Source organism: Magnetospirillum molischianum DSM 120 (assembly GCF_000294655.1).
Classification (GTDB): Bacteria; Pseudomonadota; Alphaproteobacteria; order Rhodospirillales; family Magnetospirillaceae; genus Phaeospirillum; species Phaeospirillum molischianum.
In genome coordinates this window covers 165,548-222,435 of the sequence record NZ_CAHP01000021.1, presented here as the reverse complement: position 1 = coordinate 222,435, position 56,888 = coordinate 165,548, and the positions used below count along the sequence as shown (strand labels likewise).

Annotated in this window: 54 protein-coding genes (2 of these 54 running past the window's edge); 25 read left to right on the top strand and 29 right to left on the bottom strand. The window is 62.6% G+C overall.

Annotated features, from left to right (window positions below; all coding sequences use genetic code 11):
- The 6 genes in view from PHAMO_RS10105 to dapD are tightly spaced (at most 20 nt apart) and all read right to left on the bottom strand, a layout consistent with a single transcriptional unit that may run on beyond the window.
- Window positions 1-1,007: the 5' portion of a cobyrinate a,c-diamide synthase gene (locus PHAMO_RS10105; RefSeq protein WP_002729019.1), read on the bottom strand. 346 nt of this gene lie to the left of the window's left edge; only the first 1,007 of its 1,353 coding nucleotides appear in the window; its start codon is at window positions 1,005-1,007; the stop codon falls past the left edge of the window.
- Window positions 1,004-1,738: a sulfite exporter TauE/SafE family protein gene (locus tag PHAMO_RS10100; protein ID WP_002729017.1), complete on the bottom strand. Its 735-nt coding sequence runs from the start codon at window positions 1,736-1,738 to the stop codon at window positions 1,004-1,006. The genes PHAMO_RS10105 and PHAMO_RS10100 overlap by 4 nt, the downstream gene beginning before the upstream one ends.
- Entirely contained in the window at window positions 1,731-2,507 is a 777-nt protein-coding gene (gene cobA, locus PHAMO_RS10095; RefSeq protein ID WP_002729015.1) for a uroporphyrinogen-III C-methyltransferase, read from the bottom strand. The genes PHAMO_RS10100 and cobA overlap by 8 nt, the downstream gene beginning before the upstream one ends.
- A gap of 20 nt (window positions 2,508-2,527) precedes the next feature.
- A complete protein-coding gene (locus tag PHAMO_RS10090; RefSeq protein ID WP_002729013.1) occupies window positions 2,528-3,082 on the bottom strand; it encodes a hypothetical protein in 555 nt (184 codons plus the stop codon).
- Entirely contained in the window at window positions 3,079-4,212 is a 1,134-nt protein-coding gene (gene dapE / locus PHAMO_RS10085; protein WP_002729011.1) for a succinyl-diaminopimelate desuccinylase, read from the bottom strand. Before dapE ends, PHAMO_RS10090 begins: the two co-directional genes overlap by 4 nt.
- Window positions 4,213-4,214: 2 nt before the next feature.
- Window positions 4,215-5,057, bottom strand: a complete 843-nt coding sequence (gene dapD / locus PHAMO_RS10080; RefSeq protein WP_002729010.1) for a 2,3,4,5-tetrahydropyridine-2,6-dicarboxylate N-succinyltransferase — start codon at window positions 5,055-5,057, stop codon at window positions 4,215-4,217.
- A 169-nt stretch (window positions 5,058-5,226) separates the two neighbouring features.
- Here dapD and folE point away from each other — a divergent pair, with 169 nt between their 5' ends.
- Entirely contained in the window at window positions 5,227-5,844 is a 618-nt protein-coding gene (gene folE, locus PHAMO_RS10075) for a GTP cyclohydrolase I FolE (protein WP_002729008.1), read from the top strand.
- Window positions 5,845-6,000: 156 nt separating this feature from the next.
- Window positions 6,001-6,537, top strand: a complete 537-nt coding sequence (locus PHAMO_RS10070; protein ID WP_002729006.1) for a DUF3833 family protein — start codon at window positions 6,001-6,003, stop codon at window positions 6,535-6,537.
- Between the two features lie 99 nt (window positions 6,538-6,636).
- Here PHAMO_RS10070 and PHAMO_RS10065 read toward each other — a convergent pair whose 3' ends face one another.
- From PHAMO_RS10065 to pap, 9 genes are all read right to left on the bottom strand, one after another.
- Window positions 6,637-7,470, bottom strand: a complete 834-nt coding sequence (locus PHAMO_RS10065) for a peptidylprolyl isomerase (RefSeq protein WP_002729004.1) — start codon at window positions 7,468-7,470, stop codon at window positions 6,637-6,639.
- A 139-nt stretch (window positions 7,471-7,609) separates the two neighbouring features.
- On the bottom strand, window positions 7,610-8,368 hold the full coding sequence (cobM, locus tag PHAMO_RS10060; RefSeq protein WP_002729002.1) for a precorrin-4 C(11)-methyltransferase: 759 nt from the start codon (window positions 8,366-8,368) through the stop codon (window positions 7,610-7,612).
- A gap of 70 nt (window positions 8,369-8,438) precedes the next feature.
- On the bottom strand, window positions 8,439-9,629 hold the full coding sequence (locus PHAMO_RS10055; protein WP_002729000.1) for a phosphoglycerate kinase: 1,191 nt from the start codon (window positions 9,627-9,629) through the stop codon (window positions 8,439-8,441).
- A 17-nt stretch (window positions 9,630-9,646) separates the two neighbouring features.
- A complete protein-coding gene (gene gap / locus PHAMO_RS10050) occupies window positions 9,647-10,654 on the bottom strand; it encodes a type I glyceraldehyde-3-phosphate dehydrogenase (protein ID WP_002728998.1) in 1,008 nt (335 codons plus the stop codon).
- A 336-nt stretch (window positions 10,655-10,990) separates the two neighbouring features.
- The gene (locus PHAMO_RS10045; protein ID WP_235720827.1) at window positions 10,991-11,668 is read right to left on the bottom strand and encodes a LolA family protein; all 678 of its coding nucleotides are present in this window, start codon (window positions 11,666-11,668) and stop codon (window positions 10,991-10,993) included.
- Window positions 11,668-14,058, bottom strand: coding sequence for a DNA translocase FtsK (locus PHAMO_RS10040; protein ID WP_002728989.1), 2,391 nt, complete (start codon window positions 14,056-14,058; stop codon window positions 11,668-11,670). Before PHAMO_RS10040 ends, PHAMO_RS10045 begins: the two co-directional genes overlap by 1 nt.
- A gap of 4 nt (window positions 14,059-14,062) precedes the next feature.
- Window positions 14,063-15,262: an aminotransferase class I/II-fold pyridoxal phosphate-dependent enzyme gene (locus PHAMO_RS10035; protein ID WP_002728987.1), complete on the bottom strand. Its 1,200-nt coding sequence runs from the start codon at window positions 15,260-15,262 to the stop codon at window positions 14,063-14,065.
- A 177-nt stretch (window positions 15,263-15,439) separates the two neighbouring features.
- Complete coding sequence (gene lepA, locus PHAMO_RS10030; RefSeq protein ID WP_040566698.1) at window positions 15,440-17,242, bottom strand: translation elongation factor 4; 1,803 nt, start codon at window positions 17,240-17,242, stop codon at window positions 15,440-15,442.
- A 170-nt stretch (window positions 17,243-17,412) separates the two neighbouring features.
- Entirely contained in the window at window positions 17,413-18,954 is a 1,542-nt protein-coding gene (pap, locus tag PHAMO_RS10025; RefSeq protein WP_002728983.1) for a polyphosphate:AMP phosphotransferase, read from the bottom strand.
- A 240-nt stretch (window positions 18,955-19,194) separates the two neighbouring features.
- On the opposite strand from pap, the gene PHAMO_RS10020 reads away from it, so the two are divergent.
- From PHAMO_RS10020 to recN, 6 genes are all read left to right on the top strand, one after another.
- The gene (locus PHAMO_RS10020) at window positions 19,195-20,427 is read left to right on the top strand and encodes an LL-diaminopimelate aminotransferase (RefSeq protein WP_002728981.1); all 1,233 of its coding nucleotides are present in this window, start codon (window positions 19,195-19,197) and stop codon (window positions 20,425-20,427) included.
- Entirely contained in the window at window positions 20,424-21,716 is a 1,293-nt protein-coding gene (locus PHAMO_RS10015) for a homoserine dehydrogenase (RefSeq protein WP_002728980.1), read from the top strand. The genes PHAMO_RS10020 and PHAMO_RS10015 overlap by 4 nt, the downstream gene beginning before the upstream one ends.
- Before the next feature lie 64 nt (window positions 21,717-21,780).
- Window positions 21,781-22,773 carry a class II fructose-bisphosphatase gene (gene glpX, locus PHAMO_RS10010; RefSeq protein ID WP_002728977.1) on the top strand — a complete coding sequence of 331 codons (993 nt, stop codon included), beginning with the start codon at window positions 21,781-21,783 and terminating at the stop codon, window positions 22,771-22,773.
- Complete coding sequence (gene recJ / locus PHAMO_RS10005; protein WP_002728976.1) at window positions 22,770-24,539, top strand: single-stranded-DNA-specific exonuclease RecJ; 1,770 nt, start codon at window positions 22,770-22,772, stop codon at window positions 24,537-24,539. The genes glpX and recJ overlap by 4 nt, the downstream gene beginning before the upstream one ends.
- Before the next feature lie 89 nt (window positions 24,540-24,628).
- Window positions 24,629-25,555 (top strand): outer membrane protein assembly factor BamD, encoded by a 927-nt coding sequence (locus PHAMO_RS10000; protein ID WP_002728974.1) that lies wholly within the window; start codon window positions 24,629-24,631, stop codon window positions 25,553-25,555.
- Between the two features lie 4 nt (window positions 25,556-25,559).
- Window positions 25,560-27,230, top strand: a complete 1,671-nt coding sequence (recN, locus tag PHAMO_RS09995) for a DNA repair protein RecN (RefSeq protein WP_002728973.1) — start codon at window positions 25,560-25,562, stop codon at window positions 27,228-27,230.
- A gap of 44 nt (window positions 27,231-27,274) precedes the next feature.
- On the opposite strand, the gene PHAMO_RS09990 is transcribed toward recN, so the two are convergent.
- Window positions 27,275-27,685, bottom strand: coding sequence for a response regulator (locus PHAMO_RS09990; protein ID WP_235720826.1), 411 nt, complete (start codon window positions 27,683-27,685; stop codon window positions 27,275-27,277).
- Window positions 27,686-27,869: 184 nt separating this feature from the next.
- Between PHAMO_RS09990 and nadA the strand changes: the two genes are divergently transcribed.
- The 8 genes from nadA to dnaQ all read left to right on the top strand — a co-directional run bounded on the left by nadA (window position 27,870) and on the right by dnaQ (window position 36,067).
- Window positions 27,870-28,889: a quinolinate synthase NadA gene (nadA, locus tag PHAMO_RS09985; RefSeq protein WP_002728971.1), complete on the top strand. Its 1,020-nt coding sequence runs from the start codon at window positions 27,870-27,872 to the stop codon at window positions 28,887-28,889.
- The gene (gene nadC, locus PHAMO_RS09980) at window positions 28,879-29,730 is read left to right on the top strand and encodes a carboxylating nicotinate-nucleotide diphosphorylase (RefSeq protein WP_002728970.1); all 852 of its coding nucleotides are present in this window, start codon (window positions 28,879-28,881) and stop codon (window positions 29,728-29,730) included. The genes nadA and nadC overlap by 11 nt, the downstream gene beginning before the upstream one ends.
- Before the next feature lies 1 nt (window position 29,731).
- Complete coding sequence (gene nadB, locus PHAMO_RS09975) at window positions 29,732-31,354, top strand: L-aspartate oxidase (RefSeq protein WP_002728969.1); 1,623 nt, start codon at window positions 29,732-29,734, stop codon at window positions 31,352-31,354.
- A 4-nt stretch (window positions 31,355-31,358) separates the two neighbouring features.
- Window positions 31,359-31,745 carry a cyclic nucleotide-binding domain-containing protein gene (locus tag PHAMO_RS09970; RefSeq protein ID WP_002728966.1) on the top strand — a complete coding sequence of 129 codons (387 nt, stop codon included), beginning with the start codon at window positions 31,359-31,361 and terminating at the stop codon, window positions 31,743-31,745.
- An 11-nt stretch (window positions 31,746-31,756) separates the two neighbouring features.
- Window positions 31,757-32,158: a hypothetical protein gene (locus PHAMO_RS09965; RefSeq protein WP_155801666.1), complete on the top strand. Its 402-nt coding sequence runs from the start codon at window positions 31,757-31,759 to the stop codon at window positions 32,156-32,158.
- Window positions 32,159-32,368: 210 nt separating this feature from the next.
- Window positions 32,369-34,075, top strand: a complete 1,707-nt coding sequence (locus PHAMO_RS09960; protein WP_002728962.1) for a sensor domain-containing diguanylate cyclase — start codon at window positions 32,369-32,371, stop codon at window positions 34,073-34,075.
- Window positions 34,060-35,340: a DUF2336 domain-containing protein gene (locus PHAMO_RS09955; RefSeq protein ID WP_002728960.1), complete on the top strand. Its 1,281-nt coding sequence runs from the start codon at window positions 34,060-34,062 to the stop codon at window positions 35,338-35,340. Before PHAMO_RS09960 ends, PHAMO_RS09955 begins: the two co-directional genes overlap by 16 nt.
- Before the next feature lie 37 nt (window positions 35,341-35,377).
- A complete protein-coding gene (gene dnaQ / locus PHAMO_RS09950; protein WP_002728957.1) occupies window positions 35,378-36,067 on the top strand; it encodes a DNA polymerase III subunit epsilon in 690 nt (229 codons plus the stop codon).
- 83 nt (window positions 36,068-36,150) lie between these two features.
- Here the strand turns inward: dnaQ and secB are convergent, their stop codons facing one another.
- Window positions 36,151-36,615 carry a protein-export chaperone SecB gene (gene secB, locus PHAMO_RS09945; protein WP_002728955.1) on the bottom strand — a complete coding sequence of 155 codons (465 nt, stop codon included), beginning with the start codon at window positions 36,613-36,615 and terminating at the stop codon, window positions 36,151-36,153.
- 126 nt (window positions 36,616-36,741) lie between these two features.
- On the opposite strand from secB, the gene PHAMO_RS09940 reads away from it, so the two are divergent.
- On the top strand, window positions 36,742-37,257 hold the full coding sequence (locus tag PHAMO_RS09940) for a mismatch-specific DNA-glycosylase (RefSeq protein ID WP_002728953.1): 516 nt from the start codon (window positions 36,742-36,744) through the stop codon (window positions 37,255-37,257).
- Between the two features lie 65 nt (window positions 37,258-37,322).
- Here PHAMO_RS09940 and PHAMO_RS09935 read toward each other — a convergent pair whose 3' ends face one another.
- Both PHAMO_RS09935 and PHAMO_RS09930 read right to left on the bottom strand, forming a co-directional pair.
- On the bottom strand, window positions 37,323-37,739 hold the full coding sequence (locus PHAMO_RS09935; protein WP_002728951.1) for a hypothetical protein: 417 nt from the start codon (window positions 37,737-37,739) through the stop codon (window positions 37,323-37,325).
- Window positions 37,736-38,428 carry an EI24 domain-containing protein gene (locus PHAMO_RS09930; RefSeq protein WP_002728949.1) on the bottom strand — a complete coding sequence of 231 codons (693 nt, stop codon included), beginning with the start codon at window positions 38,426-38,428 and terminating at the stop codon, window positions 37,736-37,738. The genes PHAMO_RS09935 and PHAMO_RS09930 overlap by 4 nt, the downstream gene beginning before the upstream one ends.
- Before the next feature lie 130 nt (window positions 38,429-38,558).
- Between PHAMO_RS09930 and PHAMO_RS09925 the strand changes: the two genes are divergently transcribed.
- From PHAMO_RS09925 to dapB, 3 genes are all read left to right on the top strand, one after another.
- On the top strand, window positions 38,559-39,305 hold the full coding sequence (locus tag PHAMO_RS09925) for a 3-deoxy-manno-octulosonate cytidylyltransferase (protein WP_002728947.1): 747 nt from the start codon (window positions 38,559-38,561) through the stop codon (window positions 39,303-39,305).
- 11 nt (window positions 39,306-39,316) lie between these two features.
- Complete coding sequence (locus PHAMO_RS09920; protein ID WP_040566636.1) at window positions 39,317-40,186, top strand: prephenate dehydratase; 870 nt, start codon at window positions 39,317-39,319, stop codon at window positions 40,184-40,186.
- A 92-nt stretch (window positions 40,187-40,278) separates the two neighbouring features.
- Entirely contained in the window at window positions 40,279-41,076 is a 798-nt protein-coding gene (gene dapB / locus PHAMO_RS09915) for a 4-hydroxy-tetrahydrodipicolinate reductase (protein WP_002728943.1), read from the top strand.
- 80 nt (window positions 41,077-41,156) lie between these two features.
- Here dapB and PHAMO_RS09910 read toward each other — a convergent pair whose 3' ends face one another.
- The 5 genes from PHAMO_RS09910 to PHAMO_RS09890 form a co-directional block, all read right to left on the bottom strand.
- Window positions 41,157-42,104, bottom strand: a complete 948-nt coding sequence (locus PHAMO_RS09910) for a glucosaminidase domain-containing protein (RefSeq protein ID WP_002728941.1) — start codon at window positions 42,102-42,104, stop codon at window positions 41,157-41,159.
- Between the two features lie 162 nt (window positions 42,105-42,266).
- Entirely contained in the window at window positions 42,267-42,812 is a 546-nt protein-coding gene (locus PHAMO_RS09905) for a NifU family protein (RefSeq protein ID WP_002728935.1), read from the bottom strand.
- A 73-nt stretch (window positions 42,813-42,885) separates the two neighbouring features.
- Window positions 42,886-44,655, bottom strand: coding sequence for a patatin-like phospholipase domain-containing protein (locus tag PHAMO_RS09900; protein ID WP_002728933.1), 1,770 nt, complete (start codon window positions 44,653-44,655; stop codon window positions 42,886-42,888).
- A gap of 227 nt (window positions 44,656-44,882) precedes the next feature.
- On the bottom strand, window positions 44,883-46,706 hold the full coding sequence (typA, locus tag PHAMO_RS09895) for a translational GTPase TypA (RefSeq protein ID WP_002728931.1): 1,824 nt from the start codon (window positions 46,704-46,706) through the stop codon (window positions 44,883-44,885).
- Window positions 46,707-46,753: 47 nt separating this feature from the next.
- Complete coding sequence (locus PHAMO_RS09890) at window positions 46,754-47,773, bottom strand: adenosine kinase (RefSeq protein ID WP_002728929.1); 1,020 nt, start codon at window positions 47,771-47,773, stop codon at window positions 46,754-46,756.
- Between the two features lie 317 nt (window positions 47,774-48,090).
- Here PHAMO_RS09890 and PHAMO_RS09885 point away from each other — a divergent pair, with 317 nt between their 5' ends.
- From PHAMO_RS09885 to hslU, 3 genes are all read left to right on the top strand, one after another.
- Window positions 48,091-49,131 carry a DNA/RNA non-specific endonuclease gene (locus PHAMO_RS09885; RefSeq protein WP_002728927.1) on the top strand — a complete coding sequence of 347 codons (1,041 nt, stop codon included), beginning with the start codon at window positions 48,091-48,093 and terminating at the stop codon, window positions 49,129-49,131.
- A gap of 110 nt (window positions 49,132-49,241) precedes the next feature.
- Window positions 49,242-49,790 (top strand): ATP-dependent protease subunit HslV, encoded by a 549-nt coding sequence (gene hslV / locus PHAMO_RS09880; protein WP_002728925.1) that lies wholly within the window; start codon window positions 49,242-49,244, stop codon window positions 49,788-49,790.
- Window positions 49,787-51,106, top strand: coding sequence for an ATP-dependent protease ATPase subunit HslU (gene hslU, locus PHAMO_RS09875; protein WP_002728923.1), 1,320 nt, complete (start codon window positions 49,787-49,789; stop codon window positions 51,104-51,106). The genes hslV and hslU overlap by 4 nt, the downstream gene beginning before the upstream one ends.
- Before the next feature lie 52 nt (window positions 51,107-51,158).
- On the opposite strand, the gene PHAMO_RS09870 is transcribed toward hslU, so the two are convergent.
- A complete protein-coding gene (locus PHAMO_RS09870) occupies window positions 51,159-51,788 on the bottom strand; it encodes a LysE family translocator (RefSeq protein WP_002728921.1) in 630 nt (209 codons plus the stop codon).
- Window positions 51,789-51,862: 74 nt separating this feature from the next.
- Complete coding sequence (pdxY, locus tag PHAMO_RS09865; RefSeq protein ID WP_002728919.1) at window positions 51,863-52,726, bottom strand: pyridoxal kinase PdxY; 864 nt, start codon at window positions 52,724-52,726, stop codon at window positions 51,863-51,865.
- Between the two features lie 105 nt (window positions 52,727-52,831).
- On the opposite strand from pdxY, the gene PHAMO_RS09860 reads away from it, so the two are divergent.
- On the top strand, window positions 52,832-53,728 hold the full coding sequence (locus tag PHAMO_RS09860; RefSeq protein ID WP_002728917.1) for an HpcH/HpaI aldolase/citrate lyase family protein: 897 nt from the start codon (window positions 52,832-52,834) through the stop codon (window positions 53,726-53,728).
- Window positions 53,725-54,795 (top strand): MaoC family dehydratase, encoded by a 1,071-nt coding sequence (locus PHAMO_RS09855; protein WP_002728915.1) that lies wholly within the window; start codon window positions 53,725-53,727, stop codon window positions 54,793-54,795. Before PHAMO_RS09860 ends, PHAMO_RS09855 begins: the two co-directional genes overlap by 4 nt.
- Before the next feature lie 93 nt (window positions 54,796-54,888).
- Here PHAMO_RS09855 and coaE read toward each other — a convergent pair whose 3' ends face one another.
- The 3 genes in view from coaE to PHAMO_RS09840 are tightly spaced (each overlapping or abutting the next) and all read right to left on the bottom strand, a layout consistent with a single transcriptional unit that may run on beyond the window.
- Window positions 54,889-55,476 carry a dephospho-CoA kinase gene (gene coaE / locus PHAMO_RS09850; RefSeq protein WP_002728914.1) on the bottom strand — a complete coding sequence of 196 codons (588 nt, stop codon included), beginning with the start codon at window positions 55,474-55,476 and terminating at the stop codon, window positions 54,889-54,891.
- Window positions 55,473-56,315 (bottom strand): shikimate dehydrogenase, encoded by an 843-nt coding sequence (locus PHAMO_RS09845; RefSeq protein WP_002728912.1) that lies wholly within the window; start codon window positions 56,313-56,315, stop codon window positions 55,473-55,475. The genes coaE and PHAMO_RS09845 overlap by 4 nt, the downstream gene beginning before the upstream one ends.
- Window positions 56,312-56,888 carry the 3' portion of a Maf family protein gene (locus PHAMO_RS09840; RefSeq protein WP_002728910.1) on the bottom strand. The gene runs 14 nt beyond the window's last position, so only the last 577 of its 591 coding nucleotides appear in the window; its start codon lies off the right edge, out of view; its stop codon occupies window positions 56,312-56,314. Before PHAMO_RS09840 ends, PHAMO_RS09845 begins: the two co-directional genes overlap by 4 nt.

Genomic DNA, 56,888 nt, shown 5'->3' with positions numbered 1-56,888 from the left:
CCGCACTCGCCGAACACCGCCGCTCCCCGCGCCGCGGCGGCACGCAAGCCCCCCAGAAATCCGCCATTCGCCGCCAGCAGGCCCGCATGCAGCTCGGGATAGCCTCCGGGTAAATAGACTGCATCGGCAGATGGGTCCGGTCCCTGATCGGCCAGGGGCGAGAACGGCAGAATCTCAGCTCCGGCCGCCCGCCACCCTTCCAGCGTGGCGGGATAGGCGAAGGCGAAAGCGGCATCGTGCGCCAACGCGATCCGCTGCCCCAACGGCGGCACCGGCACTGGCGCGGCAGCGGCAATCCGGGCCGGTCGGGCCAGGGCGCACAACGAATCGAGATCGAGATGAGTCTCGACCAGCGCCGCCGCGCCCTCCAAAAAGGCGTCGAGATCAGGCCGCTCGCACGCCTGAACCAGCCCGAGATGACGGCTTTTCATCTCCAGCGCCGGAGAAGGAGGCAAGAACCCCAGCAACGCAACATCAGGACAGGCGGCACGGCAGGCGGCTTCGATCGCGGCTTGAGCGCGGGAACTGCGCACCCGGTTGAACACAACTCCGGCCAGTCCCGGTCCAGGCCGCAACCGATCGAACCCGGCCAGAACCGCCGCCGCCGAGGCAATCATACCGCGTCCGTCCAGCACCAGCACCACCGGCCAGCCGGTGGCAAGGGCCAGCGATGCGGTGCTGCCGTCGGGCTGTCCGGGCGCGGTCAAGGCGCCGTCGAACAACCCCATCACACCTTCGCAAACCACCAGATCGACGCCATCGCCGACCCGCGCCGCCAACCCGGCCAGGGTCGCCGGGAGCATCGCCCAGCCGTCCAGATTGAAACAGGATTGTCCGCTGGCAGCGGCGTGAAACGCGGGATCGATAAAGTCCGGTCCGACCTTGGCCGACCCCACCGTCAGGCCACGGCGGCTCAACGCCCGCAACACCCCCAGCGTTACCGAGGTCTTGCCACTGCCCGATGACGGGGCCGAAATGATCACGCCGGGTGCGCCCATAATCTTCATCCCACCGCCAAACGAAAGGCCAACAGACCCAACCAACCGGCATTCAGCAGCAACAGAACCGGAGCGATACGCAGCAGCGGCCGCCGCCAATAGGTCAGAGCGGCGTGGCCGATCGCCGCGACCAAAATCAACACCGGCATCGTACCGATTCCGAACGCCGCCATCGCCACGGCAGAGACCAACGGATCGCCAGCCGAGGCCGCCGCCGCCAGCGCGGCATAGACCATCCCACAGGGCAGCAATCCCAGAATCATCCCGAGCAGAAGCCCACGCCAACCAATCGGTGCGGCGAACAACGGCCGGACAAGGCGGCCCAGTCCCGGAACGAAACCACCAAAAGCGCCGCCGCCTCGGCGCGGCCAGGCCTGAAGCGCCAACAGCAGCGCCGCCAACAACAGCAGCGCCACCGCAATCCAGCGAAATAGCGGCAGATCGCGCCAAACTCCGGCGATGCTGCCCGCGATGCCTCCCAGCGCGGTATAGGTCAAAACACGGCCGAAATGATAGGGCAGCAGCGCCGCCCCGGCCAGACGCCTCAATTCACCGCCCGGCCCCGCTGGCACCGCCTGGGTTCCAGCCATCACCTGGGCCAGCACCAACGGCCCGCACATCCCGCCGCAATGAAGCACACCGCCGATCAACCCAGTAACCAGCAGGGTAGCGATCAACCCGCTGCCGCTGCCACACTGAGCCAGCAACACCTCATAGGCGGAATGCATTCCATCATGCATGCGGCCGCCACCAATCGAGCTGCGCACGCAACGCCACGATCGGCCCGACCACCACCAAAGCGGGCGGGTCCAGTGCATGGGCCGCCGCGCTTTCGGCCAGATCGGCCAACCGGGTTTCAACCACCCTCTGGCGCGGCGTTGCCGCCTCGGCAACCAGCGCCGCCGCCTCGTCGGGAGAACGTCCCGCCGCCACCAGCCGACAACTGAGGTCGGCCAGATGCTTCAGCCCCATGAAGACCACCAGCACCGGAGCCTGCGCCACCCGCTCAAGATCGTCCGGCAAGCCACCGTCGGGTCCATGCCCCGTGACAAAAGCAAAGGCGGAATTGGACACACCCGCTGTAACCGGAAGACCGGCATAGGCCAGCCCACCGATCCCGGACGTGATTCCCGGCACGATACGAAAGGGAATGGCGGCGGCGGCAAGAGCCAATGCTTCTTCCGCGCCGCGACCGAAGACAAACGGATCGCCGCCCTTCAACCGCAGCACCCGCAGCCCCTGGCCGGCCAGTTCGATCAGTCGGGCCGTGATCGCGCTTTGATGCGGAGAGGCGCGACCGCCGCGCTTGCCCCAAGCTTCGACCGTCACGCCGGGCCGAACCAGAGCCAGCAGGCGGGAATCAAGCAGCGCATCGTGAATCACGATATCGGCGTGGCGCAACCCATGCAGCGCCATCAGCGTCAGCAAACCGGGATCGCCCGGCCCGGCGCCGGTCAGCCAGACCGAGCCGGGATCGAATGGAGGCAGGGAGAAGGGAAGGTGATCCATGCCGACCAAGATAGCACTCGCTATCCGGCGATGCGATCAGCAGCGGTCTGCACCAAAGTTCCGATCAGAATATCGAGCAGAACCAGCAAACCAGCGGCAAGAGAGGTCACTCCCAGCGCAATCCGGGCGATATAGGCCTGATAAAATAACAGGGCGACCGTTACCACCAGACTGAGCACGGCCAAAGGCGTGCCGGGCATCACCCAAGCCAGCAGCGCCACCGGCAACAAGACGGAAATCTGAATCACCGCCGACCAGTTATAGGCGACCAGATAGCGGGCATAGTTCGCACCGCACCCAATCTCGTCGGAGATTTGGGCTACCGCCAGAGGAAAGGCGGTGCAGCCGATGACAAAGGCGATCAACTGCACCGCCAAAGCCCAGGCTATATCCTTGGCAAACGCGCCGTCGATGGCCTGGAGCGCCAGCACGCCGGGCAACACCAGCGCCGGACCCCAGAACGAACGCCGGACCCCGCCGGACGAACAATCGAGCCATTGCAGTCCGCTGGGCTTACCGCAGGCGACTTGCCAGCAGCCATAGACAGAACGGATGATTTCGGCAAACCCGATCATGCCCCCACCCAATCGACAAGCAGGCGATGATAGATCGCGGTCAGCCCGTTCAGGTCGGCGACAGCGACGTTTTCATTGGCTTTATGAATGGTCTGGCCGACCAGTCCGAACTCGACCACGGGGCAGATCGTGCGGATGAAACGGGCGTCCGACGTCCCGCCGCTGGTCGAAAGGTCGGGCGTCAAACCGGTCTCGGCCCGGATCGCGGCGACCAGACTGTCGGACAACCGGCCGGGCGGCGTAAGGAACGCTTCACCGGATACCTCGACCGTTACCTCGACCTGTCCCCCGGCATCGCGGGCCGTCTGTTCGATCCGGCTCGTCAACGATGCGCCGTCATGCAGATCGTTAAAGCGGATGTTGAATCCGGCGCGGGCCTCGGCGGGGATAACATTGGTGGCGGGGTTGCCGACATCGACGGTGGTCAAAGCCAGGGTCGAGGGCTGGAAGTGCGGCGTGCCCTGGTCCAGGGGTATCTCGGTCAGCCGCCGTAAAATCTCGATCAGACGGGGAATCGGATTGTCGGCGAGATGGGGATAGGCGGAATGGCCCTGGGTGCCGATCACCCGCAGGCGGGCGTTAAGACTGCCGCGACGACCGATCTTGATCATCTCGCCCAGATCGCGGGGATTGGTCGGCTCGCCGACCAGACAGGCATCGATTGTTTCGTCCCGTGCCGCCAACCAGTCGAGCACCTTGACGGTACCGTCAACGGCGCGGCCTTCCTCATCGCCGGTGATCAGCAACGAGATCGATCCCGCGGGTTCCCCCTCGGCCAATAAGCGCGCCACCGCCGCGACGAAGCAGGCGATGCCGCCCTTCATATCGGCGGCCCCCCGGCCGAACAGACGGCCGTCAATGACCTCGGCGGCAAAGGGATCGACATTCCATCCCTGCCCCGGCGGCACCACGTCGGTATGCCCGGCAAAGCAGAAATTCGGCCCGGCAGTCCCCCGACGGGCGTAGAGGTTGCGAATCTCCGGCCCGCCGGTCGCCGAGCGGATCTCGTGGCAGACGAACCCCATCGGCGTCAGAACGTCGATCAGCAGATCGATCGCTCCGGCATCCTCGGGAGTCACGCTGGGGCAACGGATCAGCGCCTGGGCCAGCGCCAGCGGGTCGGAGGTCATGCTCAATCGCGCAACAATTCGTTGATCGAAACCTTGGAGCGCGTGCGGGCATCGACTTTCTTGACGATCACCGCGCAATACAGGCTCGGTCCCGGCGTGCCGTCCGGCAGCGGCTTACCCGGCAGGCTGCCCGGCACCACGACGGAGAAGGGCGGCACCCGCCCGATGAAGGTCTCGCCGGTCTCGCGGTCGATGATCTTGGTCGATGCGCCGAGATAGACACCCATCGACAACACCGCTCCGGTCTCGACGATCACCCCTTCGGCGACCTCGGCACGCGCACCGATGAAGCAATCGTCCTCAATAATAACCGGCCCGGCCTGAAGCGGCTCCAGCACACCGCCGATTCCAGCGCCGCCCGACAGATGGACGTTGCGGCCGATCTGAGCGCAAGACCCAACCGTGGCCCAGGTATCGACCATCGTACCGGACTCGACGCGGGCGCCCAGATTGACGAAAGACGGCATCAGTACCACGCCCGGCGCGATATAAGCCGAACGACGCACCACCGATCCCGGCACGGCGCGGAAGCCAGCGGCGCGGAAGCGGGCATCGTCCCAGCCCTGGAACTTGGTCGGCACCTTGTCGAACCATGACGCGCCACCAGGGCCGCCCGGAATGGGTGCGGAATCGGTCAGACGGAACGACAGCAACACCGCTTTCTTCAGCCATTGATTGACGACCCAGGTGCCGTCCTGTTTTTCCGCAACACGCAGGGAACCGTTATCGAGTCCCTCCAACACCGCCTCGACGGCGTCGCGAACGTCGCCCCGAGTGGCGACAGTTACGGTATCGCGCGCCTCCCAGGCGGCATCGATGGTCGATTCGAGGGCGGCGGGGTTCATCTGCGGACTCCTAGTTGAAACGCTCCCGGTGGCGGGAAGTCACCATACTCTGCGAAAAATGCCTGTCAACGAAGGGGAATCGAATCGTTTTAGACTCCCCCCTGGTGCGACGGCCTGAGCACCCCCACCTAGGACTGACGACTAACACTCAGACGAGGGAGCCTTCACGATGAATGCAACCACCGTTTCGATCCGTCCCGACCGACCCTGGTCAGAAGACCGCCCCAGCCGCACCGAGGCCGAATCGGCGGTGCGAACCCTGATCCGCTGGGCTGGCGACGATCCCGCACGGGAAGGGTTGATCGATACGCCCTCGCGGGTGGTCAGGTCTTACGAAGAATTCTTCGCCGGTTACGAAGCCGATCCGGTCGATATCCTGGCTCGTACCTTCGAAGAGACCGACGGATACGACGAGATGGTGATGTTGCGCGGCATCCGTCTCGAATCCCATTGCGAGCACCATATGGTGCCGATCCTGGGCGTTGCTCATGTCGCCTATCTGCCTGACCGGCGCGTCGTGGGGATTTCCAAACTGGCGCGCGTCGTCGAGGCATTTTCCCGCCGCCTCCAGATTCAGGAAAAGTTGACCGCGCAAATCGCCAACGCCATCGAAGAGGTATTACAGCCCAAGGGCGTTGCGGTCGTTATCGACGCCCAGCATCAATGCATGACTACCCGAGGCGTCCACAAGACCGGGGTATCGATGGTAACCAGCCGGATGATCGGTGCATTCCGCACCGACCAGGCTCTGCGCCGCGAATTCTTGTCCCTGACCAACGGCCATTAAATCTGTCGATCGAATCCGAGTGTGACGCGTGCATTCACACGTTCCGGCTCCGTATATTGCGTCACTTGTCGGATCGAGATCTGTCTGGCCACGATAGTGGCGATGGATCCGTCGGGCTCTCCACTGTCCGCCCGCGGCAGAGGAGGGTTCGACGTCATGACCACGCTGCTCACTCTTGTCATCATTGCCGTTTTGCTGGTCTTTATCCGCAACCTTATTCGGATGAAGCCGTCCGACTTCGCCGATGCGGAAACTCCGCTGCTGCTGGAGGATTATTTCTCTGGCAACGCCCGCGCCTGGGGGATGTTCGAAGACCGCTTTGGCCGCATCCGCCGTCAATTCACCGCCGAGGTCGTCGGCCAGTGGGACGGTAAGGTTCTTGAGTTAAATCAGGACTTTACTTATAGCGACGGCGAAATGCTGCGGCGGGAATGGTCGATCACCCGCCTTGAGGAGGGTGTCTATAACGGCACCGCCAACGATGTGATCGGCAGTGCCACGGGAAAGGCTTCGGGCAACGCGCTGTCGCTGGCTTATGTCGTCAAGCTGACTTTTTTCAGCATTCCGATTCGGGTCAATGTCGAGGATTGGATGTTTCTGCAACCCGATGGCGTATTGCTCAACCGGGCCAGAGTCTCGAAATGGGGCGTGACGCTAGGGCGGGTGACCCTGGTCTATGCCACTGATTTCTAAAGCGACATCCGGTTAAACCGGATCGTTCTTCACATCAAGATCGCCTACGCCCCGCCGCGATCCGCTGTTGGACCGCGACGGGGGCAAAGGCTTTTCCGCTTACTTCTTCTCGCCTTCGGGCAGAGCGGCACCGTCAGGACCAAAGCGCTTGATCTTGGCCTTGTCGCGCAGTTCGGTCACCGTCTGCTGGGCGGCGACTTCGGCGAGCTGCTGACCGATCGGCCCCTTGGCCTGCTCGAAGCTCGGCAGCGACGACATGCGCCGATCCTCAACCTTGATGACATGCCAACCGAACTGGGTCTTGACCGGGGCCTTCGACACCTGACCGGGCTGCATGGCAAAGGCGGCGGCGGCGAATTCCGGCACCATGTCCTTCTGGGAGAAATAGCCGAGATCACCACCGTTCTGAGCACCCGACGGGTCTTTCGACTTGGTACGAGCCAGATCGGCGAAATCGACACCCTTATTGAGATCGGCGATCACCGCCTTGGCGGCGTCTTCGGTCTCGACCAGGATGTGACGGGCGTGAACTTCCTCAGCCGGGACGAAATCCTTGGCCAACTGATCGTAGCGAACGCGAATCGCCTCTTCGCTGACGGCGGAACGCATCTTGCGAGCAATCCAAGCCTGACGCATCAGCGAGCTTTCAGCCTGCTTCAGGGCCGCCTTGACCTCGGGATCGGCGTCCATCTTCTCTTTCTTGGCCTGCTCCAGCACCAACTGATTGTTGATGACGACCTCAAGCAGGGCTTCGTAAGGAGGCTGGCCAAGATTCGGCGGCAATTGCCGCGCGAAGTCCGCCATCTGCGACATACGCAGCTCGGTCCCGTTGACCACGGCAACGACCGTGTTCTTGTCGGCGGCAAGGGCGGGGGCAGCGGCCAGGCCCAGGGCCAGGATCAGCGCCTGACCGCTCGCGGACAGCTTGTTCATTGGCGGTTTTTCCTTTTTGCGCGAAAGACCGGAGGGCGTTGGGACGGCCACGGCCTGACTGGGGTAGTATAGGGGGTTGAAGCACAACCGGAGGACCGGCACAAGGCCCGCGATACCGTTGCCGTCTGACTGTAACCGTTCAGGCCAGCTGCTCGGCGGTCCGGCCATGACCGCGGGAATAAAGGCATGATTCCTTGAAATCTTTGGCACCCAGAACCCAACCGACCAGAATAAGTGCGGTCCGCGTCACCCCGGATTCCGCTACCTTTCCTTCGATATCGGCAAGGCAGCCCCGCACCAGACGCTGATCAGGCCAGCCAACCCGGAACGCGACAACGACGGGACAATCGGCGCCATAGCGGGGAGTCAGCTCGGCAACGACATGAGCGATATTATGCACGGAAAGGTGGATTGCCAGGGTAGCCCCGCTGGCCCCCATCGTCGCCAGAGTTTCGCCATCCGGCATCGGAGTTGCCCGTCCGGTGGTGCGGGTCAGCACCAACGACTGGCTGATTCCGGGTAAGGTCAATTCGGCCGACAAAGCAGCGGCAGCAGCGGCAAACGCCGGAACGCCGGGGGTGACGTCATACTCGATCCCCAGCGAATCGAGGCAGCGCATCTGTTCGCCGAGCGCACTGTAGATCGACAGATCGCCGGAATGAAGCCGGGCAACGTCAAGCCCGGCATCGCGGGCGGCGGCGAACTCGGCGGCGATCTGATCCAGCTCCATCAGAGCGGTATCGACCACTCGCGCGTCAGCCGGAGCCTCGGAGATCACCTCGCGCGGAACCAGAGAACCAGCGTAGAGCACCACTTTGCAGCGGCGGATCAGATTGAGTCCCCGGACAGTAATGAGATCTGGGGCTCCGGGTCCGGCCCCGATGAAATGGACCTTCATGACGGAACTGGCTCCAACACCCCTCTTCCGCCAAGACGGAAGAGGGGAAAGGAGTGACGGGAACCTGAGATCAGGCCCCCTGGGACAACGCGACGATTCCGGGCAGTTCCTTACCTTCCAACCATTCCAGGAAGGCACCGCCCGCAAGCGAAACATAGGAGAACTTGGCCTCGACTCCCGCCTTGGACAAAGCCGAAACGGTGTCGCCACCACCGGCGACGGTCAGCAGGCGGCCCTGTTGGGTACGTTCGGCCGCCCAGATCGCGATATCGTTCGTCGCTTTGTCGAACGGTTCAATCTCGAACGCGCCAAGGGGACCGTTCCACACCAAGGTCTTGCAGCCACCCAGACGGTCGATGATCGCTTCGACCGAAGCAGGACCAGCATCGAGAATCATCAGATCATCGGGAACATCGTCCACGCTCACCACCTGAGTCGCGGCATTCTCGCCGAAACGATCGGCGACCACGACATCGACCGGCAGGACGATGTGGCAATGCGCCGCGCGCGCCTTTTCGAGAATATCGCGGGCGGTATCAGCCAGATCGTGCTCGCAGAGCGACTTGCCGACCGACTTACCCTGAGCGAACAGGAAGGTGTTGGCCATGCCGCCGCCGATGATCAGATAATCGACCTTGGCGACAAGGTTGCCAAGCAGATCGAGCTTGGTCGAGACTTTCGAACCGCCAACGATGGCGGCAACCGGCTTCTCCGGCTTCTCCAGCGCTTTACTGAGCGCGTCAAGCTCGGCCTGCATCAGCAGACCGGCCGCCGACGGCAGCAGATGGGCCAGCGCCTCGGTCGAGGCATGGGCCCGGTGGGCACAGGAAAAGGCATCGTTAACGTACAGATCGCCAAGCGCGGCCAATTCGCGGGCGAAGGCGGGATCGTTTGCCTCCTCCTCGGCATGGAAGCGAACATTTTCCAGCAGGCAGATTTCACCGTCGCGCAGCGAACCGATCAGGCGGGCGGTATCGCGGCCGATGCAATCCTCGGCCCAGACCACGTTCTGCCCGACCGCCTTCGACAGCGGCCCAACCAGAAAATGCATCGAGAACGCGGCATCGACGCCCTTCGGGCGACCGAAATGGCTCATCACGATGACACGAGCACCGCGCCGGGCCAGATCGCACAGCGTGGCGGCGGAACGTTCGATACGGGAATCGTCGGTGACAACCCCGTCCTTGGCCGGAACGTTGAGGTCGGCGCGTACCAGGACGCGCTTTCCTCTGACGTTCAGCTGATCGAGAGTACGGAACATCGCGGCGACCCTTTCGTTCAGATCAGCTTGGCGATAGCGACCGCCGTGTCGGCCATGCGGTTCGAGAAGCCCCATTCGTTATCGTACCAGGACAGAACCCGGACGAAGGTGCCATCGATGACCTTGGTCTGGGTCAGATCGAAGGTCGAAGAATTGGGATTGTGGTTGAAATCGACGCTGACCAGCTCGGCCGATTCGGCCCCCAGAACCCCCTTCAGGCGACCGTTGGCGGCATCAGCCATCGCCTGATTGATCTGCTCGGCGGTAACCGGGCGTTCGGTGACGACAACGAGGTCGATCATCGACACGTTGGGGGTCGGCACGCGAACCGAAGTGCCGTCCAGCTTGCCGGCCAGTTCGGGCAGGACCAGCCCGATTGCCTTGGCGGCGCCGGTCGAGGTCGGGATGATCGACAACGAAGCGGCGCGGGCGCGGCGCAGATCCTTGTGCAGGGTATCGACGGTGCGCTGGTCGCCGGTGAAGGCGTGAACGGTGGTCATGAAGCCGTGCTTGATGCCGCCCAGCTCGTTGAGAATCTGCGCCACCGGAGCAAGGCAGTTGGTGGTGCAGGAGCCATTCGAAACCACGAGGTGGTCACGGGTCAGCTTGTCGTGATTGACGCCATAGACGACGGTGAGGTCGGCACCATCGGCCGGAGCCGACACCAGAACCCGCTTGGCACCGGCTTCGAGATGCGCCGCGGCCTTGTCGCGCTTGGTGAACAGACCGGTGCATTCCAGCGCCACGTCGATGTTCAGCTCTTTCCACGGCAGCTTGGCCGGATCGCGTTCGGCGGTAACACGAATTGCCTTGCCGTCGATCGTGATCGAATCGGCGGTGGCGGAAACCTGATTGGCCAGAACGCCGTGAACCGAATCGTACTTCAACAGGTGGGCGTTGGCTTCAGCCGACCCCAGATCGTTGATTCCGACGACTTCGATATCGCTGCGCTTCGATTCGACGATGGCTCGCAACACCAAGCGGCCGATGCGGCCGAAGCCATTAATGGCAACGCGAACAGTCATAGAAATCCTCCACAGGGTCCGGGACGGGGCGGAGATCATATTGCACAGACTCAGCCCCGAATCCAGCCCTCAAACCGGAATTTTCCATCCCGATCAAGGGGGAGAGTGTTAACCGAGGCAACGCCCGGCCAGGGGAATGGCCGGGCGTCGCGCTCCTTGGGGGGAGCGGCGGCGGGAGCGGCGCGGAGGGAGGCGCACCCCACCGCTACCGGGCCAAAGGGGTGGGGGCCCGGTCTCGATGACTAAAGAGGTAGAACGGCGACAAGATCCGCGCATCCCCTTTCCCCAACATGGCTTGCATGCCCAAAGGACATGAAGGGATGGCGAAAGCGTTGCTTAGTTCAGGTTCAACGGCGATTTGGTCATGTTCGGATCGACGAACTTGAACAGCTTGGCATCAAGCGGCAGACCCGAGCGGCTTTCGAACAGCGACACCGTGGTCACCTGATGTTGGGCATCGCGCACTTGCCACTGGCGCAACTCGAACGGGCGGTCGGAAAACACCAGGGTGATTTCGCCCGAGGCCGAATCCTCGGTCTCGACCGCCGAGATCCGCACCACGCCAGGCAGCCGCACCACACGAGTGACGGTAACCGCGCCGCCAGTCAGGCGCAGGTTGGGCTGAACCAGGATACCGGCCGGGGTCGAGCCGAGCGGAATGTAGCTGGGTGAACCCAACTCGCGGTCATGGACAATCAGGAAGGTGCCATCGGCGACCACCAGCAGCGGACTGGGCGGATCGTATTGCAGCCGCAGCCGTCCGGGCCGCGACAGATAGGCGTCGCCCTCGACCGAAACCCCGTTGGGCGAGGTCTGGAGAAACCGCGCCTTCAGCGTGGTGATGGCGTTCAGATACTCTTCGGCGCGCGCGATGTCGGCGCGGTCTTCGGCCGACAGCAGAACCGCCTTGGGCTCGGCCGCCACCCCGCCCGAAGACAGCGCCAGCGACAGCGCCAATAGCAGCGCAGCGAAGATCGTCCGGAACCTGCACCGGGTCATGGTGTCGTCTTTCATCAATACTCGCCTCCGCCACGCGCCAGAACCTCGCGCTTGCCGACATGGTTGGGGCGACTGACCACCCCTTCGGATTCCATCCGCTCGACCAGCCGGGCGGCCCGGTTATAGCCGATCTGGAGATGACGCTGAACGAAGCTGGTCGATGCCTTGCCTTCGCGGATCACCAGCGCCACCGCCTGATCGTAAAGATCGTCTCCCGACCCGCCTTCGGCCCCGCCTCCGGTACCGGGGGTCGCTTCTTCCTCGGTGACGGCCTCGATATAGGTCGGTTCGCCCTGAGAGCGGAGGAACTCGACCACGGTCTCGACCTCGACATCCGACACGAACGGACCATGGACGCGGGTGATGCGTCCGCCCGAAGCCATGTAGAGCATATCGCCCTGCCCAAGCAATTGTTCCGCCCCCTGCTCACCCAGGATCGTGCGGCTATCGATTTTCGAGGTAACCTGAAACGAGATGCGAGTGGGGAAATTAGCCTTGATCGTGCCGGTGATGACATCCACCGACGGACGCTGGGTCGCCATGATGAGGTGGATTCCGGCGGCGCGGGCCATCTGGGCCAGACGCTGCACCGCCGCCTCGATCTCCTTGCCCGCGACCAGCATCAGATCAGCCATTTCGTCAACGATAATGACGATAAAGGGCAGGGGCTCAAGCGCCAGGGTCTGGTCTTCATAGAGCGGCTTGCCGGTCTCGGGATCGAAGCCGACCTGGACGGTGCGGGTCAGCACCTCGCCGCGGCCGCGCGCCTCCAACAGCCGGTTGTTATAACCGGCGATATTACGGACGCCGAGCTGACTCATGGCGCGATAGCGGTCTTCCATCTCGCGCACCGCCCATTTCAGGGCCAGAACCGCCTTGCCCGGCTCGGTCACCACCGGGGCCAACAGATGCGGAATGCCGTCATAGACTGACAATTCCAGCATCTTGGGATCGATCATGATGACCCGGCATTCCTCGGGCGGCAGCCGGTACAGCAGCGACAGAATCATCGTGTTGATCGCCACCGATTTACCCGAACCAGTGGTTCCCGCGATCAGAAGATGCGGCATCCGGGCAAGATCGACCATCACCGGCCCGCCGCCGATATCCTTCCCCAACACCAGGGTCAGCCGCGCCGGTACTTTCTCGAACGGTTCGGACGCCAACAATTCGCGCAGATAGACCGTCTCGCGGCGGGCGTTGGGGAGTTCGATGCCGATCACGCTCCGGCCGGGAATCGTGGCGATGCGAACCGACAACGCGCTCATCGAGCGGGCGATATCGTCGGCCAGACCGATGACGCGGCTGGTCTTGGTCCCCGGCGCGGGTTCCAGTTCGTACAGAGTCACCACCGGACCGGGACGGACCTTGACCACTTTGCCGTTAACGCCGAAATCCTCCAGCACCGCCTCAAGCATCCGGGCGTTCTGGGTCAATCCTTCGGGATTAAAGCGCGGGCCACCCTGGTCCGGGCTGGGGGTCAGCAGCGTCAGCGGCGGCAATTCATAGGTTCCAGACGGCGGCGCGGAAACCGGACGAGGCGGCGGCTCGCGTCGCGGTGTCGCGGCCGCTGGCGCGGGCGGAACCGGCGGACGGGGCGGGGGAACCGGCGCGGACGGTTCGTCATCGGAACGAACGTCGTCGCCGTCTTCCTCTTCATCTGCCGGAGCGAACGGATAAGGCTGGGGGATCGGATGAGGGGACGCAGCGGGCCGGGTCGGGGCACGATTCGGCATCGTCCGCGCCACCGGAGGGCCACGCCGGGCGGGAATCGCCGACCGTACCAATTGCAGCAGCACGGGGGGCAGGCGGCGACTCAACCCGATCCACTCGCCGGGCGACAGCCCGATCACGAACAGCATAAAGACCGACGTCAGCGCCACCGCGCCGGATCCGACGACGCTACTCCCCAACCCATCGGGCAGAAGGGAGATGAGGCCGTCAGAGATCAGTCGCCCCAACGCTCCGCCCCACCCTGCGGGGAGAGTCTCGGATTCGGGGAGCGGCAAAGTCGCCAGCGCCACCGCCAACGTCACCATCGCCAGAGGCAACACCGCCACCCGTGCGGCCCACGATCGCGGCGGAACGGCGCGGAGCAGGACCAGCCCGCCCCAAATCAAAGCGGCGACGATCAGGGCGGCCGCCCCCCAGCCAACCGTCTGCAACAGCAGATCGGCAAACGTCGCTCCCGGACGGCCGAGCAGATTGCGAACCGGCCCCTCGGCGGCGGTGTTGATGCTGGGATCGTGGGAATCCGCGCTGCTCAACGCCGCACCCAGGGCGATGGCGGCGACAACCAGCACCAAACCGCCGGATTGAATCAGACGGCGACGCAGAAACTCAATCGAGCCGCGCGGCAGAAAACCGCCTCGGCTCTTGGATTTGCGGACGGGAGCCGCCGCCATCGCGTCAACCGTGAAGCAACGTGCCGAAGCGGGACAACGCCGCCTCGGTGGTCTGAAGGTCGTGGACCAAAGCCACCCTGATATAGCGTTGACCGGGATTAACTCCGTCGGCTCCGGTCCCGGCCAGATACGCGCCGGGCAACACCCGAATTCCGGCCTCGCGCCACAGAGTCAGCGCTGCCGCTTCGCCATCGCCGACCTCAAGCCATAGGAAGAAGCCGCCTTCGGGACGGACAAAGCCAAAACGCCCCCCCAGCAGCCGCTCGGCAATATCGATTTTGGCCCGGTACAGGTCGCGATTGGCCACGACATGGCTTTCGTCCCCCCACAAGGCGGTTGCGGCGGCCAGCACCGGCAACGGTGTTGCCGCTCCGCCATAGGAGCGCAGGCGGCCGAACGCGGCGATCACCCGCTCGTCTCCGGCGACGAAGCCAGAGCGTAACCCCGGCAGGCTAGACCGTTTTGACAGCGAATTGAAGACGACGACGTGGGACAGTCCTTCGCCCAACGCGGCACAGGCGGCGAGGGCACCGGGCGGCGGAGCCTTGTCCCAGATCTCGGAATAGCATTCGTCAGCGGCCAGAACAAAGCCGTGGCGACGGGCCGTCAGGATGGTCCGCTCCAGCAACGCGGCATCGGCCACCTTACCCTGCGGATTGGCCGGACTGCACAGATAAGCCAGCGCCGTGCGGTCGAGCAGATCCGGCTGCAAGGTGGAATAATCCGGCAATCCGGCAGGACCGTCAGCACTGGGCACGAACACCGGCTCGGCCCCGGCCATCACCGCCGCGCCAGCATAGACCTGATAGAACGGGTTGGGCAGCAACACCACCGGCGGCTTGCCGTTGCGACGACCGCACACCGCCTGGGCGATCAGGAACAGCGCCTCACGCGTGCCAGCAACCGGCAGGATCGCCCGGTCGGGATCGACCAGTCCCTCGGGCAAATCATAGCGGCGGCCCAGCCAACCGGCGACGGCGCGGCGGAACGCCTCGGTGCCGGTGGCGGGCGGATATTTGTTCCACAGCCCGGCCTCGCGCGACAGGATTTCGGCGGCGAAAGGCGGTGGCGCATGCTGTGGTTCGCCAATCGACATCACCGTTGATCCCGGCCCCGATGGCGCACCCAACAGCGCGGTCAGCCGTGCGAACGGATAATCCGGAAGCGTATCGAGACGGTCGTCAAGCAGCAGCGTTTTCACCATGGCTCCAGAGAACAGGAACAGAACGGGTTGTTCTTATTACCCCATCCCCCCAGGGCACCCCAACGGAAAGTTGGAAGAACTCATAGAACAGGGCCGGGCGAGGCACTGCCCCGCCCGAGGATCGATCGAGACCAGTCAAGGACGCAGGCTCCATCAGGAGCCCGCGATCCCCAATCGTCAATCGTCACCCATCTTGAGGGCGGCGAGGAAGGCGCTTTGCGGAATCTCGACCTTGCCGAACTGGCGCATCCGCTTTTTGCCCTCTTTTTGCTTCTCCAGAAGCTTGCGCTTACGAGTGGCATCGCCGCCATAACATTTAGCGGTAACGTCCTTGCGCAAAGCGCTGATCGATTCGCGGGCAACGATGCGGCCGCCAATCGCCGCCTGGATCGCAATCTGGAACATCTGACGCGGGATCAGATCCTTCAATCGCTGGCAGATGCCGCGTCCGCGCGCCTCGGCATTGGCGCGATGGACGATAAAGGACAAGGCGTCCACTGGCTCGGCATTAACCAGGATCGACACTTTGACCAGATCGCTTTCGGTATAGGAATCGATTTCGTAATCGAAACTGGCATAGCCGCGCGAGATCGACTTCAGCCGATCGTAGAAATCGAACACCACTTCGTTGAGGGGCAGACGATAGACCGCCATCGCCCGCGCCCCGGCATAGGTAAGGTCGAGCTGCTGGCCACGCCGTTCGGTGCACAGGGTCAGAACCGGCCCGAGATATTCGTCGGGGACCATGATCGTCGCCTTGATCCACGGCTCATCCATCCGCTCGATCCGGCCCTGGTCGGGCATGTCGGCGGGATTGTGCAGTTCGTGCAGTTCGCCGTTGGTCAGATGGACGCGATACACCACTGACGGCGCGGTGGTGATGAGGTCGAGGTTGAACTCGCGCTCCAGCCGCTCCTGGATGATTTCGAGATGGAGCAGACCGAGGAAGCCGCACCGGAAGCCGAAGCCCAGCGCCGCCGACGTTTCGGGTTCGTATTGGAAGCTGGCATCGTTCAGGCGCAGTTTCGCCAGCGAATCGCGCAGATCTTCGTAATCGGCGGCGTCAATCGGGAATAGACCGCACCACACCACCGGCACGCTCGGCTTGAAGCCGGGCAGCGGCTCGGCGGCGGGGCGCTTATCGTCGGTCACGGTGTCGCCGACCTTGGTTTCCGCCACCGCCTTGATCCCGGCGGTGAAGAAGCCCATCTCGCCCGGCTTCAACTCGGCACACTGGATCATCTTAGGCGTGAAATAGCCGACCGTATCGATCTGATAGGCGGCACCAGTCGCCATCATCCGAATCTTCTGGCCCTTCTTCAGCACACCATTCTTGATGCGGACCAGAATGATGACGCCAAGATAAGAATCGTACCAGGAATCGACCAGCAGCGCCTGCAACGGCTCGTCGATCTCGCCTTCCGGCGCGGGAAGGCGCTTGACCAGCGCCTCAAGCACGTCGCCGATGCCAAGCCCGGTCTTCGCCGAAATCATCACCGCATCGGTCGTATCGAGACCGATCACATCCTCGATCTGCTGCTTGATCCGCTCTGGCTCGGCGGCGGGCAGATCGATTTTGTTCAGCACCGGCACCACTTCGTGCCCGGCATCCAGCGCGTGATAGACGTTGGCCAGGGTCTGGGCCTCGACTCCCTGGCTGGCATCGACAACCAAAAGGGAGCCTTCGCACGCCGCCAGCGACCGCGACACCTCATAGGCGAAATCGACATGGCCGGGCGTGTCCATCAGGTTCAACTGATAAGTCTCGCCATCCTGGGCGCGGTACATCAGGCGTACCGTCTGGGCCTTGATGGTGATGCCGCGCTCGCGTTCGATATCCATCGAATCGAGGATCTGTTCCTTCATGTCGCGCGCCTCGACGGCGCCGCAAGACTGGATCAGCCGGTCGGCCAGGGTGGATTTTCCGTGGTCGATATGGGCGACGATGGAAAAATTACGGATATGGGTCAGTTTGGTCATGGCGATCGGTTTATCCTGAAGCTGCCGGACCATAAAGCCCGCCGGAGATTTTTGGAAGGGGGCGACGCGCGGTTCCGCTCGCGGTCGGCAAACCGATCAATCCTATCTGGACCGCGACCGCCGGACCAGGGATTAAGGAACAGCGTCACGGCGGCCGGAAACGGAGAGGGTTAATTCCCCTTCTTGTGCCTCTCCAACCGCTCCAGCGCCTGTTCCAGCGCGTCGGCGACGGTGTGCATCACCTTGACCCGAGCAAAGGATTTCGAATTGGCCGCGACCAAAGTCCAGGGTGCATTGTGGGTCGAGGTGCGTTCAACCATGTCATTGACCGCCTGCTCGTACTCGGACCATTTGCCACGATTGCGCCAGTCCTCGTCGGTCAGCTTCCATTTTTTGTAATCGATCTCGCCGCGCGCCTTGAAGCGGGCCAGTTGCTCTTCCGACGTGATGTGCAGCCAGAATTTGCACAACACGATACCGTGGCGGGTCAATTGCTCCTCGAAATCATTGATTTCGCCATAGGCGCGCCGCCACGCTTCCTCGGAACAAAATCCCTCGACCCGCTCGACCAGCACCCGCCCGTACCACGAGCGATCGAACACCGTTACCCGCCCGGCGCGGGCGACATGACGCCAGAACCGCCACAGATAATGTTGGGCGCGCTCTTCCTCGGTAGGGGCGGCAATCGGGATCGCCTGGTAATCGCGGGCGTTAAGCGCATTGGTCAGACGGCGGATCGCACCGCCCTTTCCCGCCGCGTCCCAGCCCTCGAACACCAGAATGGTGGAAAGCTTGGCCTCGATCGCGGCACGGTAGAGATGGGCCAGCCGCGCCCGCTGTTCCTGCAACGCCTGGGTATAGGCGGCACTGTCAACGTCCTGAGTCATATCGAGCGAGGACAGGATCGAAGGCTGTGGCGGCAACGCCGCCGGAGCCGTCGCGTCTTCGTCCTTGCCCCGCGCCGCATCCTTCAACTCGGCATCGACTTTGCGCGCCGCCGTGCGGGCGGCCAGATGGGCGGTGATCGCCTCCTTGATCGTTTGCAGCACGATGGCGGAGCGATAGCGGGAATCCGCCCCCTCGACGATCCGCCAGGACGCATGACCCTTGCTGGTCTGCATGATCATCCGCTCAGCGGCGGCGACGAACTTGTCGTACAGTTCGTAATGCTTCCAGTCGGTATCGGTGACCTGCCATGCCGTCAGGGGGTTTTTTTCCAGGCTTTTCAGCCTCTTTTTCTGCGCTGGGCGCGACAGGTGCATCCAGAATTTAAGGATCAGCGCGCCTTCGTCGGCCAGAGTCTTCTCGAAGCGAATGATCGGCAGCAGCGACTGATCGAATTCGACAGTCGAGATGTGACCGTGAACCCGGTCGATCAGAGGGTCGTGATACCACGAAGACAGGAACAGACCGATTTTGCCCTTGGGCGGCAAGTCGCGCCAGAAACGCCAGAAATGGGGGCGTTCGGCCTCTTCGTCCGATGGACTGCCATAAGCCCGCGTCATGATCCAGCGCGGGTCCAGCCATTCGTTGATGAGGTTGACGCTTTCGTTTTTGCCCGCGCCATCGACCCCGGCAAAGACGATGATGACCGGAAAATCCGCCTGACGAAGCTGTTGTTGCAGGTCGAGTAGATCGGTGCGGAGCGAAGGCGCCAAAGCGTCGAACTCTTCCCGCGAAATCTTGCGTCCCAGTTCCGCCGCTTCGAACATCTCAGCTCTCCCGTTCCGGTCTGGACTGTCCTCTAAGCCTAGGACGAACGGCAGGGGCGGGCAAGCCCGTTGCCAAGCCAATTCCAGGGGGAACAAGACGGAATTGCGGCAATGATGTCATACGATTGACGGAGGGGCTGGCTAGAAAGCTGTCGATTCTTCGTCCCGGCCGCGCTAAACATGACCCCTTATCCCGAGGCCATTCGCGCCCCGTCCCGTCCGTCACCCGCAGGTTCGGCCATGAGCATCGAGCAGGATTTCCATCGTATTAAGCGTCTTCCGCCCTATGTGTTCGCGGAGGTCAACGCGATGAAGGCCCGAGCTAGAGCCGCCGGCGACGACATCATCGATTTCGGGATGGGCAATCCCGACCAGCCGACTCCCCAGCACATCGTCGATAAGCTGATCGAGGCCGCACGCAATCCGCGTGCCCACCGCTATTCGATGTCGCGTGGCATTCCGGGCCTGAGAAAGGCTCTGTCCGGCTATTATCAGCGCCGCTTCAACGTCGATCTCGACCCCGAATCCGAGGCGATCGTCACTCTGGGCTCGAAGGAAGGGCTGGCCAACCTCGCCAACGCGATCACCAGCCCCGGCGACATCGTGCTGGTGCCCAATCCCAGCTATCCGATCCACCCCTATGGCTTCATCATCGCGGGCGGATCGTGCCGCTATGTGCCGGTAACCCCCGACGCCGAGTTCCTGAAGGCGTTGGACCGTGCCGTGCGCCATTCAGTACCCAAGCCGATCGCGCTGGTGCTGAATTACCCCAGCAACCCCACCGCCATGCTGGCCGACCTCGATTTTTATGGTCAGGTGGTGGAGTTCTGTCGCTATCATAAGATCTGGATTTTGTCCGATCTGGCCTATTCCGAAATTTACTTCGACGTTGCACCGCCGCCGTCGATCCTTCAGATCCCCGGTGCCAAAGACATCGCCGTCGAGTTCACCTCGATGAGCAAGACCTACAACATGCCGGGCTGGCGCATCGGCTTTGCCGCCGGCAACAAGACGCTGGTCGCCGCGCTGGCGCGGATCAAGTCTTACCTTGATTACGGTGCCTTCACCCCGATCCAGGTCGCGGCTTCGGCGGCGCTGAACGGGCCGCAGGAATGTGTCGATGAGATTCGGGCGATGTACAAGGATCGCCGCGACGTGTTGATCGAAGGGCTGGCCGCCGCGGGCTGGAACATCCCCAGCCCTCAGGCGACGATGTTCGCCTGGGCTCCGATCCCGTCGGCCTTCGCCCATTTGGGGTCGTTGGAATTCTCGAAGTTGCTGATGCAGCACGCTCAGGTAGCGGTGGCTCCCGGCATTGGCTTCGGCGAATATGGCGACGGCTTCGTCCGGATCGGATTGGTCGAAAACCGTCACCGCACCCGTCAGGCGGTGCGAAACATCAAGACTTTCCTCGCCAGCGCCGACACGCTGCTCGAGACCTCGGAAAAACAGCGCGCAGGAACCGACCGATGACGTCCTCTCCTCTGAAGATCGCGATCGCGGGCCTTGGCACCGTTGGCGGCGGCACTGTCGAATTATTGACCGAACAGGCCGATCTGCTGGCCGGACGTGCGGGGCGACGGCTTGAGATTGTCGCCGCATCGGCGCTGGAACGTCCGTCCGGGTTGGAATTGGAAGGCGTGCAATTCTTCACCGACGCCCGCGTTCTGGCTCGCGAGGCCGACTACGACGTTCTGGTCGAACTGATCGGCGGTGCCAGCGGGGTTGCCCTTGATGTGGTCCGCGCCGCGCTGGAACGGGGAAAGAGCGTCGTCACCGCGAACAAGGCGATGATCGCCCACCACGGCGTCGAACTGGCCCGGATGGCTGAACAGACCGGAGCCAATATCGGCTTCGAAGCCTCGGTCGGCGGCGGCATTCCGATCATCAAATCCCTGCGCGAGGGTCTGTCCGGCAACCACGTCACCAAGGTGATGGGCATCCTCAACGGCACGTGCAACTTCATCTTATCGACGATGCAGGATACCGGGCGCGATTTCGCGGACGTCCTCGCCGAAGCCCAGGCGCTGGGCTATGCCGAGGCCGACCCGACCTTCGACATCGACGGCATCGACACCGCCCACAAGCTGGCGATCCTGGCCAGTCTTGCCTTTGCCATGCCGGTCTCGATCGATGCCGTGACCTGCGAAGGCATCCGCCACGTCAGTGCGCTCGATATCCGCTATGCGCAGGAACTGGGCTATCGGATCAAATTGCTGGGCGTCGCCAACATCAACGGCGAGATGGCGGTCGAGTGCCGCGTCTATCCGGCGATGGTGCCGCTCAATTTCCCTCTGGCCCATGTCGAGGGTCCGTTCAACGCAATCGTCACCGAGGGCGATTTCGTCGGTCGCACCGTGCTGGAAGGCCGTGGCGCGGGGGCGCGTCCGACCGCTTCGGCGGTGGTCGCCGACCTGATGGACCTTGCCACCGGCCGCGTCGGCCCCACGTTCGGGGTGCCGGTTGACCGGCTGGAGCCGCGCCCGACCGCGCCGCGCGGCACCGGCCGCAGCGCTTGGTACATCCGCCTGATGGTCAAGGACGAACCGGGCGTGTTCGCCGACATTGCCGCCGCGCTTCGCGACGAGAAGGTCTCGATGGAGCAGATCATCCAGCGGGGACGCGCGCCCAACCAGACGGTGCCGGTGGTCATGACGGTGCACGAGACCGACGAGGCGGCGATGCTGCGCGCCGTGGCGCGGATCAACGGACTGTCCTCGGTGGCCGAACCGCCGCGCCTGATCCGCATCGAGAACCTCTAGCCGCCGCCCCCCACGCAGGCCGATCCACGATAGAGCGGCAACACTTCGGGAGAGCACGACCGACATGTCCGTCCACACCCAGTTCACCCCGGCGCTGGACCGCAACCTCGCCCTTGAGGTGGTCCGGGTTACCGAAGCCAGCGCCCTGGCCGCCGCGCGCCGCACCGGGCGTGGCGATGAAAAGGCCGCCGACGAAGCCGCTTGCGGAGCGATGCGCCGCGCCCTCAACGGGGTGTCGATGACCGGCGTTATCGTCAATGGCGAGGGCGAGGACGAGACTCAGCCGCTGCACACCGGCGAACGGGTCGGCACCGGCAAGGGACCGAACATCGATATCGTCCTGACCGCGCTGGAAGGCCGTTCGATCTGTGCGCGGGGAGCCAGCAACGCGCTGTCGGTGGTGGCGATGACCGAGGAAGGATCATTCCTCAAGGTGCCGCAGCACACCTATATGGAAAAGCTGGCGGTTGGCCCCGGTCTGCCCCCCGGCGTGATCAACCTCGATTCCACGCCCGAGGAAAATCTGGCCCGGATCGCCGCCGCTCGACACGTACAGATCGCCGACCTGACCGTCAGCATTCTCGACCGCCCCCGCCATGTCGATCTGATCGACCGGGTTCTGGTCGCCGGAGCGCGGGTCATGCTGTTCGACGATGGCGACGTCTCGGGGGCGCTCGCCACCGGACTGCCCGACACCGGCATCGACATCTATATGGGATCGGGCGGTGCGGCGCAGGGCGTCCTGGCCGCCGCCGGTCTGAAATGCCTAGGCGGGCAGATGCAGTGCCGTCTGTTGATGCGGTCGGAGGAGGATCACGCCCAAGCCCGGCGCGTCGGCATCACCGATTCTCGCCGCAAGTGGGACATCGACGATATGGTCAAGGGCGAGGTGATGTTCGCCGCGACCGGAATCACCGATGGCCACGTCCTGAAAGGAGCCCGCCTGTTGCCGGTCAACCGAGCCATCAGCCATTCGCTGGTGATGCGCTCGCTGTCCGGTACGATCCGCTATCTGACGGTGCAGCACGACCTGAGCCGAGGTCTGCTCGCGTTATGAGCACCGACGCCTTTCTCGGCGTCGAGCGCTCTCTGACCGGGAGGCGCTGGCAAGCCCGTCCCGGCGACGATCGCGTTGCCCAAGCATTGTCGCAGCGCCTAGGGCTGCCCGAACTGATCGGTCGCGTCCTGGCGGCGCGTGGAATCGGCCTGGATGAAGCTCCGGTATTCCTGTCTCCCACCCTGCGCGATCTGTTGCCCGACCCCGGCCACCTCCGCGACATGGATAAGGCCGTGGCCCGTCTGGTCCAGGCGGTGCAAACGGGTGAGACGATTGGCATCTTCGGCGATTACGACGTCGATGGTGCCACCTCGACCGCGGTTCTGACCCTTTATCTCGAAGCGGCGGGCGCACGGGTGCTGACCCATATCCCCGACCGGGTGGTCGAGGGCTATGGCCCCAACGCTCCGGCGCTGGCGCGGATGCAGGCCGAGGGCGCGAAGCTGGTCGTCACCGTCGATTGCGGCACCACCGCCTTTGCCGCGCTGGAAGCCGCCGCGAGCGCAGGCCAGGAGGTGATCGTCGTCGATCACCACGTCGCCGAATCCAGCCTGCCCCCCGCTCTGGCGGTAATCAATCCCAACCGGCTGGACGAAGACAGCCCACACCGTCACCTCGCTGCCGTTGGCGTCTCTTTTTTGCTGGCGGTGGGGCTGAACCGCGCCCTCAAACAGGCGGGCTGGTTCGCGTCGCGGCCCGCGCCCGACCTGCTGCGCTGGCTCGATCTGGTGGCACTGGGCACCGTCTGCGACGTCGTGCCGCTTGTCGGTGTCAATCGGGCGCTGGTGGCCCAGGGGCTGAAGGTAATGGGGCGGCGGAGCAATCCTGGTCTGGCCGCCTTATCCGACGTCGCCGGCATTAAGGAACGACCCGACGCCTATCATCTCGGCTATGTGCTGGGGCCAAGGGTCAATGCCGGAGGACGAGTTGGCGAAGCCGGCCTGGGAGCGCGGCTGATGACCACCGCCGACACACTGGAGGCGGGAGACATCGCCCGAAGGCTCGACGGCTATAACCGCGACCGCCAGGAGATCGAGGCGGCAGTGCTGGCCGAAGCGATCGAGCAGGTCGAAACCCGTCCCGATGACGGGCTGCCGCTGCTGCTGGCCGCCGGTGAGGGGTGGCATCAAGGTGTGATCGGCATCGTCGCCGGGCGATTGAAGGAACGCTATGGCCGTCCCGCCTGCGTGATCGCGCTGGATGGCGACACCGGCAAGGGCTCGGGCCGCTCGGTCATCGGACTCGATCTGGGAGCGGCGATCATCGCGGCGCGTCAGGCCGGTCTGCTGCTCGCCGGTGGTGGCCATGCGATGGCAGCCGGGTTCACCTTGGAGCGGGACAAGCTGGACGCGCTGCGCGCCTTCATCGCCGATCGTCTCCAGTCACAGCTGAGTGGGGAATTGGTGCCTCTACTCGATCTCGACGGCGCGTTGGACGCCGGGGCCGCCTCGGTCGAACTGATCGAGACCCTGGCCGAAATCGGGCCGTTCGGGTCCGGCAATCCCGAGCCGGTATTCGCCATTACCGGCGCCCGAATCGTCCGCGCCGACGTGGTGGGATCGGGTCATATCCGGCTGATCCTGAGCGGGGCAGGGGGCAAGCGACTGAAGGCGATTGCCTTCCGCGCCGCGGATTCCGAGATGGGGATGACCCTGCTGGCCTCGGCCGGGGCGTCATTCCATCTGGCCGGAACGCTGCGCGTCGATAACTGGCAAGGTGCCAATGCCGCGCAGCTTGTGGTAACGGATGCGGCCATCGTCCGCTGAACAAGCCCGCTCTTCCCCCTCGGCTTCGGCATGGTATAGTTCGCCGCCATTGGCCTCTTCCGCTCCCCCTCGCATCCGAACGAGCCCCCATGAGCCTTGCTGTCCTTTCCCAGCGTTTCGCATGCCGCCGCAATCGGCTGGCCCTGGCGATGGGCTTCGGCCTGCTGATCGTCGTTACCGGTTGTGCCGATAAGAAAGAGGATTACGTCGAGAAGCCGGTCGAGGAACTGTACAACGGCGCCATGGACCTGATGGACAAGAACGAGTACCAGAGGGCCGCCAAGCAGTTCGAGGAAGTCGAACGCCAGCATCCCTACTCGGCCTGGGCGACCAAGGCACAGTTGATGTCATCGTATGCGCTGTATGAGCGCAACAAATATGATGAAGCGCTGATCGGACTGGATCGCTTTATCCAATTGCATCCCGGCAACAAAGATGCCGCCTATGCTTACTACCTGAAAGCACTCTGCTATTACGAGCAGATTTCCGATGTCGGCCGCGATCAGAAAATGACCGAACAGGCGCTGAAGACGCTTCAGGAAGTGGTGGACCGTTTTCCCGCCAGCCCCTATGCCCGCGATGCCCGGCTCAAGATCGATCTGTCACGCGATCACATGGCCGGCAAGGAGATGTCGGTCGGCCGCTATTACCTGAAGAACAGGCAATATCTGGCGGCGCTCAACCGCTTCAAGATCGTGACCGAGCAGTTCCAGACCACCAGCCACGTCCCCGAAGCGCTGCATCGGATGGTCGAGATCTATACCACCCTGGGCCTTGAAAACGAGGCCCAGCGCGCCGCCGCCGTGCTGGGACACAATTTCCCAGGCTCGGAATGGTACCAGGACAGCTACGCAATCTCGGTAGACGGCGATCACGACCCGTCGAAGACCCTGCTGCAATCAAGCTGGACCGATTCGCTGGACTTCTGGTCCGACGGCAAGAAAAAAGCGCCGCCGCCCGGCGACGATCCGGCCCGAACCAGTGGCGGTTGGTTCAACTGGGCCAAGTTCTGGTAGACCGATGCTGGCCTCGCTCGCCATCCGCGATATCGTCCTGATCGAACGCCTGGATCTCGGCTTTGATCACGGATTGTCGGTCTTCACCGGCGAAACCGGCGCGGGCAAGTCGATTCTGCTCGACTCGCTTGGACTTGCCCTGGGGGCACGGGCCGAATCCGGGATGGTCCGCCATGGCGCGACTCAAGGCACCGTGATCGCCGAATTCGATCTCCCCCCCGATCACCCCGTCCGTACCCTGCTGGCCGAACAGGATGTCGATAGCGGCGAAGGGGGGCCGGTGCTGCTGCGCCGGGTTCTGACCGCCGATGGGCGTTCCCGCGCCTATGTCAACGACCAGCCGGTCAGCATAACTCTGTTGCGGCGGATCGGGACGCAGTTGGTCGAAATCCACGGCCAGTTCGAAAGCCACGGTCTGCTCGATTCCTCGACGCATCAGGGCGTTCTCGACGCCTTTGCCGGACTGGGCAAGGGCAAAAGCGCGGTGGCTGCCGCCTGGGATGGCTGGCGCACCGCCCGCGCAGCCCGCGTCGAGGCCGAAGCCGCCCTGGCCCAGGCCCGCGCCGAAGAGGAAATTCTGCGGGCCACGGTCGAGGATCTGGCCGGACTGGACCCCAAGCCGGGCGAGGAAGCCGAACTGGCCCGCAGCCGCGCGTTGCTGATGCAGGGCGAGAAGCTGGTCGAGGCGATGAATACGGCCCAAACCGCGCTGAACCGCAGTGGTGACGTCGAGGGCAGTCTGCGCAACGCCCGCCGCGCCCTGGAGCGGGTTGCCGACCGCGCCGAGGGGCGGCTGGACCCGGTCATCGCCGCACTCGACCGGGCCGCCATCGAAGCCGCCGAGGCCGTCGCCGCGCTGGAACGGGTTTCGGCGGGAATCGATCTCGATCCACGGCGGCAGGAAAAAGTCGAGGAGCGGCTCTTTGCCCTGCGCGCCGCCTCACGGCGGCACGGCATCGCCGTTGACGACCTGTCCGCGTTGCACCAGCGCCTGACCCATCGGTTGGAGCAACTCGACAGCGGCGGCGGCGATCTTGCTCGGCTTGCCCGCGCCGAGGAAGCCGCTCGAACCGCCTATCTCGAAGCCGCCCGCGCCCTGTCCAAGGCTCGAACCAAGGCTGCCCGCGCCCTCGATAAGGCGGTAGCGGCCGAACTGCCGCCCCTGAAACTGGGCAAGGCGACCTTTCACACCGTCATCGCCGCGCTGGACGAAGCGCAATGGGGACCGGACGGGCTGGATTCGGTTGGGTTCGAGGTTGCCACCAACCCCGGCAGCCCACCGGGACCGTTGGGCCGCATCGCCTCGGGCGGCGAACTTGCCCGCTTCATGCTAGCCCTGAAAGTGGTTCTGGCCCGCATTTCGCCAACCGCCACCATCGTTTTCGACGAAGTAGACGCCGGAATCGGCGGCGCGGTCGCGGCGGCAGTGGGCGAACGGCTGGGACGTCTCGCCGCCGAGCTGCAAGTCTTGGTGGTAACGCATTCGCCCCAGGTCGCCGCGCGTGGCGCTCACCATTACCGCGTCGCCAAGCGCAGTTCCGGCACCACCACCGTCACCGGCGTCGATACCCTGTCGCCCGAAGCAAGACGTGAGGAAATCGCCCGAATGCTGGCTGGAGAGACCGTCACCGATCAGGCCCGCGCCGCCGCCGAAGCGCTGATGACAAACGGATAGGACGAAGCGGAATCATGCCGGAAGGGAAGAGAAAGGCACCCGGTTTACGATTTGAACGAGCGTGTCAGCAATTCCTGAAGCTGACGGCCATTGACCGGCTTGTGCAGGATGGGCATCCCTTCAGAGGCAGCCAGACGCAGACGGTCAACGGTTACCGTCGTATCGCCGGTTACGACGACACCGGGAATATCCGGCCCGAACGCCTGGCGGACCCGCTCGATCGCATCGGTTCCGGTTTGCCCGTTGCGCAGACGAAAATCGGCCAGGATGAAGCCGGGCTGTATCGCCCCGCCCTCAAGCATTCCCAATGCCTCGTCGGCGGATTGAGCGGCAATCACGACGTAGCCCCAACTTTCAAACAGCATCTGGTAACCGGCCAGAACGATTGCCTCGTCTTCAATCACCACCACGAGGCGCACTCCTGGGTCAGCGATTTCATTTCCGAGTGCAGACACCTTATTCGGTCTCCCCTGGAGATTTCAGAGAACATCATGTGGGAAACCGGGGGGCAGAGAAAACATGCCTATGGCAATAGGCCATTCGCATGAGGGTTGCACACCCGGCCGTAAATGTCCTTATACTTGCCCCTCTTGACCGCACACGGGGCCGGAGCCGCCCCCTGGGAGACGCCGAGTCCTTATGACCGACACCATCGTCCTGCCGCCCGCCGGGGCGGCAACCGAGCGCGACATCGACCCTTCGCTGGATCTTGTCGCCGAAATCAACCGTTTGCGACGCGAGCGCAATGCGGTCATTCTGGCTCATTATTACCAGGATGGCGAGATCCAGGATTTAGCCGACTTCGTTGGCGATTCGCTGGACCTCTCACGCAAGGCCGCCGCAACCGATGCCGATGTCATCGTTTTTTGCGGCGTCCGCTTCATGGGCGAAGTGGCGAAGATTCTTTCGCCGACCAAGACCGTGCTGATTCCCGATGCCGACGCAGGCTGCTCGCTGGAAGAATCCTGCCGTCCCGAAGCCTTTCGAGCCTTCCGCGAACGCCATCCCGATCACATCGCCGTCACTTACATCAATTGCTCGGCCGAGATCAAAGCGCTCTCCGACGTGATCGTCACCTCGTCGAATGCCGAAGCGATCTTGCGCCAGCTTCCCGCCGACCGGCCGATTCTGTTCGCACCCGACCGCCACCTCGGCAGCTACCTCGCCCGTATCTCGGGACGCGAGATGACGCTGTGGCCGGGCAGTTGCATCATTCATGAGCAGTTTTCCGAACGCGAGTTGGTCAAGCTGAAGGTTCGCCACCCCAACGCACTGGTCGCCGCACACCCGGAATGCCCCGAGGCGGTGCTGCTTCATGCCGATCATGTCGGTTCAACCCGCGCCATCCTCGACTATGTGCTGGCCAGCGACAGAACCGAATTCATCATCGCCACCGAACAGCACATCATCCACCAGATGACCAAGGCGGCCCCGCACAAGACTTTCCTGCCCGCGCCGGGAGCCGATGGCGGCTGTTCGTGCTCGAACTGTCCGTTCATGGCGCTGAACACGTTGGAGAAGATCTATCTTTGCCTCGTTAACGACGCCCCCGCGATCACCGTGCCAGAGCCGTTGCGGCTGGAGGCGTTGCGGCCGTTGGAACGGATGCTGGAAATGAGCCGCTCGGTGCCGATGTCGGGGAACGCCCATGCCTCCTGAAATCGATTGGGATGACGCACGGCGGGTAATCGATGCCGCCTTGGCCGAGGATACCGGCGCGGACAAAGGCGGCCCCGGTGCCGATATCACATCGGCCCTGGTGATCCCCGCCGATTTGCGCTTCCGGGGCGTGATGCAAGCCCGGCACGCGATGGTCGTCGCCGGTCTGCCGGTGGCCGAGGAATCGTTCCGCCGGGTGGTGCCCGAGGCCCACTTCACCGCCCGCGTTGCCGATGGCGACCGGGTGGCGGCCGGAACCGTATTGGCCGAGATCGAAGGTCCGGCCCGTGGCCTGCTGACCGCCGAGCGTACCGCCCTCAACCTGCTGCAACTTCTCTCCGGCATCGCCACCGAGGCGGCACGCTATGCCGAACGGATCGCGGGAAGCGGTTGTACCTTGCTCGACACCCGCAAGACCATTCCCGGTCTGCGGCGACTGTCGAAATACGCCACCCGCTGCGGCGGCGCGACCAACCATCGGATGGGACTGTTTGACGGCGTTCTGATCAAGGACAATCATATCGCTGTCTGCGGCAGCATCGGTGCGGCGGTACGACAGGCCAAAGCCGGGAACGTCTCGGTCGAGGCCGAGTGCGACACCCTGGAACAGGTGGCGGAGGCGGTCGCGGCAGGGGCTGATATCGTTCTGCTCGACAACATGCCGCCCGATATCCTGCGCCAAGCGGTCGCGCTGGTGGCCGGACGGTGCAAAACCGAAGCGTCGGGCGGCGTGACGCTGGAGACAATTGGCGCCATCGCCGCGACCGGAGTCGATTACGTTTCGGTCGGAAGAATCACTCAATCGGCGCCGGCTGTGGATATTGGGCTGGATTGGACCTGACATGAGCGAGATGGAAACAGCGCCCTTCGACCTTCTGGTGATCGGCTCGGGCGCAGCCGGAATGTCGGTAGCGCTGGGGTTGCTGTCGCAACGTCCGACCGCACGGGTCGGCGTGTTGTCCAAAACCGACATGTCGGAAGGCAGCACCAAATACGCCCAGGGCGGCATCGCGGCGGTGCTGGACGCCACCGATTCGATCGAGGCTCACATCCGCGACACGCTGGTGGCTGGCGGCGGGCTATGCTACGAGCCAGCCGTCCGCGCCGTTGTCGAGGGGGCTCCGGCAGCGATCCGCTGGCTGATCGCCAACGGCGTGGTGTTCGACCGCGAGGACGGCGACCTTCACCTGACCCGCGAGGGCGGCCATTCGCATCGGCGCATCGTTCATTCCGCCGACGCCACCGGGCTCGCGGTACAGACCAGCCTGGAAACCCAACTGCGCGCCAGTGGCGCGATCCTGTTCGAAGATCATAACGCCGTCGATCTGATCCGCGAGAAGTTGCCGCAGGGTCGTCAGGGCCGCTGTGTCGGCGCGTATGCGCTCGACCGCCGCGACGGACGGGTTCATCGCTTTCCCGCCCGCACCGTCCTGCTGGCCAGCGGCGGCGCATCGAAGGTCTATCTCTATTCCTCCAATCCCGACGGCTCGACCGGAGACGGAATGGCGATGGCGTGGCGGGCGGGATGCCGGGTCGCCAACCTGGAATTCAGTCAGTTTCATCCGACCTGTTTGTACCATCCCCGTGCCAAATCGTTCCTGGTCACCGAGGCGGTGCGGGGGGAGGGAGGGCGGCTTCTGCGCCCCGATGGTACCCGCTTCATGGACGAGTACGACCCGCGCGGCGAATTGGCCCCCCGCGACATTGTTGCCCGCGCCATCGACGACGTTATGAAGCGGCTAGGCTGCGAGTGCGTCTATCTCGATATCAGCCACCGCCCGGCCGAATTCATCACCCATCATTTCCCCACCGTTCATGCCGAGGCGTTGAAATTCGGTTTCGACATGACCCGCGAACCGCTGCCGGTGGTTCCGGCGGCACACTACACCTGCGGCGGCGTGATGACCGACCTGTCCGGCCACACCGACGTCGATAACCTGTACGCGGTGGGTGAAGTGGCCTGCACCGGCCTCCACGGGGCCAACCGGATGGCCTCGAACTCGCTGCTGGAATGTCTGGTGATCGGAGCCGCCGCCGCCCGCGATATCGCCACCCGGCTTGATTCCATCGCCGAACTGCCCCCGCTGGCCCCATGGGACGAAACCTGGGTCACCGATTCCGACGAAGAAGTGGTGGTCGCCCATAATTGGGACGAATTGCGCCGCTTCATGTGGGACTATGTTGGTATCGTCCGCTCGACCAAGCGGCTGGAGCGGGCTCGTCACCGGGTCAAGCTGCTGCTGAACGAGATCGGCGATTATTACGGCAGCTTCCGCGTCACCAGCGATTTGCTCGAACTGCGCAACCTTGCCATGGTCGCCGACCTGATCATCCGCTCGGCCTTGGCGCGGCGCGAAAGTCGGGGACTGCACTACACCATCGACTACCCCACCCTCGACACCGTGGCACCACCGCAAAACACCATCCTGGTCCCCAAGACCTTCGCCGTCCGTCGGGTGAGCTAGAACGATGGCCCCGCGCCGCATCGTTTTCGCCCCCGGTACGGTGATTTTCGCCGAGGGTGACGTCGGGACCACCGCTTTTGTCGTCGAAATCGGCAAAGTGAGGATCTACAAAACCCGAGACGGCCGCGAGATCGAAATCGGCGAGGTTGGGCGCTCTGGCATTTTCGGCGAAATGGCGTTGATCGACGATCAGCCCCGCATGGCAACAGCCGAGGCGGTGACGGAAACCACCTGCGTTCTGATCCCCAAGGACCGACTGGCCGGACAACTCGACCTTGCCCCCAAGGGGGTCAAAGTGATCGTCAACGCCCTCCTCGGCAATATTCGCGCGATGGGAGCCGAATTGGCCGAGGCCGCTCTTCTCCTCGCTCAGTACGATAAAAAGCCGTGAAGGGAATGCCGATGCGCCGCCGCACGTTCGTCCTGACCGCCTTAGCCGCCCTGGCTCCCCTGGCCGCCCTCGCCGAGGAGAAAAAGGAAAAAAAGAACGACCGCCTGCCGATTCCGGCCAAAGGCGACAAGTATGTCCGTCTTCCCACCATGGCGCTGGAACTTTACGACAAGGCCGGTCAATACCATATGTCGTCGATCGACCTGATTCTACAGGTCTCCGAAGAAGCCAAGTTCTCGGAAAAGCACCTTTCAGACAAGATGCGGATGGCCTTCAACGTCATTCCTTTTGAGGAATATGCCCAGGGCAACCCGGCACCAATGGTTAAATCGCTAGCGCTTGAAATCGCCCGCAAGGAGCCGGGAAGTGAATTGACCCGCGATGTTCTGATTTCGAAAATGTTGTTCCGCTAGATTCGGTGTCACCACATCCACGGCGACGGGTCCGCTTCACCGAAAATTAAGCTCAAGGGACAATCCATATTCGGGAAAATAATGCGACCATGTTGAGCCAAAGGATTTGGTAATGGGAAACGACTGCAAAGCGATAGCCAAGAGGGTCGTTTCCAAGCCTTACCTATGGTATGCATTGAGTCTGTCGGGGATTATCCTGGATTATCTGACATGACGGCACGCGACCACAGAACACGCGGCGGATCGTCACACGGGGAACGGATCGCTTTGTCCCTGGGAGTGGATGGGCTTTCCGCGTTTCCCGGACCGGCGGTTGTGCTCGATTCCAGTGGAGCGGTAATCGCCAGCAATGGACGCGGCGAAGGTTTGGCCGCCGCTATCACCCAAAATCGAATCGCCTGCCTGAACGATCTGCTCTCTATGCCGGGCACCACCTCACTGGAATGCCTGCCTTTGCCGGGCGGTGGCTCGCTGGTGTTCGATCTGGTCGCCCTGCCAGCCGAGGACGGGCTGTCGGTTCTGATCGGGCGTGACGTCACGCTGGAACGTAACCTCCGCGCCGCCCTGGTCGAATCCCGTCAGCGCTACAAGGATCTGGTTGAGATCTCCAGCGACTTTGCCTGGGAAATCGGGCAGGACGGACGCTTTGTCTTCGTCAGCCCGAAAGGGGCGCTGGGCCATGCCGCCGACGAACTGATCGGCCGCCGCCCGGCTGAATTCGTGGTCCAGGACAGTTCCAATGCTGAGACCAATCCGTTCGAGGCCAACGGGCCGATCGAGGATGTCGAGGTGTGGATGCGCCAAAGCGACGGCGCGCAAGTCTGCGTGGTGATCTCGGCGATGCCGTTGCGCGGCGACAGGGGCGAGTGGCGCGGCACCCGCGGTGTTTGCCGCGACGTCACCCAAGAACGGCTTCGCGACGCCGCTTTGTCCCGCGCCAACGCCCGCGAACGGCTCCTCAGCTATATCGTCCGCACGATTCGCGATGAAGTCGAACCAGGCGGGATGTTGCAAGCCGCCGCCGAGGCCACCGCCCGAGCGCTGGGGGCTTCGGGGTGCCAGATCTTCCGCCTTAGGCCAGAGGATGGCAGCTTTTCGCTGGCTGCCACGTTCGGCGAGGCGGGCGCGGAGCAGGTCGTGCTCGACTCGCTGGCCGATTCAGATCATTTCGATGGCGATCACAAATCCTGGCGCGTCCTGGCGACAGTGTGCCGCTATCGCCATTCGGTTAATGGCGCGGTTCTGCTGTGGCGGACGCCGGAACGCGCCACCTGGGGCGACGACGACCGTTTGTTGATCGACGATGTTGCCAATCAAGTCGGTCTGGCCGCCGAACAGATCGCCAATCACGAACGGGTTCTAAAGCTGTCGCGTACCGACGGACTGACCGGATTGTTCAACCGTCGCGCTTTTTTTGAGGAAATCGCCCGCCGCTTCCAGCGTCTGTTGCGCGAAGGTCGCCCTGCGGCCCTAATCTACGTCGATCTCGACAATTTCAAGGCCGTCAACGATGTCCACGGCCACCAGACCGGAGACCGCGCCTTGTTGGCGGTACGCGATCTGATGATCCAGTATACCCGACCAACCGACCTGATCGCCCGCCTGGGCGGCGATGAATTCGCCATCTGGCTGGAAGCCACCGAGGAAAAGATCGCGGTGCGCCGCTGCGAGGAATTGCTGACGGCGGGGGCTCAGTTGGCCTGCTTCTCCGGCAGCCCGGACAAGCCGCTGCTATTTTCCCTGGGGGTCGCGGTCCATTCCGGCGGCGAAGCGGAAACGATTGAAACGCTGATCGCCCGCGCCGACAAGGCGATGTACGAGGTCAAGCGCGGCGGCAAAGGCGCGTGGCGACTGGCTCCGCCATCGCCCGCCGCGCTTCCGGCCGAGGAGAGTGAAGCATCGTGGCGGGATTCCTGAAACGCCTGTTCAGCGGCGGCAAGAAGCCGATCGATTATGACCGGGCCAAGGATCTGGCTGCTCATCCCAATAGTCAAGTTCGCGCCGATCTGGCCCGGCGAGGCGATATCCGACCTGAAATTCTCTATTTCCTGGCCGGGGATACCGATCCTGCGGTCCGGCGGTCGGTCGCCGCCAACGATTCCGCGCCGCCTCAGGCCAATCTGCTTCTGGCGGCCGACCGCGATGACGAGGTACGCGGTGATCTGGCCACCAAGATTGCCCGGCTAGCCCCCGGCCTGTCCGCGCACGATCAGGACCGACTGCACCGCCTGACCTATGAGGCGCTGGAAATCATCGCCCGCGATCAGATTCCCCGCATTCGTCAGATCCTCTCTCAGGCACTGAAGGATGTCGCCAACGCCCCGCCCGACGTGATCCGCAGACTGGCCCGCGATGCCGAATTGGTCGTCTCTGGCCCGATCCTGCGCTTTTCGCCGGTCCTGACCGACGAGGATCTGCTGGAGATTATCGGTACCGACCCGATCCCCGGAGCCTTGACGGCGATTTCACGCCGCGCCGGGATCAACACCCAGGTCTGCGACGCCATCGCCGCCACCGACGATGTTGATGCCATTGCCGTGCTGCTCGGCAATCCACTGGCCCAAATTCGCGAAGAAACGCTGGACCAGTTGGTCCACCGCGCCGCCGACATCGAGGCGTGGCACCGCCCGTTCGTCGAGCGCCCCAGGATTCCGACACGGGTCGCCCACCGTCTGGCCCGCTTTGTCGCCGCTGACCTGCTGCGCACGCTGGCCGACCGCGACGACCTTGACCCTGAAACCACCGCGCTGGTCGCGCTCATGGTGGAGAAGCGGATCGGCGAAACCGCCCATTCGCCCGAGGCCACGGCGTCCAACCGCCGCGCCGCCGACCTGAGCGAGGCTGAAGCCCGCGCCCGCGCCTTGATGGACGGCGGACACTTGACCGAAACAACCATCGACACCGCGTTGGCCTCGGGCGATCTTGCCTTCGTCACCGCAGCCGTGACCCTGCTGGCAGGCATGTCCGCCAAAAGCGTGGCCAAGGTCGTCGATACCCAAAGCGCCAAGGGAATCATCGCGATAACCTGGAAAGCGGGCCTGTCTTCAGGGTTCTCGTTACAGCTCCAGACCCGCCTGTTGCGCCTGCCGCCCTCGCGGGTGATCGCCCCTGCCGACGGCGATTTCCCACTGACCACGCGGGAGATGGAGTGGCAGCTCGAATTTTTCGACACCCCCGAGTAGGGTTCCCGTCCCGACGCCCCCCAGGAGCGCCCAATCTATGCGCGAGATCGTTCTCGATACCGAAACAACCGGCTTCGACCCTCTTTCCGGCCACCGCCTAGTCGAAATCGGCTGTGTCGAGCTGGTGAATCACCTGCCAACCGGCGAGGTGTTCCACCGCTATGTCAATCCCGAGCGTGACATGCCGGAGGAAGCCTTCAAGGTGCACGGCCTGTCGGCGGCGTTTCTGTCCGACAAACCGCTGTTTTCGGACGTCGTAGATGCGTTCCTCGACTTCATCGCCGATTCGACGCTGGTGATTCACAACGCCGAGTTCGATATGCGCTTCATCAACGCCGAACTGGCACGAATCGGGCGACCGACTTTGCCGATGGCGCGGTCACTCGACACGGTGGCGATGGCGCGCAAGCGCTTTCCCGGCGCCCAGGCCAACCTCGATGCGCTGTGCCGTCGCTTTGGCATCGACAACACCCACCGCACCCAGCACGGCGCTCTGCTCGACTCTGAATTGCTGGCCGAAGTCTATCTACAATTAATTGGCGGACGTCAGCCCGGCCTGGAATTAGGAACCCTGGATCGGCAAGGGGCATCCCGTGCCACGCCGGTCGTGCGGACCTCTCGCCCGGCGCGACCTCATGCGGCCACCGAGGCCGAAGCCGAGGCCCACGCCGCCTTCGTCGGGAAGCTGAAGAACGCGATCTGGGGACGCAACAGCGCCGAAGAATAAGCGGATCAAGAGCCAATGGCCTTTTGACCCCGCTTCTTGAAAGACTCGCGCCCTTCCCAAAAGAAGGGCGCGACAGAGGAAGATCAGGCGTTACCGGCGACGGCCTGTTCTTCGAGACGGGTGCGATAGAGCGCGACGAAATCGAGCGGCTGGAGCACCAGCGGCGGGAAGCCGCCATCGCGGGTCACATCGGCAATGATGGCACGGGCGAAGGGGAACAGCAGGCGGGGGCATTCGATCAGCAGGTAGGGGCCGATCTGGTCCTCGGGCAGGTTCAGCGCGAACAACCCAGCATAATCGAGTTCGACAATGAACAGCGGCTGAGTGCTGACCCGCGCCTCGATGCGCAGACGCAGAACGACTTCATAGAGATCCTGCCCGACACCGGCGGCACTGACATCGACATGGATCGGAATTTCCGGAGCCTCGCCCTGCATCTCAAGGAACACCTTGGGCGCATTCGGAATTTCGAACGAAAGATCCTTAATATACTGGCCGTGAATCTTCAGCGCCGGAGCATTCTCCGTCGGGGTCTGGGAATCGGTCATCTGCTTCTCCTGCTGGATGTCGGGCCTACGCAACCGGCTCCGTCCGGGTAGCACGGATCGCGCTCCGGTACAACACGAGCCGCCGCGTCATGCTACACTGTCTCTATTCTGTCCCAATCGGCCGCGATGATTATCCCGGATTTGCTTGAAGAGGGCCTCGCCCTCGTTCTGTGCGGCACCGCCCCCAGCCGGGCCTCGAAGGAGGCCGGGGCTTATTACGCCCATCCCGGCAACATCTTCTGGAAAACGCTGCACGCGGTCGGGTTGACTCCGCATCAACTTGCGCCCGAGCACTATCCGGTCCTGGTTCAGTTCGGCATCGGTCTGACCGACCTCAACAAAATCGAATGGGGAGCCGATTCCGATCTCAGCCGCTCTGGCTTTGATGTCCCATCCTTTGCCGCCAAAATGCGCAGATTCCGCCCCGGTCTGATCGCCTTTGACAGCAAATACGCCGCCGCGACTTATTTCGGGAAGAAAACTATTTCCTACGGCCCGCAGGCCGAGACCTTGGACGGCATTCCGCTGGCGGTCGTCCCCTCGACCTCGGGACGGGCACGGGGCTATTTCGATATCGGCCCCTGGCGCGACCTTGCCGACCGGGTCCGCGCCCTGCGGATATCCCGGTCGGATCATTGCTAGGTGTTTATCAATGTCCCTCGCCGGGCGCGGGCATCCGCCGCAAGGCGGCTGGACAGATTTAAACTCTAATTCTGCCCGACGCGGGCGGACTGAACCGCTTTCAGGCAATCGGTTTCGCCGACCGCAGCGCCGGACGGACCACGCACGGCGGCATGCGACACCGTTATGCCTTTGTTCTGTTCGCGGTACAGAAACAGGTCCAGCGAGCAGGTCCGGGTCCGGTACTGCCACATTTCAGCGGGCGCATCGGCGCGGCGGAAGGAGGGCGGGCCGAACCGCCGCTCGACATCGGCCGAGGTGAGTCCCTTCAATTCATCCAACGCGGTTGCCGCCGGGCGACCGGCGGCTCCGCTTCCCGGCACGGCCCAGGAACGGTCCAGCAGACCGTCGCCTCCATCACCGGGAGAACTCAATGGCCCGCCGGCGCAGGCGGATAGCAGCAAAGCCATCCCTCCCAGCGCGGCAACGCGAAATGGGCTCATGCCGGCACCTGTTCCGGCGGCGGAGCCGGAGGCAACGACTGGACGATATGAACCATGAAAGCGGTGCCGAGCACAGGAGCCGCCAGATTAAGCAGCGGAATCTGGAACAGGAAATTGATGACCGCGCCACACAGCCACAGCCGGGTGAAATTGAAGTGAAGCTGGGCGCGGACCTGATCGGGAGTCAGACGGCGGCTGGCCACCAATTCAAAATATTCACGGCCAAGAAGATAACCGTTGACCAGATAGTTCAGGATCAGCCCCAGCCCAAAAAACAGCAGGGCAAGATAGACCGGAGCCGCCAGCATCGTGACCGCGACCATCACCACCAGGAAGCGGGTCGAGGAGGCCAGAATCTCGCGCCAGTGCGGCCGCCGCGACGGTCCAAGATCTGGATAATGGCGAGATTCGACCACTTCAGCGATATCTTCGAGAAAAAAGCTCATCACGAAGGTCGCCAACGCCGAGAAGAACAGCACCGGCACGATCACGCCCACCGCGCCGAGAGCCAGGCCGGCACTGGTGTCGGCCCAGGATACGTCGAAAAAGTGGGTGTGCGTCACCACCACCGAAGCAATCACGGCCAGCGTGGCCCAACAGGCCAGCGCGGACAGGATGCCGATGCGCAGCACCCGCCTCATGCGGGGATCGCTCAACTGAGCGAAAGCCTTAAACAGTGCAGAAATCACGGCAAAGGGCCTTTCGGTTGGGATCGAAATGCAATTCAATCATGATCATCTCACCCGGCCAAGCTTGTCGCAAAGCCGATCCGGTGAGGGTATGGTCTGCCCTATCGCTCCCGCCACTCGGACTTTCGCCATGACCGATTCCGTTCCACTGATCGTGATTCCCGCCCGCCTGCATGCCACCCGACTTCCGGGCAAGCCGCTGGCCGACATTCATGGCGAGCCGATGATCGTTCACGTCTGGCGGCGGGCGGTCGAGGCTGGCCTGGGACCAGTGCTGGTCGCGGCGGGCGAACCGGAAATCGCCGAGGCCGTCCGCGCCCATGGCGGCGAGGCGGTGCTGACCAATCCCGATCACCCGTCCGGTTCGGATCGGGCATGGGAAGCGGTGCAGCGCTTTGACCCCAATGGCCGACATCAATCCATCGTCAATCTCCAGGGCGACCTGCCCACGCTCGACCCGGCGCTGGTCGGTGCGGTGCTGGCGCCGTTGGCCGAGCCTCAGGTCGATCTCGCGACCTTGGTGGTCGAGATCACCCGCCCCGAGGAACGCACCGATCCCAACGTCGTCAAGGCGGTGGTCGGACTCGCACCGGGCCAGACGATCGGCCGCGCGCTCTATTTCAGCCGCGCCAGCGTCCCCGCCAACGATGGACCGCTATACCACCATCTCGGGATCTATGCCTATCGCCGCGAAGCGCTGGCCCGCTTCGTTGCATTGCCTCCGGGCGTTCTCGAACGGCGGGAGAAGCTTGAACAACTTCGCGCCCTCGAAAATGGCATGAGAATCGATGCCGCCTTGGTTGACACGGTTCCCCTTGGTGTCGATACTCCCGCCGATCTTGAGCGGGCTCGTCTCCTGCTCGCCGCGCGCTCCTGAAAGCGGTCATGATGAACGACTCTCCTGATCCCGGTAACGCCATCGCCTTTCAAGGCGAGCTTGGCGCCTATTCTCATTTGTCCTGCCGCAATGCCTATCCGGGAATGGAGCCATTCCCTTGCCGGACCTTCGAGGACGCCTTCGCCGCCGTCCGCGAGGGCCGAGCCCGCTATGCGATGATCCCAATCGAGAACTCGCTGGCCGGGCGAGTCGCTGACGTCCATCACCTGATTCCCTATGCCGGTCTGCACATCATCGCCGAGCATTACGAACGGATCAGCCACCACCTTTTAGGCGTGCCCGGTGCGACAATCGCCGATGTCCGAACCGTCAAAAGCCATGTCCACGCCCTGGGACAATGCCGCAATCTGGTCCGCGAACTGGGCCTGACCGCGATCGTCGGGGCCGATACAGCCGGTGCCGCCGCCGAGGTCGCCGCCCGCAAGGACCCGTCCTTTGCCGCTATCGCCTCGGAATTGGCCGCCGAAATCCACGGTCTGGTTTCGCTGCGCGCTCATATCGAGGATGCCGAGCACAACACCACCCGCTTCGTGGTGCTAGCCCGCGAGGCGCGCGAACCCAATCCTAATCTACCCTGCGTCACCACGTTTGTGTTCCGGGTCAGGAACGTTGCCGCCGCTCTGTACAAGGCGCTGGGCGGGTTCGCCACCAACGGCATCAATATGACCCGGCTGGAAAGCTATATGGTTGGCGGCGAATTTGTCGCCACTCAGTTCTATGCCGATGTTGAAGGCCATCCTGCCTCCCACGGCCTGCGTCTCGCCCTCGAAGAACTGGATTTCTTCAGCCACGAAGTCCGTATCCTCGGCGTCTATCCCCAGCATCCGTTCCGCATTCACAAGCGGTTTTCGTTCGAATAAACTATACTCTTTTTGGTGGCAGATTAAACGATGCAACGGTGCCTTGTATTCAGGATAACCCTATCCGCAGGGCTTTTTACGACGAGGATGACATGAAGATCGGGATCTGCGGCTGTGCCGGGCGGATGGGTCGGATGCTGATGGAATCGGTTTTAAACACCGATGGCTGTGACCTGTCCGGCGGGTCCGAGCGAAGCGGTGCCCCGATTATCGGACGCGACCTTGGCACGTTGATCGGACGCGAGGCGCTGGACCTCGCCGCCACCGACGATATCGCCGCTCTCTTCGACGCCTCGGATGCCCTGATCGACTTCACCGCTCCGGCGGCAACAGTGGCGCACGCCGCCATGGCTGCCGAACGCGGCAAGATTCTCGTCGTCGGCACCACCGGCCTGACCCCCGAGGACGAACAGGCTTTGGCCGCCGCTGCCCGGCGCACCGTCATTGTCCACGCGCCGAATTACAGTGTCGGCGTCACGCTGCTGACCGCGCTGACAGAGCGCGCCGCTCAAGTCCTGGGCGAGGACTTCGACATCGAGATCGTCGAAATGCACCACCGCCACAAAGTCGATGCCCCCAGCGGCACCGCGTTAGGTCTGGGTCGCGCCGCCGCCGCCGGACGCGCGGTTGCGCTCGATCAGGTTTGGTGCAAAAGCCGTGACGGCCATACCGGAGCGCGGCCACGGGGTGAAATCGGCTTTGCCACTCTGCGCGGCGGCGATGTTGTCGGCGATCACAGCGTGATTTTTGCCGCCGAGGGTGAGCGGGTCGAGCTGACTCACAAGGCGTCGAGCCGGGCAATCTTTGCCCGTGGAGCCGTCCGCGCCGCGTTATGGGCGCAGGGACGGACCCCTGGCCTTTATACGATGCGCGACGTGCTCGGGCTTTAAAGCCTCGATGCCCCTCACCGGGCAAAATCATAAAGGCTGATGTGGCGGGTGAGGTCAAACCTCGCCCGCCATCGCTTTTGCTACTGAACGAACCCCGCCGAAGCAAGCCGCACCGGCAACACCCGACCCAACCGAGCGTTATCGAGCGCGACCAGATCGTTCTTGCGAATCAGCGAACGGATCGTGCCGACATAGGCCTCGCCGCGTTCGGAATAGGCGCGCAAAGCGTCCGCCAATTGATGCCCATCGGGCTGACGCCCTTTCGAGCGGGCTTTCAGCCGGGCGCGGCGGAGACCGTCATAGGCGCGATGGGTGTTGAGATTGAGAAGATAGGCCCGTACCGCGTCCTGCAACGATCCGAACTGACGCATTCCTGTTTCGTCGATAGCAACGTCGGTGGTGTGACCGAACAGGTTGCGGCTGCGGCGGACCAGCCGCGACGTGCCCCAGCCGGTTTCCTCGGCGGCTTGGGCCAGAGCCAGCGACGGCGGCACCACATCGACTCGCGCCAACAGGCGGGCCATATCGCCGTCCTCGACCTCATAGCGCTCGGCAAGCGCCTTCAGCCAGGTATGGTCCCGATGAGTCAGGGACTGGCGGGCGGCTTTACGGGCGAGCAGGGCTTGAAGACGTCCACGATCCTCGGCGATCTCTTCGTTGGCCGCCAGCACCAGCGGCAGCATCACCCGCAGGAACAGAGCCTTACGGCTATCGGGATCGGGCATGTTGTCGATGTCGTGGGGAACCTGCGCCAGAAACAGCGGCGGCACCTCGGCGGTGCCAACCCGAATCGCATCAAGTTGATAGCCCATCCGGCGGAAGGCGCGATCAAGCCGTATGGCGCTGGCGACATCCTCGCCGCTCAACCCAACCGGCACCTCGGCGATCGGTGCAGCCGGACGGATGGCAACATCTACCGGAGGCCGTGACCCCTGCAAAACCGTGGCATACATCCCAACGGTTCCGCCGATCACGACGGTAAGACAGAGAATTGAAAACAATTTTGAACCGAATGAACCGGTGGCCATGCCGGCGGCGCCCCCTCATGTTGCAGTGCAATATTAAGGTGTATATTAGCGGCGTGTTTATAAAAGTGCAACCTAACCAAACGGACGAGGGTTCCAGACGCAAAACAGGCCCCGGTCTGGAGAGACCGGAGCCCGCAGAAAAACTTGGAAAAGTGGCAATTGCTAGGCGACGGCCTGGACCGCCTGCACCTCTGGGACATAATACTTAAGCATGTTCTCGATGCCGTGCTTCAGAGTGGCGCTGGCGCTGGGGCAGCCCGAGCAAGCACCTTGCAGGTGAAGGTAGACAATACCATCACGGAAACCACGGAAGGTAATGTCGCCGCCATCCTGAGCCACCGCCGGACGCACCCGAGTCTCGATCAATTCCTTGATCTGAGTGACCAGAGCATCGTCCTCGCTGGCCTCGGCGGCATCGGCCAAACCTTCGACCACCGGCTGACCCGACGAAAAATGTTCCATGATGGCGGCCAGAACCTGGGGCTTGATCACCTGCCACTCGGCGTCTTCAGCTTTGGCGACCGAGATGAAATCAGCGGCCAGGAACACGCCGGCAATACCGTCGATAGCGAACAGGCGCGAGGCCAGGGGCGAGGCCACGGCGGATTCGGCGGTCTTGAAATCGGCGGTTCCGCTCGGCATCACGTCAGTACCGGGCAAAAACTTCAGAGTGGAGGGATTGGGGGTCGGTTCGGTCTGGATGAACATGGTGATCCTTCGCGGTCGAGCGTGAATTGTTTGTAGATGGTCCCTGAAGCGCGCCAAGTCAAGTCAAGCCGGATCAGTACCGGGGCGTGATCCGCAACAGCCCGTCCGGTTTCGGTGACAGCCGGTTTTTGGGATCGCGCAAAGGCGGATTCCACCCCCGCACCAGCGTCATCAGGGCATCGACCCGATCGAACACCTTCTGACGGTTGGCCAGACTCGATCCACCGTAGGATGCGGGATCTTTCAGGTAGTCCTTGATGAAGTGTCGGAAGGTTCCCTCGGCATCGTCTTCGCCCCAACTGGCGCTGGCCTCCAACAGGGCTTCCTCCAAAGTCATATAAGCCGTGAGGAAGCGGCGCCAACGATGATCGTCGAAATCGAACGGGTAACGATCCTTGTCCTGGGTGGTGGTACTCGCAATACCCCTTTCGGTTGCAGATGAGGCTGCCATCAGGTGGCCCGCCCGCTCGCCGAGATCCAACAACGTATCGATCCGCTCAGGCGGCATGTTGAGATTGAGTCCGCCCTCGTCGCTTTTCAAAAAGACATGAGCAACCCGCTCGCGGTATCCGGGAAGAACTGTGCGCAGTTGGTCCTGCCAATCCTTCGCCGCATTCACCAATGCCATGACGAAAGCGGCCACTCCTGGAATTTGCCCCATCGATATTTCCTGTCCGTCGCGGGCAGGCATCGGCAGATAAACCCGGCGGGTCGGTTTGTATTCGCTGAATTCGTCCAGGCTGATCCCAAAGGTAGGACGAGTCGGGAACAAAGAATCGAAGAAATGGATGGGGAAGTTGCTCGATAATCCGCCATCGCTGAACAGCAGTCGCTGGATCGGCTTGGACGGGATTGTATGATCGATCCGGTAGAGCGGCACTGCCGCTATTAAAAAGGGAAAGCTCAGACTCATCCGTGCCGTCACCACGACCGGAAGATCATCGGCACGCGGGAAGGGGATCAGAATCTCGCCGCCATCGCTTCGCTGCCCATCATCGCCATCAAGACTGGCTGAAACCATCTGATCGACAACCCGCTGGGGGAAGAGACGGCGGAATTCACTCGCCTTGAAATAGTAATTACGGTCGCCCATGTTCGGCAACGTATACGGGCGACGCATGTTGAGATTCGTCGTCACCGTGCGCAAGTCAATTGCCGGATGAAGCAAATCGCCGTTCAGTCCCCCCGGTCCCCCGACTTTCAGATCGCGGATCAGCAACGGGCCACGCTTTGTCTTGTCCAGCCCGGCAATCGTATCAATCGCATCGGTCAACCAATCGGATAGCGGCGGAAATGCTGGTTTTTCGCGGCTTTCGACCCGCGATCCAGGGCAGAGACCGTAATCGAGCTGTGGCAACAGACGGCGTAACGTCACCACCGTCGCCACTATCGCGAACACAATTCCGAGGAAGAAGGCCCCAACCAACCCCATCAACCAAGCTCCGATCCCGCCGATCAGCACGGGCGGGATCAACCCCAGAGCAATGCCAAGGACGGTCCAAGGCAGACCGAGCAAGGCAATCCGCAGCAACATTGTTCCGTATTTTTTGTCGAGGACCGCTTTGAACACATCGAACAAGCGACGGGCACGGGGGTCGGGTTGGAACAGGTCGATCAGGTTGGTTCTGAGAGCGGCGGTAACGTCATCAAGCCGCTGATATCCCCCACTGTGCCGCCCATATTCCGCCGCCGCCGTCACCACCGCGACGACAGCCCCCGCCGATGTACCGCCGATACAGCGGAAAATATAAGACTCACTGAGGGTTTTGATCGCCTTGGGATAGACCATTCCCGAAGTGATCCCCCCCTTCATAATGATGTCGCATTCTTTGAAAGCGCTCATTCGCCACCCCCACAACCAAAAAGGCGTGAAATGACTGATTATTGCGCCCAGACAGTTTGTATTTCCACTATTTCAACTCGGGCAGGACCAAAGAAGGGGGGGCCGAAACGACACAGGGGGCGACCGCATCGGCGGTCGCCCCCTGTGATTTTTAGTAAACGTCCGGACAGTCCCGGTCGCTTGATCCGGGATTTGGAGCAGAGGCTCCAAATCCCGGAATCTGTCGTTTAGTCGCTGTTCTTCGAAGCCCGATCGGCCTTCTTGCGCTCGTTGGGATCGAGCAAACGCTTCCGCAGACGGATCGATTTCGGCGTGACTTCGACCAGTTCATCGTCCTCGATATAGGCGATGGCCTGCTCCAGGCTCAACCGGCGATGCGGAGTCAGCTTCACCGCTTCGTCCTTACCGGCAGCGCGGATGTTGGTGAGCTGCTTGGCCTTCAGCGCGTTGACTTCAAGGTCGTTGCCACGGGTGTGTTCGCCGATGATCATGCCTTCATAGATGCGGACACCACCGGGGATGAACATCGTGCCGCGATCTTCGAGGTTCCACAGAGCATAGGTGACCGCCTCGCCGGTGCCGTTCGAGATCAGAACACCATTACGGCGACCGTCGATCGGACCTTTGTAAGGCGCATAGCCATGGAAAACGCGATTCATCAGACCGGTACCACGGGTATCGGTGAGGAATTCGCCGTGATAACCGATCAGACCGCGTGACGGAGCCAGGAACGTCACGCGGGTCTTGCCACCGCCCGACGGACGCATGCCGGTCAGTTCGGCCTTACGCAAGCTCATCTTCTCGACGACGACGCCAGAATATTCCTCGTCAACATCGATGAAGACCTCTTCGATCGGCTCCATCCGCTTGCCGTTCTCGTCGGTCTGGAACAACACGCGGGGGCGGGACACGCCCAGCTCGAAGCCTTCGCGGCGCATCGTCTCGATCAGCACGCCGAGCTGAAGTTCGCCACGACCGGCGACTTCGAAAGCGTCCTTACCCGGAGTTTCGCTGATTCGGATCGCGACGTTGCTTTCCGCTTCGCGGTACAGACGGGCGCCGATCACGCGGGAGGTAACCTTGTCGCCTTCCTGACCGGCCAGCGGGCTGTCATTCACCGAGAAGATCATCGCCAGGGTCGGCGGATCGATCGGCTGCGCGTGCAGGGGTTCGACCGCCTCGGGGGCGCAAATGGTGTCGGCAACGGTGCACTTGGTCATGCCGGCCAGAGCGACGATATCACCGGCCTCGGCGCTTTCGACCGGCACCCGCTCGATGCCGCGGAAAGCCAAAATCTTTGAAATACGGAACTGTTCCAGCAGATCGCCGTCACGCGACAGGCTCTTCACCGCCATGTTGAGGCGCGCGGTGCCGGAATGAATGCGGCCGGTCAGAACGCGGCCGAGATAGGGGTCGGCTTCCAACGTCGTCGCCAGCATCGCGAAAGGCGCATCAAGGTCGCACTTGGGCGGCGGAACGTGGCGAACGATCAGATCGAACAGCGACGAGAGATCCTTGCGCGGGCCTTCGAGCGAATCGTCGGCCCATCCATCGCGGCCAACCGCGAACATGGTGGGGAAGTCGAGCTGGTCGTCATCGGCATCCAGCGCCGCGAACAGGTCGAAGCATTCGTCATGGACCTGATGCGGCCGGGCGTCGCCGCGATCGACCTTGTTGATAACAACGATCGGACGCAAGCCAAGGCCAAGCGCCTTGCCGGTAACGAATTTGGTCTGGGGCATCGGCCCTTCGGCCGCGTCCACCAGGACCACAACGCCATCGACCATCGACAGGATGCGTTCGACTTCGCCACCGAAATCGGCGTGGCCGGGGGTGTCGACGATGTTGATGCGGATACCGCGCCAGTCGACCGAGGTGCACTTGGCCAGAATGGTGATACCGCGTTCTTTTTCCAGGTCGTTCGAGTCCATCACCCGTTCGGCCACGAGTTGATTCTCGCGGAAGGTGCCCGACTGTTTCAGCATGGCATCGACCAGAGTGGTCTTGCCGTGGTCAACGTGGGCGATAATGGCGATGTTGCGCAGTTCCATGAACGGGCCTGTGAATGAGGGGGGAAGGGTGAAGCAGCCGGCCGACCTTATTTACGACGTTCCTCAAGGTAACCAGCGCCCAGTCGGGACCGGGCCAGATCGGCCAACGGCAACACCGGACGAGCACCGACATGCGAGATCACTTCGCCGGCGGCAATACCGCCCAGCAAAGCACAGGTCGGCAGGTCGAGAGCCTGGGTGAAGCCATAGAGGAAGCCAGCTGCATAGAGATCGCCGGCTCCGGTGGTATCGACCACCGTCTCAACCGGGTCGGCGGCAACGACATAAGTGGAATCGGCGGTAACGACGACCGAACCGCGCGGACCGCGGGTTACTGCGGCGATCTGGGCGTGACCACGCACCTGACGCACCGCGTCGTCAAACGAGTCGGTGCGATAGAGCGCACACAGTTCCGCCTCATTCGCGAACAAAATATCAACATGGTTGGCGATCAGGTCGAGGAAGGCTTCGCGATGACGATCGACGCAGAACGGATCGGACAGCGACAACGACACCAGCCGCCCGGCGCCGTGCGCGATTTCGGCGGCGCGCAGGAAGGCGCGCTTGGCCTCGGGCGGATCGTAAAGATAGCCTTCGAGATAGGTGACGGCCGCGCCTGCGATCACCGCGGCATCGACGTCATCCGGCCCCAAATCGACACAGGCACCGAGGTAGGTCAGCATCGTGCGCTGGGCATCGGGCGTCACCAGCACGAAACAGCGGGCGGTCGCCGGTCCGGTGGTGGCATCCTCGGTGTTGAAGACGATCCCGGCGCTGCGGATATCGTGGCGGAAGACCTGCCCCAACTGGTCGTTGCGGACCTTGCCGATATAAGCGGCGGAACCGCCCAGAGCGGCAACACCGGCAATGGTGTTGGCGGCCGAGCCGCCCGAGCATTCGATTCCTGAGGGCAGGCGGGCGTAAATCGCCTCGGCCTGAACATCATCGATCAAAGTCATGATGCCCTTGGTTAAACCCAGGTCAGTCAACAGAGAATCTTCAACCTGGACAAGCACATCGACAATCGCGTTGCCGATACCGGCGACGTGGGTGTGGGACTCAGCCATCGTCAAAAGGAGCCTTTCGCGCGGTTCGACCGGCTTGCCAGCCGGTCACGCCGCCGGGGTAACTGAGACCCGGGCGGTGACATTAAGTCCAGTATAGCGCCGGTTGCGGCTGGAACAACGAAAAACTGCCTGTGGCCCCCTAAAGAGCACCGGACACCTTTGTCTCGCACCGGTCTTTGACCGTTCGCCAGCGCCAGACCTGTCACCACTTCTTTTAGGTGCATCTTGTTGCGATTTAAGATTCTACAGGTTGATGAATCACCATTCGATGCCTACATTCAAAATGTTATGCACCTAAAACGGATTATCAGACGCCAATGGCAATCCTGTTAAACCGTTGTTTACATCTTATTCATTTTTTGCGTGTCGTCCTTACGGTCGCCACGCTGATTTTTCCCATTGCCGCCCCGGCACGCGAGGGGCCATCTTGCCGCAGTCAAAGCGCCGAGCTTGATTTCCCCTATCAAAGCAACGTGCCGACGGGATGGGATCACGATCGGTTCGGAACCGAACCCCCAGGCGAACGACAGATCGTCACCGGCCCGTTTATCAGCGCCTTTCCCGGTCCCGAAGCCGAACGCACTGGATCGCCCTATCGCGCGGTGCCGCGCTGGGTCGCCTATGAAATGCGGGCGCTGATCGATGACGACGGACAACCGGTTCACCCCCAAGGAGCACGACGGCCGTCACGGTGGTACGAACTGCACCAAACGTCTTTTCTTTGGGATGATCGGCCCGAAATCGAGAGTCGGGGACTCGATTCCTCGTATCGGGGCTTTGCCGCCCTGTGGAACCGCGGTCATCTCGCCGCCCGCGCCCATGCCAACCGAATTGCCTGGCAGGAAGGTTGCAACAGTCACGTCTTCGTTAATGCCCTGCCGCAACATGCGCGGCTGAACCAGGGGGACTGGCTGGCGCTGGAAAATTACGCGGCGGCAGCGGCCAATCGATTCGGTCGATTGTGGACGATCGCCGGTCCGGTCTTCACCCCCGGTCGCTCAATCGAAATGATCGGGGGTCCAAGCACGGTGCCAGTGCCGGTGCCCCATGCCGTATTCAAGATTCTGGCGATTGAAACCGAGGCGGGAATCGAGGCCCGCGCCTTTTTGTTTCCCCAGGCCGAAGACGAAGACGTTGCCGCCTATCGCCGCTGTTCCGGCACTCAACAGGAATCTTATGACCTTGGGCGTTATGCGATAACGGTCGCCCGGTTGGAGACTCTAACCGGGCTGGATTTCTTTACCCGGCTTGACGAATCGTCTCGCCACGCCATCTCTTCATCCTCGGACGCCGCCCTCTGGCCCATCGCACCGCATTTTTACGGCGATCGGTGCGGAGGACGTGCAACAACACGATAAGCCTTTGGTTTNTCAAGGCTCCACGACCTTCAACCGGCTCCCTCAAGGGATTGCGCCCAAGCTCGGGCTGGGCCATCATTGCTNTTTGTTCGGGAGATTTTAAAACGATCATGGCGGACTCGTCTTCCCCTTCGTGGCACGGCACCACGATCCTGTCGGTTCGCAAAGGCGGACAGGTCGTCATCGCTGGCGACGGTCAGGTCAGCCTGGGGCCGACCATCATCAAAGCGAATGCCCGCAAGGTGCGGCGACTTGGCGGCGATCAGATTCTGGTCGGTTTCGCCGGTGCCACTGCCGACGCCTTCACTCTGCTGGAACGGCTGGAAGCCAAACTGGAAAAATATCCGGGCCAGCTGACCCGCGCCTGCGTCGAACTGGCCAAGGATTGGCGGACCGACCGCTATCTGCGCAAGTTAGAGGCAATGATTGCCGTCGCCGACAAAGACGTCTCGCTGGTTCTTACCGGCCAGGGCGACGTGCTGGAACCCGAAGACGGGCTGATCGGCATCGGCTCGGGCGGTAATTATGCCTTGTCCGCCGCGCGTGCCCTGATCGATATCGACACCCTCGACGCCGAGGCCATCGCCCGCAAAGCGATGTCGATCGCCGCCGACATCTGTGTTTACACCAACCGCAACTGTATCGTCGAAAGCCTATGAGCTCCGCCTTCAGCCCCCGCGAGATCGTCTCCGAACTCGACCGCTTCATCATCGGCCAGCACGACGCCAAGCGCGCCGTCGCCATCGCCTTGCGCAATCGCTGGCGTCGTCAGCAACTGTCCGACACCCTGCGCGAAGAAGTGCTCCCCAAGAATATCCTGATGATCGGACCGACCGGCATCGGCAAGACCGAGATCGCCCGCCGTCTGGCCCGCCTCGCCCAGGCACCGTTCATCAAGGTCGAAGCCACCAAATTCACCGAAGTCGGCTATGTCGGCCGCGATGTCGAGCAGATCGTCCGTGATCTGGTCGAGGTGGCGATCACGATGACCCGCGAGCGCCTGCGCAAACAGGTTGTCGCCAAGGCCGAGATTGCCGCCGAGGAGCGTCTGCTCGATGCCCTGGTCGGCGAATCCGCCGGTCAGGACACGCGCCAGAAATTCCGCAAGATGCTGCGCGAAGGCTCGCTCGACGACAAGGACGTCGAAATTCAGTCCAGCGACAGTGCCGGGCCAATCCCAACCTTCGACATTCCCGGCATGCCGGGGTCGCAGATGGGAATGGTCAATATCAACGAAATCCTTGGCAAGGCGCTGGGTGGCCGCACCAAAACCCGCCGCATGCCGGTCAAGGACGCGATGGTGGTTCTGACCGCCGAGGAATCCGACAAACTGCTCGATCAGGACCGGGTCGTCAAAGACGCGATCTGGGCGGTGGAAAACAACGGTATCGTCGTCATCGATGAGATCGACAAGATCTGTGCCCGCTCGTCCGAGCATCATGTCGGCGGCGATGTCAGCCGCGAGGGGGTCCAGCGCGACCTGTTGCCGCTGATCGAAGGCACGACCGTCGCCACCAAACACGGATCGGTCAAAACCGACCATATCCTGTTCATCGCCTCGGGTGCGTTCCACCTCGCAAAGCCGTCGGATCTGCTGCCCGAACTTCAGGGCCGCTTGCCGATCCGCGTCGAGTTGAAGCCGCTTAGTCGCGACGATCTGGTCCGCATCCTGACCGAGCCGGAAGCAAGCCTGATCAAGCAATACCGGGCCTTGCTCGCGACCGAAGACGTCGAATTGGAGTTTGAGCCAGACGCGATCACCGCGATTGGCGACCTTGCCGCCGAAATCAATTCGACAGTAGAGAATATCGGCGCACGACGGTTGCACACCGTGATGGAACGATTGCTGGAGGAAATCAGCTTTTCCGCCCCGGATCAGCCCCCCGGAACCCGCATCACCATCACTGCCGATCTGGTGCGCGAACGGGTTGGCGAGCTGTCGAAGCAAGCCGATCTCGCCAAGTTTATTTTGTAAGTGTCTTATCCACCAGATCCCGATGAGGTCTGATCATCGGGATCTGGTGGTACTACAGCAGCAGACTGCCCATTGCGGCGGTGCCAAACACAATCAACAATGCGCCGGAACCGTGGTTGAACAGCTTCATCCGCCGGGGAGTGACGTGACCGCGCGCGGCGGCCGCCGCTGCTGACAGCACCAGCCACCACAGCGCCGAACCGATGAAAATTCCGGAGATCAGAAGGCCGGCTTGAACCTGTCCCTCGGCACGACTGGACGGTCCCAGCGCAGCAAACACACCTGCCACGCCCAAGATAGTGCCGGGATTGGTGATGGTTATAAAGAAGGTGGTGACGAAATCGCGCCACTTTCCTGATTTCTCTGCATCTGGGCCGACGTCGAAGGCGGCGCTGCGCCAGGTATGCAGACCCAGGCCGATCATAAACAGACCGCCGACAATCTTTAACGTCTCCGTCTGCCCCTGCAAGCCTTGGACAACGGCACCGATTCCCAGCACCGCGACCGCGCCGAACAACGTGTCGGCCAGCGCGGCGCCAAGACCAGCAACGAACGCGGCCAGCCGTCCGTCGGCCAGCGCCTTGCGAATACAGAGAATTCCCACCGGCCCAATCGGTGCAGCGACGGCAAAGCCGATCGCGATGCCGCGCAGGAACAGGGGCAGATCGACATCAACGTCCAAAATGGGAATGCCTTTGCGGTCACGATGCGGGCGTCAGCAAAAACCAATTGGCCCCGCAAGGCAACCTCCTTGGTTCAAGGCAGGATCAACTCGGCTCCGAAGCGACGGATTGGCGCAATCATCACATCCTGAGCCGCGACCAGGGCGAGTTCGCGCCGTCGGTCAGCCCTGGTTCGTTCCAACACGGCAAACAAACCCGATACCGCCAGATCCAACGCTTCGGGCACCGCGCGCCCAGACAGAAGATGCCCAAACAGAAGCGCCGCCAACACGTCGCCGGTTCCACTCGGTTCGGGAGAAAAGGGCAGGCGAGGCGTACGTATCCGCCAAGCGTGCTCTGTCGTCACCGCCAGCACGATCAGGGCATCGTCACCGTCTTCCAAGCTGGTGACGACCGTCAGTCTTGGCCCTGCCTGCTCCGGCCCGGCCAGCAGAGCGCGCGCGGCAACAACAGCGTCGGTCTGATCGGTCACCGGACGGCGACTAAGCCACTCCAGTTCGAAGCGGTTGGGCGTCACGATGTCGGCGAGCGGAAGGAGACGACTGCGAAACGCCTCGGGCAAGTCGGAATCGACATACAAACCGTAAGGCACATCGCCCATCACCGGATCGCATAAATAAAGCGCATCTGGATTCGCCCGGCGAATCAGATCGGCGGCGAGAACCGCCGCCTCGACCGTATCGGCCTCGCCCAGATAGCCGGTCAAAAGGCCATCGCAGGATTCCAGCGCCCCGACCGCAGCCAAGCCTTCGATCATTGCAATCAGATGAGCGGCGGGAAGCCGCATCCCCCGAAAACCGTCATAGCCGGGATGGTTGGAGAATTGCACGCTGTCGATCGGCCAGACCTCATGGCCCAACCGCTGCAACGGCAGCAGCGCGGCTGAGTTACCGACATACCCATAGGCAACGGCGGATTGGAGAGAAACAATCTTCATCGTCGTCTCGGTATATACGACGCAATGTTGCGCCGCAACCTTGCCATCGAAAGGCAAGATTGTTACGCTTCGAACCCCTTTTTAAACGATCGGAGGATTTTCCTCATGGCTGCCACGACCCGGCCCCGCCGTTCCGTCCTCTACATGCCGGGATCGAACCCGCGCGCGCTCGACAAAGCGCGGACTTTGGCCGCCGATGGCCTGATTCTCGATCTCGAAGACGCCGTTGCTCCCGACGCCAAGGACGACGCCCGACGCCAGGTGGTCGAGGCTTTGAAAGCAGGTGGCTATGGCGACCGCGAACTTCTGGTCCGCGTCAACGGTCTGGCTACCCCCTGGGGACAAAGCGATATCGTCGCCGCCGCGAAATCAGGTGCCGACGCGATCTTGATTCCCAAGGTCGAAAGCGCCGACATGGTTCGTCAGGTCGAAGCCGCAATGGTTGCCGCCGGAGCGCCCGCCTCGATGGCGATCTGGTGCATGCTGGAAACTCCGCGCGGCGTGCTGCGTTCCGCTGAAATCGCCGATTCGACGCCGCGTCTGGCTGGATTCGTGATGGGAACCTCGGATCTGGCCAAGGATCTGCACTGCGCCCACACCCGCGACCGTCAACCGATGGTAACGGCTCTGGGGCTCTGTCTGCTTGCGGCTCGAGCCAGCGGACTGGCGGCGCTGGATGGTGTCCATCTCGACCTCGAAGACGACGAAGGCTTTGAAAACGCCTGCCGCCAGGGGCAAGACCTGGGCTTCGACGGCAAGACCCTAATCCATCCGAAAACCATCGCCACCGCCAACCGGGTCTTCGCACCGACCGAAAAAGAAATCGAATGGTCAAAAGCGATCATTGCCGCGCATACCGAGGCCGTCGCCGCCGGCAAGGGCGTCGTTGTCGTCGGTGGCAGGCTTATTGAGCTTCTTCACGTTGAAAATGCCCGCAGATTGGTCGATCTCGCGACCCGGATCGCCCGACTGGATTCCGCCCTTAAGGATTCATCGTCATGAGCAAGACCAATCAAGGCAATTTTCTTGAGGATTTCCGCCTCGGGCAAGTGATCCGCCATGCCACCCCGCGCACGGTAACCGAGGGTGACGTCGCCCTTTACACCGCGTTGTACGGATCACGCTTTGCCCCGCAATCCTCGGCCAAGTTCGCCAGCGCGATCGGCCTTGCCGAAAAGGGTCGCGCTCCTATCGACGATCTGCTCGCCTTTCACATCGTGTTCGGTAAGACCGTCCCGGATATCAGCCTCAATGCCGTCGCGAATTTAGGCTATGCCGCCGGTCGCTTCGGGGTTCAGGTCTTTCCCGGCGATACCCTGTCCGCCGTTTCGACGGTGATCGGGATCAAGGAAAATTCGAACCGTCAGACCGGCGTCGTTTACGTCCGCACCACCGGCCTGAATCAGCGCGGCGAAACCGTGCTCGACTATATCCGTTGGGTCATGGTGCGCAAACGTGACCCTAACGCGGTTCTCGCCGAAACCCTGGTGCCCGATCTTCCCACCGCCGTTGCCGCTGGCGATCTGATCCTCCCCACCGAATTGCAGCTTGACCGCTACGACGCGGTTCTGGCTGGAAGTCCCTATCTGTGGGACGATTATTCCCCCGGAGAGAAAATAGATCACGTCGATGGAAGCACCATCGAGGAAGCCGAACATATGATGGCGACCCGGTTGTGGCAAAACACCGCACGGGTTCATTTCAATCAATTTACCGAGGGAAAAGGTCGCTTTGGCCGCCGCCTGATCTATGGCGGCCACATCATCTCGCTGGCCCGCGCCCTGTCGTTTAACGGTCTCGGCAATGCGTTCAAACTGGTCGCGATCAATGGCGGCCGCCATGCCAACCCAACCTTCGCCGGCGACACGATTTTCGCCTGGTCCGAAGTGCTACAACGCATCGAGATCCCCGGCCGTGACGATGTGGGAGCCTTGCGCCTGCGCTTGGTCGCCACCCGCGACTGTCCTTGCGGCGATTTCCCGCTCTTCGCCGAAAACGGCCACGATATCGACCCGGCCGTGGTGCTCGATTTCGATTACACCGTGCTGATACCAAGACGGAGGGGATAATTTTTGCAGGGCTCTGCCCTGCACCCGCTGGGGCCTGAAGGCCCCAGACCCCCATTCCTTTTTATGTCAAAGAACCGCTAGCCCCTTACGGGGCTACGCGGACCCCGGCATCAGACTCCGTTTCAACAAGCGCAAGGCCGGGCATCGCCCTAATCCGGTGGGGATAACAATATCGGCGCGGCGAATTTTTTCGGCATCGGGCATCTGCCGCGCACGAATTTGCTCTAACCGCTCCGGCGTCATCCCGGAACGGGCAAGTACCCGTTGCGCCTGAAGAAAACGGGGACAGGTGACAACAACAACAACATCGCAGCGGCGCGCCCCTCCGGTTTCAAACAACAGAGGAATATCGAGCACCACCGCACGAGCACGACGGCGACGCTGACGATATAAAAATGCCTGTTCCGCAGCACGGACCAGAGGATGAACGATCACCTCAAGCCGTTTTAACGCCGCCGAATCACCAAAAACCATCCGTCCCAAAGCGGCACGATCGACCGCTCCGTCACGAACAACTCCAGGAAAAGCGGCTTCGACTGCGGCCACGGCTTTCCCCCCACGTGCAAACAAGGCGTGGACTGTCGCATCGGCATCGTGCACCGGAAAACCCAGTCGAGCCAGCATCCGCGCAGCCGTGCTTTTTCCGGTCCCAATCGAACCAGTAAGACCGATAATCTTCATTGATCCGACAGAACAAAAGCACGCAATTCGTCGGTAACCTCGGGTTCAGTCCCAAACCAAGCCGAAAATCCGGGCACCGCCTGCCACAACAGCATCCCCAACCCATCGATTGCAAGATTGCCGCGCTTACGCGCGGCCGCAAGCAACGGTGTTTCCAGCGGAACATAAACGATATCTGTAACGATTGCAGAGAGGGGGAGGGCGGCAAGATCAAGATCAAGCGGAGGCTGCCCCGCCATGCCGAGAGAGGTCGTGTTCACCAGCAGTGCCGCGCCTTCAAGCAAAGAAGCACGCTTTTCCCAATCGCCAACGATAACCGGACCGCCAAGATCCCGTGCCAACCGTTCGGCACGGTCGCGGCTGCGATTGACTAGGCGGATTTCGTTCAGGCCAGCATCGGTCAGAGCGGCAATAACGGCGCGAGCGGCACCGCCCGCGCCGATCACCACCGCCGGACCGTCATGCGGATGCCAGTGCGGTGCACCCCGGCGCAAATTTTCCAGAAAGCCGAAAGCGTCGGTATTCCGTCCTTCAACCGTTCCATTCTCTTTAAATATCAGTGTATTAACCGCACCGATCCGCGCCGCCAGCGGCTCAATGGTATCCAGCAGCGGCAACACCGCTTCCTTGTGCGGAATCGTCAGATTGATGCCCCGAAATCCTAGTTTTGGCAGAGTCACGATCGCCTGAGTAAGATCTTCAGGCGCAATCGCGAGCGGCAGATAGGCACCGTCGATGCCTAATTTTTCCAACCAAAACCCATGCAAACGGGGCGAACGCGAATGTCCCACCGGCCAACCGGCGACACCAGCCAGCCGGGCTTTTCCCGTCAGAATCATGTCGGCAAATCTCCGTCGATCCGCAAAAAATCGAGCAAGGGTAAAAGCGGCAGCCCGAGAATAGTGAAAAAATCGCCCTCGATAGCTGTGAATAACTGCGCTCCCAGCCCTTCGAGCTGATAACCGCCGACCGAGGACAGCACCGAATCTCCGGCCCGATCCAGATAATCCTCCAGAAAGGCGTTGGAAAATTCACGCATTGTCAGACGGGCTTCGGCGACGTGACGCCAACGGGTCTGGCCGTCGCGAACGACGGCCACGGCGCTGAATAAACGATGCGTTCGACCGCGCAGGGCTTGAAGCTGCGATCGGGCTTCGGCCCGGTCGCGCGGTTTATCGAAATCTGTTCCTGCGAGATCAAGAGTCTGATCGGCCCCGATCACCAGCGCCCCCGGTGCCCGAGTTGAAACGTCCAGCGCTTTTAAAACGGCTAAATTTTCGGCAATCGCGGCAGGATGAGCACGACGCTCGCGCAGACTTTGCTTCGTGGGATTTTCGTCGATTTTGGCCGGATCGACCGTCACCATCACTCCGGCGGCAGCGAGCAGCGCCCGACGGGCGCTGCTCGCTGAG

Bases quoted from the DNA above. Each gene is read 5' to 3' on its own strand.
- PHAMO_RS09940 (WP_002728953.1), top strand. From the start codon at position 36,742: ATGATTATCCCGGATTTGCTTGAAGAGGGCCTCGCCCTCGTTCTGTGC.
- nadC (WP_002728970.1), top strand. From the start codon at position 28,879: ATGCCTCCTGAAATCGATTGGGATGACGCACGGCGGGTAATCGATGCC.
- PHAMO_RS10040 (WP_002728989.1), bottom strand. From the start codon at position 14,058: ATGGCGGCGGCTCCCGTCCGCAAATCCAAGAGCCGAGGCGGTTTTCTG.
- recJ (WP_002728976.1), top strand. From the start codon at position 22,770: ATGAGCACCGACGCCTTTCTCGGCGTCGAGCGCTCTCTGACCGGGAGG.
- PHAMO_RS09925 (WP_002728947.1), top strand. From the start codon at position 38,559: ATGACCGATTCCGTTCCACTGATCGTGATTCCCGCCCGCCTGCATGCC.
- PHAMO_RS09855 (WP_002728915.1), top strand. From the start codon at position 53,725: ATGAGCAAGACCAATCAAGGCAATTTTCTTGAGGATTTCCGCCTCGGG.
- PHAMO_RS10100 (WP_002729017.1), bottom strand. From the start codon at position 1,738: ATGCATGATGGAATGCATTCCGCCTATGAGGTGTTGCTGGCTCAGTGT.
- folE (WP_002729008.1), top strand. From the start codon at position 5,227: ATGAATGCAACCACCGTTTCGATCCGTCCCGACCGACCCTGGTCAGAA.
- glpX (WP_002728977.1), top strand. From the start codon at position 21,781: ATGTCCGTCCACACCCAGTTCACCCCGGCGCTGGACCGCAACCTCGCC.
- PHAMO_RS09890 (WP_002728929.1), bottom strand. From the start codon at position 47,773: ATGGCTGAGTCCCACACCCACGTCGCCGGTATCGGCAACGCGATTGTC.
- PHAMO_RS10020 (WP_002728981.1), top strand. From the start codon at position 19,195: ATGAGCATCGAGCAGGATTTCCATCGTATTAAGCGTCTTCCGCCCTAT.
- PHAMO_RS10035 (WP_002728987.1), bottom strand. From the start codon at position 15,262: ATGGTGAAAACGCTGCTGCTTGACGACCGTCTCGATACGCTTCCGGAT.
- PHAMO_RS09905 (WP_002728935.1), bottom strand. From the start codon at position 42,812: ATGTTCATCCAGACCGAACCGACCCCCAATCCCTCCACTCTGAAGTTT.
- PHAMO_RS10070 (WP_002729006.1), top strand. From the start codon at position 6,001: ATGACCACGCTGCTCACTCTTGTCATCATTGCCGTTTTGCTGGTCTTT.
- PHAMO_RS09900 (WP_002728933.1), bottom strand. From the start codon at position 44,655: ATGAGCGCTTTCAAAGAATGCGACATCATTATGAAGGGGGGGATCACT.
- dapD (WP_002729010.1), bottom strand. From the start codon at position 5,057: ATGAACCCCGCCGCCCTCGAATCGACCATCGATGCCGCCTGGGAGGCG.
- PHAMO_RS09965 (WP_155801666.1), top strand. From the start codon at position 31,757: ATGCGCCGCCGCACGTTCGTCCTGACCGCCTTAGCCGCCCTGGCTCCC.
- pdxY (WP_002728919.1), bottom strand. From the start codon at position 52,726: ATGAAGATTGTTTCTCTCCAATCCGCCGTTGCCTATGGGTATGTCGGT.
- pap (WP_002728983.1), bottom strand. From the start codon at position 18,954: ATGTTCGAAGCGGCGGAACTGGGACGCAAGATTTCGCGGGAAGAGTTC.
- PHAMO_RS10090 (WP_002729013.1), bottom strand. From the start codon at position 3,082: ATGATCGGGTTTGCCGAAATCATCCGTTCTGTCTATGGCTGCTGGCAA.
- PHAMO_RS09910 (WP_002728941.1), bottom strand. From the start codon at position 42,104: ATGGCCACCGGTTCATTCGGTTCAAAATTGTTTTCAATTCTCTGTCTT.
- dapE (WP_002729011.1), bottom strand. From the start codon at position 4,212: ATGACCTCCGACCCGCTGGCGCTGGCCCAGGCGCTGATCCGTTGCCCC.
- PHAMO_RS09885 (WP_002728927.1), top strand. From the start codon at position 48,091: ATGGCAATCCTGTTAAACCGTTGTTTACATCTTATTCATTTTTTGCGT.
- nadA (WP_002728971.1), top strand. From the start codon at position 27,870: ATGACCGACACCATCGTCCTGCCGCCCGCCGGGGCGGCAACCGAGCGC.
- PHAMO_RS10065 (WP_002729004.1), bottom strand. From the start codon at position 7,470: ATGAACAAGCTGTCCGCGAGCGGTCAGGCGCTGATCCTGGCCCTGGGC.
- hslU (WP_002728923.1), top strand. From the start codon at position 49,787: ATGAGCTCCGCCTTCAGCCCCCGCGAGATCGTCTCCGAACTCGACCGC.
- PHAMO_RS10000 (WP_002728974.1), top strand. From the start codon at position 24,629: ATGAGCCTTGCTGTCCTTTCCCAGCGTTTCGCATGCCGCCGCAATCGG.
- lepA (WP_040566698.1), bottom strand. From the start codon at position 17,242: ATGACCAAACTGACCCATATCCGTAATTTTTCCATCGTCGCCCATATC.
- recN (WP_002728973.1), top strand. From the start codon at position 25,560: ATGCTGGCCTCGCTCGCCATCCGCGATATCGTCCTGATCGAACGCCTG.
- PHAMO_RS09920 (WP_040566636.1), top strand. From the start codon at position 39,317: ATGAACGACTCTCCTGATCCCGGTAACGCCATCGCCTTTCAAGGCGAG.
- secB (WP_002728955.1), bottom strand. From the start codon at position 36,615: ATGACCGATTCCCAGACCCCGACGGAGAATGCTCCGGCGCTGAAGATT.
- nadB (WP_002728969.1), top strand. From the start codon at position 29,732: ATGAGCGAGATGGAAACAGCGCCCTTCGACCTTCTGGTGATCGGCTCG.
- PHAMO_RS09935 (WP_002728951.1), bottom strand. From the start codon at position 37,739: ATGAGCCCATTTCGCGTTGCCGCGCTGGGAGGGATGGCTTTGCTGCTA.
- PHAMO_RS09970 (WP_002728966.1), top strand. From the start codon at position 31,359: ATGGCCCCGCGCCGCATCGTTTTCGCCCCCGGTACGGTGATTTTCGCC.
- PHAMO_RS09860 (WP_002728917.1), top strand. From the start codon at position 52,832: ATGGCTGCCACGACCCGGCCCCGCCGTTCCGTCCTCTACATGCCGGGA.
- coaE (WP_002728914.1), bottom strand. From the start codon at position 55,476: ATGAAGATTATCGGTCTTACTGGTTCGATTGGGACCGGAAAAAGCACG.
- cobM (WP_002729002.1), bottom strand. From the start codon at position 8,368: ATGAAGGTCCATTTCATCGGGGCCGGACCCGGAGCCCCAGATCTCATT.
- hslV (WP_002728925.1), top strand. From the start codon at position 49,242: ATGGCGGACTCGTCTTCCCCTTCGTGGCACGGCACCACGATCCTGTCG.
- cobA (WP_002729015.1), bottom strand. From the start codon at position 2,507: ATGGATCACCTTCCCTTCTCCCTGCCTCCATTCGATCCCGGCTCGGTC.
- PHAMO_RS09845 (WP_002728912.1), bottom strand. From the start codon at position 56,315: ATGATTCTGACGGGAAAAGCCCGGCTGGCTGGTGTCGCCGGTTGGCCG.
- dapB (WP_002728943.1), top strand. From the start codon at position 40,279: ATGAAGATCGGGATCTGCGGCTGTGCCGGGCGGATGGGTCGGATGCTG.
- typA (WP_002728931.1), bottom strand. From the start codon at position 46,706: ATGGAACTGCGCAACATCGCCATTATCGCCCACGTTGACCACGGCAAG.
- PHAMO_RS10015 (WP_002728980.1), top strand. From the start codon at position 20,424: ATGACGTCCTCTCCTCTGAAGATCGCGATCGCGGGCCTTGGCACCGTT.
- PHAMO_RS10055 (WP_002729000.1), bottom strand. From the start codon at position 9,629: ATGTTCCGTACTCTCGATCAGCTGAACGTCAGAGGAAAGCGCGTCCTG.
- PHAMO_RS09960 (WP_002728962.1), top strand. From the start codon at position 32,369: ATGACGGCACGCGACCACAGAACACGCGGCGGATCGTCACACGGGGAA.
- gap (WP_002728998.1), bottom strand. From the start codon at position 10,654: ATGACTGTTCGCGTTGCCATTAATGGCTTCGGCCGCATCGGCCGCTTG.
- dnaQ (WP_002728957.1), top strand. From the start codon at position 35,378: ATGCGCGAGATCGTTCTCGATACCGAAACAACCGGCTTCGACCCTCTT.
- PHAMO_RS10045 (WP_235720827.1), bottom strand. From the start codon at position 11,668: ATGAAAGACGACACCATGACCCGGTGCAGGTTCCGGACGATCTTCGCT.